The organism is Paenibacillus allorhizosphaerae (assembly GCF_042659105.1).
Lineage (GTDB): Bacteria > Bacillota > Bacilli > Paenibacillales > NBRC-103111 > Paenibacillus_G > Paenibacillus_G allorhizosphaerae.
Map to the genome: position 1 here is coordinate 1 of NZ_JBHSRV010000003.1, position 57,671 is coordinate 57,671.

The 57,671-nt window shown below is 48.1% G+C and carries 57 protein-coding genes and 2 pseudogenes (1 of these 59 running past the window's edge); 9 read left to right on the forward strand and 50 right to left on the reverse strand.

Annotation, left to right across the window (positions count from 1 at the left end; genetic code table 11):
- Nucleotides 1-462: 462 nt before the first annotated feature.
- The 9 genes and pseudogenes from ACFQI7_RS13265 to ACFQI7_RS13305 all read right to left on the reverse strand — a co-directional run bounded on the left by ACFQI7_RS13265 (nucleotide 463) and on the right by ACFQI7_RS13305 (nucleotide 7,333).
- Nucleotides 463-906: a cell wall hydrolase gene (locus ACFQI7_RS13265; protein ID WP_218101556.1), complete on the reverse strand. Its 444-nt coding sequence runs from the start codon at nucleotides 904-906 to the stop codon at nucleotides 463-465.
- 306 nt (nucleotides 907-1,212) lie between these two features.
- Nucleotides 1,213-1,401 (reverse strand): hypothetical protein, encoded by a 189-nt coding sequence (locus ACFQI7_RS13270; protein WP_218101555.1) that lies wholly within the window; start codon nucleotides 1,399-1,401, stop codon nucleotides 1,213-1,215.
- Nucleotides 1,402-2,195: 794 nt separating this feature from the next.
- Nucleotides 2,196-2,819 (reverse strand): GyrI-like domain-containing protein, encoded by a 624-nt coding sequence (locus ACFQI7_RS13275; protein ID WP_230415405.1) that lies wholly within the window; start codon nucleotides 2,817-2,819, stop codon nucleotides 2,196-2,198.
- Nucleotides 2,820-3,797: 978 nt separating this feature from the next.
- Nucleotides 3,798-4,196: an NUDIX domain-containing protein gene (locus tag ACFQI7_RS13280; RefSeq protein WP_230415403.1), complete on the reverse strand. Its 399-nt coding sequence runs from the start codon at nucleotides 4,194-4,196 to the stop codon at nucleotides 3,798-3,800.
- 33 nt (nucleotides 4,197-4,229) lie between these two features.
- Nucleotides 4,230-4,313, reverse strand: a pseudogene (locus ACFQI7_RS13285) (NADH pyrophosphatase zinc ribbon domain-containing protein); the annotation flags it as partial.
- Nucleotides 4,314-4,516: 203 nt separating this feature from the next.
- On the reverse strand, nucleotides 4,517-5,245 hold the full coding sequence (locus ACFQI7_RS13290; protein ID WP_218101553.1) for an NAD(P)-dependent oxidoreductase: 729 nt from the start codon (nucleotides 5,243-5,245) through the stop codon (nucleotides 4,517-4,519).
- 193 nt (nucleotides 5,246-5,438) lie between these two features.
- Nucleotides 5,439-5,771 carry a winged helix-turn-helix transcriptional regulator gene (locus tag ACFQI7_RS13295; protein WP_218101552.1) on the reverse strand — a complete coding sequence of 111 codons (333 nt, stop codon included), beginning with the start codon at nucleotides 5,769-5,771 and terminating at the stop codon, nucleotides 5,439-5,441.
- Between the two features lie 954 nt (nucleotides 5,772-6,725).
- Nucleotides 6,726-6,947 (reverse strand): M24 family metallopeptidase, encoded by a 222-nt coding sequence (locus ACFQI7_RS13300; RefSeq protein ID WP_268966847.1) that lies wholly within the window; start codon nucleotides 6,945-6,947, stop codon nucleotides 6,726-6,728.
- Entirely contained in the window at nucleotides 6,929-7,333 is a 405-nt protein-coding gene (locus ACFQI7_RS13305) for a M24 family metallopeptidase (protein WP_268966846.1), read from the reverse strand. Before ACFQI7_RS13305 ends, ACFQI7_RS13300 begins: the two co-directional genes overlap by 19 nt.
- 493 nt (nucleotides 7,334-7,826) lie before the next feature.
- On the opposite strand from ACFQI7_RS13305, the gene ACFQI7_RS13310 reads away from it, so the two are divergent.
- On the forward strand, nucleotides 7,827-9,065 hold the full coding sequence (locus tag ACFQI7_RS13310; protein WP_218101551.1) for a multidrug effflux MFS transporter: 1,239 nt from the start codon (nucleotides 7,827-7,829) through the stop codon (nucleotides 9,063-9,065).
- A 301-nt stretch (nucleotides 9,066-9,366) separates the two neighbouring features.
- Here ACFQI7_RS13310 and ACFQI7_RS13315 read toward each other — a convergent pair whose 3' ends face one another.
- Both ACFQI7_RS13315 and ACFQI7_RS13320 read right to left on the reverse strand, forming a co-directional pair.
- Nucleotides 9,367-10,416 (reverse strand): NAD(P)-dependent alcohol dehydrogenase, encoded by a 1,050-nt coding sequence (locus tag ACFQI7_RS13315; protein WP_218101550.1) that lies wholly within the window; start codon nucleotides 10,414-10,416, stop codon nucleotides 9,367-9,369.
- Nucleotides 10,417-10,586: 170 nt separating this feature from the next.
- Entirely contained in the window at nucleotides 10,587-10,793 is a 207-nt protein-coding gene (locus ACFQI7_RS13320) for a hypothetical protein (protein WP_218101549.1), read from the reverse strand.
- A 701-nt stretch (nucleotides 10,794-11,494) separates the two neighbouring features.
- Here ACFQI7_RS13320 and ACFQI7_RS13325 point away from each other — a divergent pair.
- The 3 genes from ACFQI7_RS13325 (at nucleotide 11,495) to ACFQI7_RS13335 (ending at nucleotide 13,205) form a co-directional block, all read left to right on the forward strand.
- Nucleotides 11,495-12,037: a TetR/AcrR family transcriptional regulator gene (locus ACFQI7_RS13325; protein WP_218101548.1), complete on the forward strand. Its 543-nt coding sequence runs from the start codon at nucleotides 11,495-11,497 to the stop codon at nucleotides 12,035-12,037.
- A gap of 51 nt (nucleotides 12,038-12,088) precedes the next feature.
- On the forward strand, nucleotides 12,089-12,586 hold the full coding sequence (locus tag ACFQI7_RS13330; RefSeq protein ID WP_218101547.1) for a DUF3995 domain-containing protein: 498 nt from the start codon (nucleotides 12,089-12,091) through the stop codon (nucleotides 12,584-12,586).
- 85 nt (nucleotides 12,587-12,671) lie between these two features.
- A complete protein-coding gene (locus ACFQI7_RS13335) occupies nucleotides 12,672-13,205 on the forward strand; it encodes a DUF3995 domain-containing protein (RefSeq protein ID WP_218101546.1) in 534 nt (177 codons plus the stop codon).
- Nucleotides 13,206-13,800: 595 nt separating this feature from the next.
- On the opposite strand, the gene ACFQI7_RS13340 is transcribed toward ACFQI7_RS13335, so the two are convergent.
- Nucleotides 13,801-14,901 carry a metallophosphoesterase family protein gene (locus tag ACFQI7_RS13340; RefSeq protein WP_218101545.1) on the reverse strand — a complete coding sequence of 367 codons (1,101 nt, stop codon included), beginning with the start codon at nucleotides 14,899-14,901 and terminating at the stop codon, nucleotides 13,801-13,803.
- A 479-nt stretch (nucleotides 14,902-15,380) separates the two neighbouring features.
- Nucleotides 15,381-15,467, reverse strand: a complete 87-nt coding sequence (locus tag ACFQI7_RS13345; RefSeq protein WP_230415415.1) for a DUF3850 domain-containing protein — start codon at nucleotides 15,465-15,467, stop codon at nucleotides 15,381-15,383.
- Nucleotides 15,468-15,573: 106 nt separating this feature from the next.
- On the opposite strand from ACFQI7_RS13345, the gene ACFQI7_RS13350 reads away from it, so the two are divergent.
- Entirely contained in the window at nucleotides 15,574-15,723 is a 150-nt protein-coding gene (locus ACFQI7_RS13350; RefSeq protein WP_218101544.1) for a hypothetical protein, read from the forward strand.
- 58 nt (nucleotides 15,724-15,781) lie between these two features.
- Here ACFQI7_RS13350 and ACFQI7_RS13355 read toward each other — a convergent pair whose 3' ends face one another.
- The 13 genes and pseudogenes from ACFQI7_RS13355 to ACFQI7_RS13410 form a co-directional block, all read right to left on the reverse strand.
- Entirely contained in the window at nucleotides 15,782-16,372 is a 591-nt protein-coding gene (locus ACFQI7_RS13355) for a hypothetical protein (protein WP_218101543.1), read from the reverse strand.
- Between the two features lie 5 nt (nucleotides 16,373-16,377).
- A pseudogene (locus ACFQI7_RS37915) lies at nucleotides 16,378-16,513 on the reverse strand (IS5/IS1182 family transposase); the annotation flags it as partial.
- Nucleotides 16,514-16,740: 227 nt separating this feature from the next.
- Nucleotides 16,741-18,726 (reverse strand): right-handed parallel beta-helix repeat-containing protein, encoded by a 1,986-nt coding sequence (locus ACFQI7_RS13360; RefSeq protein ID WP_218101542.1) that lies wholly within the window; start codon nucleotides 18,724-18,726, stop codon nucleotides 16,741-16,743.
- Between the two features lie 57 nt (nucleotides 18,727-18,783).
- A complete protein-coding gene (locus tag ACFQI7_RS13365; RefSeq protein ID WP_218101541.1) occupies nucleotides 18,784-19,614 on the reverse strand; it encodes a carbohydrate ABC transporter permease in 831 nt (276 codons plus the stop codon).
- The gene (locus tag ACFQI7_RS13370; protein ID WP_230415401.1) at nucleotides 19,607-20,137 is read right to left on the reverse strand and encodes a carbohydrate ABC transporter permease; all 531 of its coding nucleotides are present in this window, start codon (nucleotides 20,135-20,137) and stop codon (nucleotides 19,607-19,609) included. The genes ACFQI7_RS13365 and ACFQI7_RS13370 overlap by 8 nt, the downstream gene beginning before the upstream one ends.
- Nucleotides 20,134-20,484: a carbohydrate ABC transporter permease gene (locus ACFQI7_RS13375; protein ID WP_230415399.1), complete on the reverse strand. Its 351-nt coding sequence runs from the start codon at nucleotides 20,482-20,484 to the stop codon at nucleotides 20,134-20,136. Before ACFQI7_RS13375 ends, ACFQI7_RS13370 begins: the two co-directional genes overlap by 4 nt.
- Nucleotides 20,485-20,514: 30 nt before the next feature.
- Nucleotides 20,515-21,816 carry an ABC transporter substrate-binding protein gene (locus ACFQI7_RS13380; RefSeq protein WP_218101540.1) on the reverse strand — a complete coding sequence of 434 codons (1,302 nt, stop codon included), beginning with the start codon at nucleotides 21,814-21,816 and terminating at the stop codon, nucleotides 20,515-20,517.
- Between the two features lie 50 nt (nucleotides 21,817-21,866).
- A complete protein-coding gene (locus ACFQI7_RS13385; protein WP_218101539.1) occupies nucleotides 21,867-23,423 on the reverse strand; it encodes an FAD-dependent oxidoreductase in 1,557 nt (518 codons plus the stop codon).
- A gap of 41 nt (nucleotides 23,424-23,464) precedes the next feature.
- The gene (locus tag ACFQI7_RS13390; RefSeq protein ID WP_218101538.1) at nucleotides 23,465-24,586 is read right to left on the reverse strand and encodes a hypothetical protein; all 1,122 of its coding nucleotides are present in this window, start codon (nucleotides 24,584-24,586) and stop codon (nucleotides 23,465-23,467) included.
- Nucleotides 24,583-25,374, reverse strand: a complete 792-nt coding sequence (locus ACFQI7_RS13395; protein WP_218101537.1) for a creatininase family protein — start codon at nucleotides 25,372-25,374, stop codon at nucleotides 24,583-24,585. Before ACFQI7_RS13395 ends, ACFQI7_RS13390 begins: the two co-directional genes overlap by 4 nt.
- Complete coding sequence (locus ACFQI7_RS13400; RefSeq protein ID WP_230415396.1) at nucleotides 25,371-26,129, reverse strand: SDR family NAD(P)-dependent oxidoreductase; 759 nt, start codon at nucleotides 26,127-26,129, stop codon at nucleotides 25,371-25,373. The genes ACFQI7_RS13395 and ACFQI7_RS13400 overlap by 4 nt, the downstream gene beginning before the upstream one ends.
- Nucleotides 26,130-26,183: 54 nt before the next feature.
- Nucleotides 26,184-27,344, reverse strand: a complete 1,161-nt coding sequence (locus tag ACFQI7_RS13405; RefSeq protein ID WP_218101535.1) for an amylo-alpha-1,6-glucosidase — start codon at nucleotides 27,342-27,344, stop codon at nucleotides 26,184-26,186.
- 138 nt (nucleotides 27,345-27,482) lie between these two features.
- Nucleotides 27,483-27,944 (reverse strand): hypothetical protein, encoded by a 462-nt coding sequence (locus ACFQI7_RS13410; protein WP_218101534.1) that lies wholly within the window; start codon nucleotides 27,942-27,944, stop codon nucleotides 27,483-27,485.
- A 182-nt stretch (nucleotides 27,945-28,126) separates the two neighbouring features.
- Here ACFQI7_RS13410 and ACFQI7_RS13415 point away from each other — a divergent pair, with 182 nt between their 5' ends.
- Nucleotides 28,127-28,990, forward strand: a complete 864-nt coding sequence (locus tag ACFQI7_RS13415; RefSeq protein WP_230415413.1) for a helix-turn-helix domain-containing protein — start codon at nucleotides 28,127-28,129, stop codon at nucleotides 28,988-28,990.
- Nucleotides 28,991-29,060: 70 nt separating this feature from the next.
- Here the strand turns inward: ACFQI7_RS13415 and ACFQI7_RS13420 are convergent, their stop codons facing one another.
- The 7 genes from ACFQI7_RS13420 to ACFQI7_RS13450 form a co-directional block, all read right to left on the reverse strand.
- Nucleotides 29,061-29,849, reverse strand: coding sequence for an IclR family transcriptional regulator (locus ACFQI7_RS13420; protein WP_218101532.1), 789 nt, complete (start codon nucleotides 29,847-29,849; stop codon nucleotides 29,061-29,063).
- 14 nt (nucleotides 29,850-29,863) lie between these two features.
- Nucleotides 29,864-30,484 (reverse strand): carbohydrate-binding family 9-like protein, encoded by a 621-nt coding sequence (locus ACFQI7_RS13425; RefSeq protein ID WP_218101531.1) that lies wholly within the window; start codon nucleotides 30,482-30,484, stop codon nucleotides 29,864-29,866.
- A 24-nt stretch (nucleotides 30,485-30,508) separates the two neighbouring features.
- A complete protein-coding gene (locus ACFQI7_RS13430) occupies nucleotides 30,509-30,901 on the reverse strand; it encodes a RidA family protein (protein ID WP_218101530.1) in 393 nt (130 codons plus the stop codon).
- Between the two features lie 22 nt (nucleotides 30,902-30,923).
- On the reverse strand, nucleotides 30,924-31,757 hold the full coding sequence (locus tag ACFQI7_RS13435; RefSeq protein ID WP_218101529.1) for an SMP-30/gluconolactonase/LRE family protein: 834 nt from the start codon (nucleotides 31,755-31,757) through the stop codon (nucleotides 30,924-30,926).
- A 19-nt stretch (nucleotides 31,758-31,776) separates the two neighbouring features.
- Nucleotides 31,777-32,652: a M81 family metallopeptidase gene (locus tag ACFQI7_RS13440; protein ID WP_218101528.1), complete on the reverse strand. Its 876-nt coding sequence runs from the start codon at nucleotides 32,650-32,652 to the stop codon at nucleotides 31,777-31,779.
- Between the two features lie 251 nt (nucleotides 32,653-32,903).
- Nucleotides 32,904-33,074, reverse strand: coding sequence for a hypothetical protein (locus ACFQI7_RS13445; RefSeq protein ID WP_218101527.1), 171 nt, complete (start codon nucleotides 33,072-33,074; stop codon nucleotides 32,904-32,906).
- A gap of 167 nt (nucleotides 33,075-33,241) precedes the next feature.
- The gene (locus ACFQI7_RS13450) at nucleotides 33,242-34,111 is read right to left on the reverse strand and encodes an alpha/beta fold hydrolase (RefSeq protein ID WP_218101526.1); all 870 of its coding nucleotides are present in this window, start codon (nucleotides 34,109-34,111) and stop codon (nucleotides 33,242-33,244) included.
- A gap of 104 nt (nucleotides 34,112-34,215) precedes the next feature.
- Here ACFQI7_RS13450 and ACFQI7_RS13455 point away from each other — a divergent pair, with 104 nt between their 5' ends.
- A complete protein-coding gene (locus ACFQI7_RS13455; protein ID WP_218101525.1) occupies nucleotides 34,216-35,103 on the forward strand; it encodes a LysR family transcriptional regulator in 888 nt (295 codons plus the stop codon).
- Nucleotides 35,104-35,418: 315 nt separating this feature from the next.
- On the opposite strand, the gene ACFQI7_RS13460 is transcribed toward ACFQI7_RS13455, so the two are convergent.
- From ACFQI7_RS13460 to mdcA, 16 genes are all read right to left on the reverse strand, one after another.
- Nucleotides 35,419-36,213 (reverse strand): endonuclease/exonuclease/phosphatase family protein, encoded by a 795-nt coding sequence (locus ACFQI7_RS13460; protein WP_218101524.1) that lies wholly within the window; start codon nucleotides 36,211-36,213, stop codon nucleotides 35,419-35,421.
- 276 nt (nucleotides 36,214-36,489) lie between these two features.
- Nucleotides 36,490-36,696: a hypothetical protein gene (locus tag ACFQI7_RS13465; RefSeq protein ID WP_218101523.1), complete on the reverse strand. Its 207-nt coding sequence runs from the start codon at nucleotides 36,694-36,696 to the stop codon at nucleotides 36,490-36,492.
- A 163-nt stretch (nucleotides 36,697-36,859) separates the two neighbouring features.
- Entirely contained in the window at nucleotides 36,860-37,987 is a 1,128-nt protein-coding gene (locus tag ACFQI7_RS13470; protein ID WP_218101522.1) for a neutral/alkaline non-lysosomal ceramidase N-terminal domain-containing protein, read from the reverse strand.
- Nucleotides 37,984-38,898 carry an N-acetylglucosamine kinase gene (locus tag ACFQI7_RS13475; RefSeq protein WP_218101521.1) on the reverse strand — a complete coding sequence of 305 codons (915 nt, stop codon included), beginning with the start codon at nucleotides 38,896-38,898 and terminating at the stop codon, nucleotides 37,984-37,986. The genes ACFQI7_RS13470 and ACFQI7_RS13475 overlap by 4 nt, the downstream gene beginning before the upstream one ends.
- A 16-nt stretch (nucleotides 38,899-38,914) precedes the next feature.
- Nucleotides 38,915-39,622 (reverse strand): SIS domain-containing protein, encoded by a 708-nt coding sequence (locus tag ACFQI7_RS13480; protein ID WP_218101520.1) that lies wholly within the window; start codon nucleotides 39,620-39,622, stop codon nucleotides 38,915-38,917.
- Nucleotides 39,623-39,656: 34 nt separating this feature from the next.
- Entirely contained in the window at nucleotides 39,657-40,538 is an 882-nt protein-coding gene (locus ACFQI7_RS13485; RefSeq protein ID WP_218101519.1) for a MurR/RpiR family transcriptional regulator, read from the reverse strand.
- Nucleotides 40,539-41,292: 754 nt separating this feature from the next.
- On the reverse strand, nucleotides 41,293-43,056 hold the full coding sequence (locus tag ACFQI7_RS13490) for a glycoside hydrolase family 2 protein (RefSeq protein ID WP_218101518.1): 1,764 nt from the start codon (nucleotides 43,054-43,056) through the stop codon (nucleotides 41,293-41,295).
- 45 nt (nucleotides 43,057-43,101) lie between these two features.
- Nucleotides 43,102-45,549, reverse strand: coding sequence for a family 43 glycosylhydrolase (locus tag ACFQI7_RS13495; RefSeq protein ID WP_218101517.1), 2,448 nt, complete (start codon nucleotides 45,547-45,549; stop codon nucleotides 43,102-43,104).
- A gap of 184 nt (nucleotides 45,550-45,733) precedes the next feature.
- The gene (locus ACFQI7_RS13500; RefSeq protein ID WP_218101516.1) at nucleotides 45,734-46,951 is read right to left on the reverse strand and encodes an ABC transporter substrate-binding protein; all 1,218 of its coding nucleotides are present in this window, start codon (nucleotides 46,949-46,951) and stop codon (nucleotides 45,734-45,736) included.
- A gap of 313 nt (nucleotides 46,952-47,264) precedes the next feature.
- The gene (locus tag ACFQI7_RS13505; protein WP_218101515.1) at nucleotides 47,265-48,353 is read right to left on the reverse strand and encodes a GntR family transcriptional regulator; all 1,089 of its coding nucleotides are present in this window, start codon (nucleotides 48,351-48,353) and stop codon (nucleotides 47,265-47,267) included.
- A 216-nt stretch (nucleotides 48,354-48,569) separates the two neighbouring features.
- Complete coding sequence (gene mdcH, locus ACFQI7_RS13510; RefSeq protein WP_218101514.1) at nucleotides 48,570-49,514, reverse strand: malonate decarboxylase subunit epsilon; 945 nt, start codon at nucleotides 49,512-49,514, stop codon at nucleotides 48,570-48,572.
- Nucleotides 49,515-49,538: 24 nt separating this feature from the next.
- A complete protein-coding gene (locus tag ACFQI7_RS13515; protein WP_218101513.1) occupies nucleotides 49,539-50,165 on the reverse strand; it encodes a malonate decarboxylase holo-ACP synthase in 627 nt (208 codons plus the stop codon).
- Entirely contained in the window at nucleotides 50,156-51,865 is a 1,710-nt protein-coding gene (locus ACFQI7_RS13520) for a biotin-independent malonate decarboxylase subunit beta (protein WP_218101512.1), read from the reverse strand. The genes ACFQI7_RS13515 and ACFQI7_RS13520 overlap by 10 nt, the downstream gene beginning before the upstream one ends.
- Nucleotides 51,865-52,155: a malonate decarboxylase subunit delta gene (locus tag ACFQI7_RS13525; RefSeq protein ID WP_218101560.1), complete on the reverse strand. Its 291-nt coding sequence runs from the start codon at nucleotides 52,153-52,155 to the stop codon at nucleotides 51,865-51,867. The genes ACFQI7_RS13520 and ACFQI7_RS13525 overlap by 1 nt, the downstream gene beginning before the upstream one ends.
- The gene (locus tag ACFQI7_RS13530; RefSeq protein ID WP_218101511.1) at nucleotides 52,130-53,023 is read right to left on the reverse strand and encodes a triphosphoribosyl-dephospho-CoA synthase; all 894 of its coding nucleotides are present in this window, start codon (nucleotides 53,021-53,023) and stop codon (nucleotides 52,130-52,132) included. Before ACFQI7_RS13530 ends, ACFQI7_RS13525 begins: the two co-directional genes overlap by 26 nt.
- 10 nt (nucleotides 53,024-53,033) lie before the next feature.
- Nucleotides 53,034-54,680, reverse strand: coding sequence for a malonate decarboxylase subunit alpha (gene mdcA, locus ACFQI7_RS13535; protein ID WP_377517122.1), 1,647 nt, complete (start codon nucleotides 54,678-54,680; stop codon nucleotides 53,034-53,036).
- 150 nt (nucleotides 54,681-54,830) lie between these two features.
- Between mdcA and ACFQI7_RS13540 the strand changes: the two genes are divergently transcribed.
- A complete protein-coding gene (locus tag ACFQI7_RS13540; protein WP_218101509.1) occupies nucleotides 54,831-55,709 on the forward strand; it encodes a LysR family transcriptional regulator in 879 nt (292 codons plus the stop codon).
- A gap of 102 nt (nucleotides 55,710-55,811) precedes the next feature.
- Nucleotides 55,812-57,212, forward strand: coding sequence for a carboxylesterase/lipase family protein (locus ACFQI7_RS13545; RefSeq protein ID WP_218101508.1), 1,401 nt, complete (start codon nucleotides 55,812-55,814; stop codon nucleotides 57,210-57,212).
- A 233-nt stretch (nucleotides 57,213-57,445) separates the two neighbouring features.
- On the opposite strand, the gene ACFQI7_RS13550 is transcribed toward ACFQI7_RS13545, so the two are convergent.
- Nucleotides 57,446-57,671, reverse strand: partial view of an MBL fold metallo-hydrolase gene (locus tag ACFQI7_RS13550; protein ID WP_218101507.1) — the 3' portion only. The gene runs 695 nt beyond the window's last position; 226 of the gene's 921 nt are visible here — the last part of the coding sequence; its start codon lies off the right edge, out of view; the stop codon is at nucleotides 57,446-57,448.

Consider the following 57,671-nt stretch of genomic DNA (forward strand, 5'->3'; position numbering starts at 1 on the left):
CAGCCTCGTAACCATCTTGATTTCACATAAATTCTATGAAGCACAGTTTTTAAAAAAACACTAAAGCTGGGCTTAGTTTCGTATTGCCAATTTTAGATCTATGCTATGTGAAATTTTCGGGGTAGCTTTCTCGAGATCAGTTTGTCGTCAAACACATAGATTTGATCATATGCATGTTCCCATGCTACTTATCCGGTCGTGATCGTCGGCCCACTTCAAGCTCTTGAAAAACGTCGTTCTTTTCGATGGGGTGGCGTTTCCGACTTTGGCTCGTGTTCTTGTCACCGATCGGGAACCGGACAATGTCCTTGACATTGACAAATGACAAGAACTTGTTGATCCTATAATAGGACTTCGGACGGCATGTCACGTCGGTATAGTTTCCGAATAATGACCGTGATAACCGACACATGGCTGTGACAAGTCAGGTTAAGAGATCCTGAGCTCTTTTCGTTTATAAAATTAAAACGTAGTATATACACTTTCACATTCTTTCGCGGTCGGTTCATAAAAACAATGCTTCTTCCATCGCCCTACGAGCGGCTGGTTATACCAAGTTGGCGGACATGGCCCGGGATTTTCGAACGTTCCTGGGCGGAAATACCATAGGGAGAATTTGCCTGGCCAATTCCGCTCCCCATTCACAGCCCGTTGCGCTAGGCGGCGTTCCCTCTCTCTTGCGTTTTGATAGTACAAACCATGCTGCAACGCTTCAAACGCATGCGGCTGGTTGATCATTTGGGGAATTGTCCGGATTCCTTTAAAATCGGAGCAATTCGCTCTTACTCGGTTAATGCCAACATTCCCAACAAGGAGCATGCCCAGTTCACCTTCGGTCTCAGCTTCAGCTCGAAGCAACCTTGCCAACATATCAATATCCTGTTTCCTGGCTTTTACGACTGCCATTGGCTCACCTCTTTAGATTTCTAGACTCATCATATTGTAAGTGAAGCGGATGTGTTACTCTGGCAAAATAGAGAGCGATAATAAATAGCCGTTCCACCACACTCTTCTGCCCGTTACTTCAATGAACCTCAAAAAGGAGCTGTCCTTGTGGCAGCTCCACGCTATCGTACTCCGTTAGTGAAACATTTTTCTTAGAATGTTGCACCACCACAAACCAGTTTGTTCCACATTGCTAATTCCGGAATTGAATTAGGTTTCGTTTCTGAAGGATGGAAAGCACAAATTTGTTTGGGATTACCATTTAATCTAAATGTTACCTGTTACAATTGTCCTAACTTTCAAAGGACTCCCATCCAAAACACAAGTTAGGTCTGCATGCCCGTAATTAAAACTGCCGTCGTCAAAGTCTGCTTTCACATTATCATATGACAACAGTTTGAAACTTTCATCGCTATATAACTTCAGCATTTCGTCTATCCAAGCTTTCTCATCCATTATGTCGCCCCCAAATAGATTTGAAGCTTTCTTCCATGGAAGAGTAACCACACTGCCATTTATAATTTAGAACCTGATATTCGTTTCCTATTTCAATACTCTGCTCATTGAACCGAAACTTAATAGGAAATAAAAACGCATGGATTGAGTCGGAGGCAAACGCAACAACGAAGCAGAAATTACGATCCAAAAGCAGTACCAAATATAAATTTTTTCAAACACAGGCTCTTCCAGATTTGTTTTTAATTTAGACGTGCAAAATTCCTATTCAAATGCTGTTAATTCCCCTAATATTAACAAATTTGCATTGTAAGTATCCTGCTTATTACTCATCATTGAAACAAATTCAGTAGTTACACAGTCAGGGTCAGTGCCATTAGTTGGTACTCCTTCGAAAGAAGAAATACTAGAGGAAACTTTATATGGGCGTTTCTTTTCCGAAATTGGCAAAACTTTCCCCGATTTTAGAGTTACGATGGAGCCCCTTCTTCAACTCCAAACTCGGATATATCCGTTACGACCGGACCGATATAGTACCTCTTTTTCTGCAATTACCCGTCAGCCAATGCAATTTTTTTTCATCATTTCTAAGAAATAACTAAATCCAATCATCAATTGCACCACGTTGGGCATATTCAATTGCACATTCTGTACTACTATATATCATTAGATTCACCACTCCTTGATTGAGTAAAATCTATTGTACTTGACTTCCAAATGGAACACATGGTACTTATTGGACATAACTAAACTGCCCTTTTTCAGAACGTCAGTCGAATTCTAATATCCGAATATCAGGGTTTGTTTACTAGGAATCTTAACACCGTTTTCATCTTTGACGGTTCAGTCTTACGGGGATCCGATAAATAAATTTCCCGATGAATTTTGCTTGAACGGATAAAACCATATTCAGTACAAAATGCTTCCATTCGCGCAAAACTTTCCGGCTCATCGTCAAAGCTTCCAATATGCATCATCTGACAACTCAATCCATCTTCCACATGCTCAAACCTCACTTTCTCAAGGAACGGGTTTTGTTTTTTCCTTTTCGTCTGTTCCCAAAATCGCTCGAACCATTCTTCAGTCAAAAAATCTGGTTGGCGTATCATTATCGTATACTTATAATTGTTTTTGTCTGTCGCGGGTTTTGACCGATCAAGCAAGTCCCATTCGCCCTCAAGTGGAAAAACCGTATATTCATAATATCCAACGGGTACATCTTCACTTTTGTAAGACATTCGCACCGCATAACTCATGCTGTACAAAGCTTCTGTTACCTTGGCGAATTCCTCGCCATTAGGGTCCCCAGATCCACTGACCATAAAAAATGGCATCTTCGGCACTACCACAATTTCCGGCACCGTTTTTGGCATATAGAGTTGCTTATAATCTTTTTTATAATCTACCTTTTTACTCAAAGCCGATATCTCCTTTTAAAATATATATAATCCGACATTTCCTCTGCGGCAACTTCATGATGTCATTTAGCGTCATCATTCACCCATGATCACTTTATAATATACGCCAACAGAATAGATTTTCCTTTATTTGTATGTAAAAAGCAGTTTCTTGCCCAAGAATCGCCCCCTTGAATTACATGGAAGTTGCATTAAACTGCCAGTTACTTCATAGTTTATAAAAAGTGGAGCTCCCCTGCGGCAGCTCCACACTATCGTTACCCGGTAGTTCAAAGAACTTACAATTTTAATTATGTTCTAGTTTAATTAGCAGCGATCGTTTCAGTGTGTTGCTTGCCATTCTCGAACCATTCTAAAACTATTGCCGCCTTTGCTTTTTTCAGCCAACTTTTGATTTCCTCGTACTTTATCAAATCGATATAGCGAGAAGAAGAACTACCTTCACTTTATACGTTTTTGTTGAGTATTTTATCACCGTGAGGTCTAATAGTCATACTCCCATCGCCAATTAAGTCAGTATTGAACAAATGTGAATATTTTAATTCTTGAAGACTCATTTCTTTTAGTGTGACTATTCCTTTCCAATGTTCTGATTCTCCATTAAGTACAATTTGGGGTTCGCATCCTTGAAGACATGATGCAAACAATACTATTACGACGAATAGTATTATTCTAACTTTCATTTGATCCCACCCTTTAGCCATTCATGCCGCATAAAGCGTGCACCACAGAGCGATGAAAGTTAATCCGTTCTTTCATGGTAGCTGTACGCTATAGTATGGTATAAATTCCCCCTATTATTTCTCTATTCTGAAAGTGCCCTAATTATCACTAACCTGCTAGTTAACTAAGACGCGGCTGCCGATTTATGCCGGCAGCCGCGTCTTAGTTGGTTATTAAGCAATCGTTCTCCGTTAATGTGAAACCTTGGCGTAAATGAGATCAATATCGATATGTGTTTAGATGATCTCTGTTTGGCTAGCTTATGAGCTGCTCCTCCAGCAATTTGCGAATCACGATTTCATGTACTGGAAAAGCGATTCGGGGGAGCTCCTCGTATGAGAAATAACCTACTTGGTCGATGTCATCTCCCGCACGAAGCTCGCCGCCGGTCTCTTTGGCCAGAAACCAGATCATGACGCTCTGCTGCTCTGGATTATACCATTCAGTGCCTAGGTACGGCTCTCCATAAAGGGAAGTGACGGTATAGAGAGAGGTAATCTCTATGCGCAGCCCCGTCTCCTCCAACATTTCACGCTTTGCCGCCTCATACACATCTTCTCCCCACTCCACATAACCGCATGGCACACACCATTGCCCGCTGTAGCGTCCCCTCTTTCGGCCAAGCAGCACCTTGCCGTTCCGGATGAGAATCATAGCTACGCTCGCCGATGGATTCTGGTAAAACACAAATCCGCACGCGCTGCAGACGAGCCTCTCGTTCTCGTTAAGTCGCAGGGCCCCCCCACATTTTGGACAATAGCTGTATCTCATCTGTAATCCACTCCCATTATAAGGAAATCATTGTCTCGCTCCGATTGTACCTTACTTCTGGCGGGCCCCTCCAATACTTGTTTGCGAAGAACTTGTTCTCACTATGCGATCAAACTGAGGTGGAATCGCAATTATGGCGATCGAAGCCAATATATGCAAAACGAGCAGTAATCCAAACTACAAACCAATTATCCCCCTTCTCCTCAGTGCACCGTAATATCGCTTTGATAGGCTAGACCGACCCTTTTTCTTTTAAATGCTCCTCCAAGCTCAATATGGTCCAGCATACATATTGCGACATCGTCATAAGCAACATCCAACTCTTGAAGTCGGCTGAACAAGTGACCGGCTATATCTGCCTCGGAATATTCCTTGATCGTCTCCGGAATCGGAATGGGCAAAATTTCCGTTGTTACATGCAGATGTACCGGATCTGGATACTCTCTCGAATCAATCATTGTTCCCGGACACATAATGGACCAATCGAGCCCAGTCTGTTGTAGCCTTTCGAAATTCCGGTTGTGATTTCTATACTCAGGCGGGAAGCCGGGTAAATTGTTGCCGATAAGTTCAGTATATGGAATCTCGAGCAGACCGGCTCCTCCCATTAACCATACCCGGCCAGAGAAACTAGGTTGGAATTCACATTGGCTTATAATGTTATCGACGATACGAACAAACTCGTCTCCCTGGCCCGCATGGCCGGCTGCAATAATAGCGGCGTCTTGATGCGCGAGCGCCTCACCGACGCTGACCGGATCCATAATATCGTCCACGATCACCTTCACATGCTTTGCGGAATGCTCACCTAGTTGATCATAAAGCTTCTCAGAATTTCGCACAAATGCGGTCATTTCATGCCCCATTTTTATTCCTTGTGCCAGCACTCTTTTCCCTGTATTCCCCGTCGCTCCAAAAACAATTATTTTCATTGTTCTTTCCTCCTCTTTAATAGCTCCAATATTGGGTTAACTCAAGCTTAGCATCGCTTCTAAATTATGTTAAGAACCCACTTTAAAGTAGGGTACTTACTTAAAAGTAAGGGTAAACAAAAGCTGCCCGGAATCCCGCGGCAGCTTTTGTTTTGAGTTGATTGAATTAGTGTACAAGTTCATTGAACCAGCTTTAAGACGCTGATTCTTCAAATTTCCGCTTATTATGATTTTCTCCCCAAGCACACATTACTTCTGCTACAGGAATCAATGTTCTGCCGTATTCACTAAGAGAATATTCCACTTTTGGAGGGATAGCAGGGTAGACCGTTCTATCGACTATGCCTTCTCGTTCCAAATCTCGTAGATGTTGTGAAAGCATTTTTTGTGAAACATCAGGTATAAGCTTTTCCAGATCGTTGAATCGCTTTTTGGATTCAATCAAATGCCATAAAATCATTGGCTTCCATTTGCCACCTAAAACATGAATGAGTGTCTCAACTGGACATTCACGCTGATGAATCATAGATAAATCATCCCCTTACTTTTAAGTAAGTGCATTACCTAATATTAACATAACAAAATTTTACGATAGCTATACAATCAAGTCAATCATTGAAACTAAAAAGGGATAAAGACATTAATCGCCCCAACTCTATCAAATTTAAAAACGATGGCACTAAAAAATAACGATCAGTCCACAATTGGAGAGAGCTCTGCGTTTAGTTACAAACAAATTATCAAAAGTAGTTAAAACCTTTCTGGGTAAATTACCAACGCAAGGAACATGTGAGTTGGCCTGCATTGCCGCAAGTGCTACCTGCATGGCCGTTTGTCCGGTATATTCCCACCATGCTTATTGGGCTGTATCGCTGCAGAAGCCGCGTGTGAAGCACTATGCTAGTATAAAAAATTGGATAACAGGACGTACTTTAAAGCACGGCCGTATTATATGTTCGCAGGATATTCACTCAGAAACTTCGCCTTTTGCTCACTGCATAAAACTTGTTAACGTCAAAATGTTTTGAGTCGTACCAACGATATTTCAATATGCTCAAGCGTTGAATTAGCAGCAAAAATAATGACACGCCTTGAGTGGCCCTTTCCATCATTTCTTGTTGTTGATATTAATGGTAATCGAGATATCGATTAAATTCAGCACGAACCGAGGTTACTTACAATGAAAAATGGACTGATTTCGCTGAAATCCTTTCATTTGTAGTTTGTGGAAATGACAAGAATATGATCCGATAAAATAAAAAAGCGCCATTTAGGCGGATATTAATCGGACTATTTTCTTGTCATCCGACACTTATATGATTCTTCAATTAAGCTGTGACCGTGTACTGCTGTCTTCTGGAGAGATCTTCAATTTCGTAATCACACCCACTGCTGAACTTACTCTGAATGCGCACGAAAAAACGGCTGCCATTGAAGTGAAGGAAGCCGTTTTTTCAAATGATTAAGATCCGAGGTGACATTACACCGCTGTTAAAATGAGCGGCATACCTTTGGTAATGACAATCGTGTGCTCAAACTGTGCGGCATAGTGATGCTCCGGCAGCAGCAGCCCCCAACCGTCATCGCTCTCTTCTACAAATTCCGCTCCGTCCGATACAAAGGTTTCCACCGCGAGCACTAGTAAGTTCGTGAGCAGCCTGCTGTCTCGCGGATCATAGTAATTCAGAATGCTGTCCGGCATCTCATGCAGTTCGCGGCCAATGCCGTGCCCGACAAATTGCGGATCACGGTGAAGCCGTCCTTGCGGGCTTCGTTGTGAATTGCCCGTCCGATGCCGCTGATCTTCGCACCCGCCCTGGCCTTCTGAAGCCCCTGATGCAGCGCGCGAAGCGAGCTCTGACACAGCTTTTCCTTGTGAGGCGAACGAGTTCCTACCACTATCGTTGCCCCGGTGTCAGCATAATATCCGCCCAGCTCCGCCGACACATCAATATTAACGACGTCCCCTTCCTCCAGTACCCGAGGACCTGGAATGCCATGCGCAGCCACCTCATTCACGGAGATACAGGTTGGTTCGCGCAAAGCAATGCTCAATAAGGCGCCGGCTGCAGCGATGCTTGTAATCATTAGAAAGATGCTGGCAAACGCCGACGAGAGCCCCTGTAGACCAGCGGATTCACATCGGGCGTATGGGAGCTTGCCCGGGAGGCAAGAAATCCCGTCAGCCCGGCTAGAGGTAATCCGCGAATGGCTGCCACCGGACGCTTCTGAACTTGAACCGATTGCTTACCAGCTCAAATTACTTGTATATTTAGCTCAAACAAAATGCATACAGGAAACTTTTTGATAGGTTACCGATCTGACGCCCTTGCTGGTTTAGCTTAATGAGTTTGATTGTACCTCCTCCCTGCCATCTGTCGTGAATGAGATTAAAGTTCTTGTCACCTAACAAGGGTTGATTCTCTGGGAATTTTTGGTTTCCAACTCATGGTACCACTCCAAACGGCTATTCTTTCATCACTAAAAACTGTTGTCAAAACGAGTACAGTTATGATATGGTGTAACAAAATAGAGAGAAGAGTTCCGGATATGGAATGAAGAAATAGGAGAAACTTATACGATGACTAACAAGAACAGCCAGACTGCCGTTAGACTAGCTCTGCTGCTTGGTTTATTTTCGACACTTGGGCCTTTTACCATCGATATGTATTTGCCCGCTTTTCCTCAAATTGTTGAGCGTTTCGGTACGACAGCTTCCCTCGTCCAGCTCAGCCTGACCGCCTGTTTATTGGGACTTGGCATCGGCCAACTGGTCATGGGTTCGCTTAGCGACGTCTATGGAAGGCGCAAGCCGCTGCTCATTTCCATGGTAATCTATGTTGTGGCAGCTTTAGCTTGTGCGATCTCACCGAATATTTGGCTGCTGATCCTGTCGCGGCTCGTGCAGGGGTTTGTTGCGTCGGCGGGTATCGTCATCTCCCGTGCAATTGCTCGCGATATGTTTAGTGGTCACGAGCTCACCAAATTTTTCTCGCTTCTCTTGCTTGTCGGAAATTTGGGCCCGCTTGTGGCACCGGTAACCGGAAGCGGTGTTCTAGCGCTCACAAGCTGGGTCGGCGTATTTATCGCTTTGGCGCTGCTGGGAATTTACCTCCTTGCCATGACAAAATGGAGTCTCCAAGAGACGCTGCCTGTCGAGCGCCGCAGTCCCAGCGATTTTACTCAACAACTGCGAAACTATGGATCGCTTTTGCGTGATCGCTCATTTACGGGCTATATGCTCGCGCAGGGGATCATGATCGCGGGGGTATTCGCGTACGTTTCCGGAACTCCTTTTATTTATCAAAATATTTACGGAGTTTCCCCTACGGTATTTGCTCTGTTGTTCGGATCAAATGGCATCTCCCTGATTATCGGCTCGCAATTGGTCGGTCGAATGGCTCACCGTGTGTCGGAGCAGACCTTTCTGCAGTTCGGTCTATGGCTTGCCGGCGCAGCCAGCATCGCCGTCTTATTGGTTGCGATGTTCCACGGGCCGCTGTACACACTCGTGATTCCGCTCGTTTTCTTCGTAGCGGCCATCGGCATTACATCCACGGCAGCTTTTCCTCTTGCGATGGAGAGCCAGGGCCATATGGCTGGTAGTGCGGCTGCACTGATGGGCGTTATACCCTTTTTGCTTGGTGCGGTCGTTTCTCCGCTAGTCGGCATTGCCGGGGAAAGCACGGCTGTTCCGCTCGGTGTCATTATTTTGACAACAAGCGCAGCAGCGATGCTGTCCTACTTCCTTTTAGTGAAACGAGGTTCGATTAAAAAAGCAGGAAGCTTCGGGGTAAAGAAGCAGGTGGAGCAATTTTGAAACAAAGATAAATGAAACGAAACGGCCAAACATTGAATCGAGGTGTTTGGCTGTTTTTTTATTCGTTCAGCGTACCTTCGTCTTCGTACATCTTCGTTCTCCGCTTTCCTTTTGCAAAATTTGAACCATTGTATAAAAAAATCCGCTTGCTTAGCGGATTTCATCACAGATATCTCCCAAATTTTCGCTTTTATTATACGTTCCTATTGCTTTAACCGGGTACCAACAGGTCTCCATATTTCTCAAAATACATTTTATTATTATATTCCACATGTTTCTCCTACCGTAAATTATTGAATTGTTATTCATTCTCCATCGTGCTGATGTCGATTACAAATCGATACCGTACGTTTGAAGCTAATACGCGCTCCCACGCTTCATCAATTTGATTAGCGGAAATCACTTCAATCTCAGGAGCAATGTTGTGTTCAGCGCAAAAATTAAGCATTTCCTGCGTTTCTCGAATACCGCCGATCATCGAGCCGGCAAACGACCGACGATGAGGGATAAGCGAAAATACCTGAACTGGCAACGGTTCCGCTGGCGCACCCACATTGACCAATGTACCGTCCAGCGCCAAGAGTGAAAGGTAGGCGTTTATATCGATCTGCGCGCTCACGGTATTCACGATGAGGTCGAAATAACCAGCCAATTTCTTAAAGGTCTCAGGATCGCTCGTGGCAAAATAATGGTCCGCGCCCAGCCGCAAACCGTCTTCTTTCTTCTTCAATGACTGTGATAGAACCGTAACCTCAGCCCCCATGGCATGAGCGAGTTTCACAGCCATATGTCCAAGCCCGCCAAGTCCAACAACTGCTACTTTCTTGCCAGGAGCGGCTTCCCAATGACGCAGCGGCGAATATGTTGTGATGCCGGCACACAGCAAAGGAGCGGCGACATCAAGCTCCATACCGTCAGGAATTCTAACCACGAAGTCTTCGGTTACGACGATATGGGTGGAATAACCACCCTGCGTATATTGCCCGTACCGATCGATGGCTGCGTAGGTGCCCGTATTGCCACTAATACAATACTGCTCCTCTCCCTTATGGCAGTTAACGCACTCTCCGCAGGAGTCAACCATGCAGCCTACCCCTACTCGGTCGCCAATGGCATACTTGCTGACTTCCGAACCAACCTGGGTGACGATTCCGGCAATCTCGTGGCCTGGAACAAGAGGATAGTTCACCGGTCCCCAGTCGCCGCGAGCTGTATGTATATCAGAGTGGCAAATACCAGCGTACTTTATCTCAATGAGGACATCATGCGGCTTAAGATTCCTTCGTTCTATCGTGGTCAGTTTGAATGGACCTTCTGGACTGAATGTTGCGCGTGCATTAACAGAAATCATAGTCTAGCCTCCTGCAATCATTTAATCGTCATGGAGACGACAACATTATTAGTTTCCACTCTTTTCTGTATAGAAAGGACTTTAGAGGTAGGTCCCGATTTGACGTTCGATTGCTCTTGGGTCTGCTACTCGAAGTAATCTCCAATGCCATTGATTTGCTATTACTGCAACTAGTCTTGCTGGGCATGCGCTTGAATTAGTAACTGTTGTTGCCGTGCATTGTTTTGTGTATCTAACGCTGATGTAACACCCGATTGCTGTTGCGCATACTGGATCAGCTCATTGCACCTTTGGATCACCTCACTCCAGTTGTTACTGGAGCAAGCATTTTGGATCTCCTGGCACTGTTGCTGCCACCTTTGTCCTGCTGTTCCCATGTTTGGCCCCTCCTTTTTTTACATCTGGCTCTTTGAACCAATGAATAGGATAGACCATGCTAGCATCTTTTATGCGCATCAAGTTGATGTTTGGATACAACATAAAATAGGCTCCAAAAGTTACTGTTTAGTCTTTTTATTTGTTGTATTAATCACAACGAAAATTAAAAATACAGTTGCCTTCTCGATTTCTTGGCTATGCACACTTTCCATAATAAATATTATGTTAACAATACAAAAGACTAATCCGATCTGACGGTCGGATAAGAATGAACAAAGCCCGCCTGATTGTGACAACTCATCTGGCCTATCTCTTGCTACACCGATCTAGTATCCTTAGCCACGCTATCCGCCCATTTAGCTGAACAGGCTGCCGATTTTTTTCTGCGGCAGCCTGTTCAATCCGCATACTCGTACCTTGACACATCGTCACTTCATCCTCCCTGTGCGAACGGATTAATTCAGGATTGATTTTCATATTCCGCCCGGTCGTTGAACAACACTCTTTTTTTATACACTTAAGGGACACCAATAGCGAGCATTAGTGAGAAAACTAAATCGTACCGAGGGACCGGCAGGATAGTGGAAATGCTTCCAGTTGGTCTTCGAGATCATTACTTTACGGCATACCATACGGTATGGTATGGTTATCGATGTAGAGATAATGGATTTTTAAGGGAGTCGATAGGATGACAACAAAAATGAAACTGAAATGGTTGGAGGAAGGGTTTTCACTGCTGGGTGAACAAGGGGCGGGCCTCTTGACTATTGATACTCTCACAAGCCGTTTAGGAGTGACGAAAGGGTCATTCTACCATCACTTTCAAAACTGGCAGAGCTATAAAGAGAGTCTTCTCTCCTTATTTGAAAATGAGAGAACGCTCAGGACCATAAATATTGCAGAACAACAACTTTCACCCCTCGATAAGTTTGAGCTCATCATGAAAACATCACTAGAACGAAGATACGAGCTAGAAGTGGCCATACGGGCTTGGGCCTTAATGGACCCATTTGTAGCATCATACCAAAAGCGCATTGACGAAAAACGAATTGAATATATCGAAGAGATCCTATGGCAAATCTGTCATGATCGTGAACGTTCTCGCGATATGGCCCGGCTTTTTTACAGCCTCCATGTGGGAAGTCAACATCTCTTTCCACCAATCCAAGGTCAAGATCTAGAAGTACTCTACAGAGAGATACAGAAGCTTTTCAACTTACTGACATCTCCATCAACAAAGTAAAAGTAACAAAACGCTTGATCATATTGATTCTTTATGAAAGGGAGTATATTGATGAGTAGCAAGGGAGAAATCATGATTCCACTCACAAGGTCAAAAAGCTGGATTGTGTACGCAACCAGTATCTGGATGATCGTTTTCGCAGCGGCTCATATCTACTCTGCTCTCGGAGGATACTATGCGGTTTCGAGCGATCCAGGTACTAACAACAACGATTCAATAGAAGTAGCGGCGGATATTATCGTGACCATAATGTGTTTAGCAGGTGCTTTCGTTTCTCTCGCGGCCGTCCGATCATGGGGTATTTTGGTACCACGGTGGATTGTGTTAATCCCTGCTTGGACTGGGTGTATTCTGCTTGTCCTGCGAGGTGGAGCGGGCGGTATCGACCAGATGATGAGAGTAACCGGAACCCTGCCACACGGTTTCTTTGGAAGTTCGGAATCAGTTTATGTAATTTGGGCAGGTAGATTTTTTGATGCTTATGTGATTATCGGGGCGATTCTTTTTGTAACGACAACCCGAATTTACCTTCGCAGGACGCAAAGATGAAAGTAGTAAAATTGCGTTCGAATGGACCCTTCCTTTAATCGGTAACTCCTTTTGACCACTAATTCTAGAGAGGAGTTGTTAGTAAATGATTTACAAAAAATGGGGTACTAGACCATCTTCTGTGCGGTCAAAAAGAACTTGGCCTGGTTATGCGTCGTTTGTTTGGGTTGCTGTATTTATTTTATTTCATATTTACTGGGCTTTTGGTGGGCGCTTTGGCCTTGGTGATGCATCTAATCCAATTCCTCCTCTTCCCACGAATCTTTCAGAATGGATTTATTTTTACATTGTCATCATAATGTTTGCCGCCGGCACTATAGCTCCACTTGCAACTGTTCAATCTTGGGGTCGGTTTATTCCTCGTCGAATTATATATATTGCTTGTTGCATTGGATGCGTGGTATTGATTCTGCGTGGAGGCGCAGGATTTGTCGACGATTTTTTTCGGACAACAGACCTGCTGCCAAATGGGATCACTGGATTGACTTATGAGCAAATATATGGAGATAAACATATATCAACGTACACGCTATGGTCAAGCCGGGCAATGGATGGGAATTTTTTTCTTGGAGGTATTCTCTACGGTTTGGCTGCTTGGTTTTATCACAGTAGAATATGATAGAAATAAGCAAATACGCCAAGCCCGTATTGAGAGAAGGCTCATATATATTGGGGGACACCTTTGATCCTCTGCCCTCGATTGTTCTGCAGTGAACGAGTGCTAAAATATCTTCAAATGCTCTTCTGTATTCTGAAACGGATGTCCAGCGAGCGGTGGATACGGTTCTCAATTCGCCCGGATTAACAACCCAGTGCTACCTGTTTGCAACGATTACCCGAAAGCGGCGGAACGCATTCCGTGCATTCAATATATAACACATCAATTACGGGATAAGTTCATTCGCGATTATACGCATATGTTTGTGTCGTTAAACGATTATGCACATATGTTTGTGTCGTCGGACTATAGTTGACTAGAACTTTATCCCATTCCCGACCTGCATTCGGAAAAAAACACACCGTCAAAAGACGATGTGCTTTGGGTTTAATTTTATTAAATCGTTATATTGTCAGTCTGGATACAAACTGATCGACATATGCTCGGATTGATTTATTTTCTACTGTGACCGCCTATCTACGGAGCCAGTGAACGTGCGGTAATGAAGTCAAGGATGGATTGCACTAATCGCTTTTTGCTTACAAAAACATAAACGTTAAAATTGGATCTCCTCCAGAATATTCTTCTTATCGTCCACAAACTGTACCGATATCTGGCCTTCATCCAACGTAATTGCCGCACCGATAAATCCTGCCTTTCCATCTTCCCCCTTCGGAAGAGGCTTTGCACCCACTACAACTGGACATGGTTGACCCAGATGATCCTCGGGACATCCCGGCATCCAGACCGCGGTTCTATGCAGATGACCGCTCAGCATAAGATCCGGCTTAATATCCTTCTTAAGGATATCGCACCACTCCTTATAAATATCCTGCTCGATATCAAAGGGAGGCTTCTGCACATAAGTAAATGGTTTGTGTACAATAACAACTTTATATTGGTAATGATTGTATTCCTGTGTCTGTGCCACCTTTTTCAAAAATTCTGTTTGCCGCTTTCTGAATGCATGACAACAGATGGTGTTGCCATATTCTGCATGGGAATCATCCTTGTCCTCACCGCAATCTAACACCAAACCCCAAAGCTTTCCCACGTGAAAGGTAAAATAGGATTTTCCATGCTGTGTAGGGGTATATTCGGCAATGTTTTCGGCATAGATTCCACGGGTGTCGTGGTTGCCTCTGGAAAAAATACAAGGAATGCAGCCCTGCGTAACTTCAGCGCAGATGCGGTAAATGGCGTCAAAGTTTTCAAGTTCTCCACTGTGATCCGGAATATCTCCGTTCAAGACTAGTAAATCGATATCACCCTCCTTTGCCTGTGCAGCCAGAACCGGGGACTCTACACGATTGTGTGCATCGGCAATATGAAAAATACGGATTCTGTCACCCTGAACTGGGCGGAAAGAAAACCGATGACGTACAACCTCCTCCGTTTCCGGGTGATATGGCTTGCGTTCAATCATTTTCCGATAGCATACGGTATATTCTCTAGCATCGTCCAATGCTTGACACGGCACACTGATGCGGTGCAGTGTAGTATGAGAACGAAGAATACCGTTAGAATCGTCATAATAGCATTCTTCTTTTATTTCAAGCCACATAAGGCACTCTGCAGAAACAGGTACCATGATCTGATATTCGTCCCCTACGGCAAATACGGTCGGGACCATTCTTAAAAGTTCTGGTAATTTCATGTTAAACACTCCCGTCAGTAACTTTACATCATTGTATAAAAGACACATGAGCTAAAAACAACATATCATGCTTTGTGATGATCAAGAGGCGCGGTTGAAGCGCTTCACTGCGACAACAATTGATCACTTCGATAAAAGGCAATCCGAACCATTCATCACTTATCATCTGGGTCCGCTTACCCACGCCCCTTTCCCCGAAGCTAAAGCGTATCGCGGGATGTGTGAATAAAGCCGTACTTCCGGTAAGGTTGTGCCCGATGCAACTTCATGGCGCAGACGAATTCACGAACCTCTTCCCAGCGCATCGTCGTTACCTCCGGAAACTAACTCGCAACTACTCTCAGTATAGCATAAGCCTAATCAAAGATGTACGTGTCCAGGCGTAGAACCACGTAGAACCCATGTCCTACTGGGACCATGTTCCTTAATATTCAACGTGTCAGAATCTCCGGTGTATCCAGTGGCAGGATCATACTCTCTTAACAAAAAAGGTCACCGACTTTGAAATCGCGGTCGTTTTTCCTAACCTCGAAATTCTTTTTTCCATGTCTGCACCAGCTAAAAATATTCCGGTCATGTTTTCAATTTGTGCGTCTCATTTTTCAGCATTCGATTCCCTCCCATGTATTTCTAAAATGCCATTTGGACAATCTATCCATGGAGGTGAAAGTGATGGATAAAAATCAGTTTGACGATGAAACAATCGCTCCAGGTATGAATACACATGATGAAATCGAAGAAAAAGCAACAAACAAAGAAGTACAAGAGGGTGAGTCATCTTCGGCCACACACCTTTATCTTGACCGCACGCCGGAGGACTAAGGTATGTCCTCCCTCCCTTTTCCCAAGTTCCTCAATATTAATGAACATATCTAATACTTTAACGTGTACACTGCTCAAGCATAGGACAGTCGCGGCAGAGCTCAGCCTTAGACTTGTACATGCGGTAACCGCCATGCTCTGTCGTAGCATAGGCTAGCTCTTGTTTTTGAGGACATACATATACATCCTTTTCAGGGTTGTACTTAAATCGCCATTTGGCGAACAATCCTTTGACCGGTGTAAAAGCTCTTCCTCCAATAACAGCGAATAGCTTCTTGTCATGCAGCTTCTTGCAGATGTACGAAGTTAAATACCCGGCATCTAAGGCTACAGCCTCCAAGGATTCCTCAAATCCAAACTTCTGATCCTGGTGTTCCAACCGCTCTACATAAGGGACAGGGTCATGTACATCATGCTCCTCACGATCTTGACTAACGGCGTCATCCAATTCTTCTATGTATGACTTTGTGCTTTGTTGTATTTCTTCTCTTATAATTTTTCGCTTATTGGCATTGGCTTTCAAGTGAGTTGAATCGGAAATCAACACACGACCACCAACCATCCGATGGGAGATTGCCAGGAAGACAACTTGATCGAAAATTTCTTGAAACACGTTGCTTTCACTAAGCCGATAGCCGATCAGCATCATTTTAAAGAGATGAATCGGATCTGCGGAAGGCCGTCCATTATCCTCGCAGTAAAAGGGCTTTACCTTGTCAAGAATGAAAGAAAAGTCAATGTAGGATTGAATTTTTCGGAGTAGATGATCTTGTGGAACTAGCTCTTCAATAAAAACGAAATCGTATGCGTTTTAGACCTCTATTTTGGATCGTAACATAGCATCACCGCCTAGATTTATTACTTATATTATATCATATTAACGCGGTAATTTATTGAAGATAGGAAGTATAAAAATAGACTGTTGAGACTTTCTCAACAGTCTGAGTCTGCCACTTACATGGCAGACTGTACGATCCCGTTACCATTCCCCCCGATCGGCTCGAACGAACAGATTCCTTATAACAACCAATCTCCGACTATGCCTGTAATAGCCCACTTGCCGTCGGCTCGACCTAATAAGGAGATAGAGCTCCCCGCTGCGTCAGTCCCGATGGAAGTCCTCCCGCCTAATGGCGTTAGGATAGTGCTGCCTGATGGAGTCACCAGATTTAGACGATAGGGCGCTTCTACGAAAAAGGTATAAGCTACGGATCCTTTTGCCGCAGGCAGGGTCAGGCTGATTTCTCCTGAAGCACCGGCATTGGTAATTTGGGAACCGATGAGATCAAGAGAAATCGCACCCGATGCTACAAACGAATGGACGCCCACTGGACTATTCTCCGCATAAATGTCCTCAGAGACAGGATCAATCGAGTAGAGACTTTGACCTCCGCCTCGGGTGGAGCAGTTAAAGTACTGCACGTTACGAATGATTTCCGTCTTATTCTTCCTTAACGTAAATCCTCGTTTCATTAACGGTGAAGTACGTAAATCTACCGATTCACAATCGATGTAGACCGCATTTCCTATGGCCGTTCTCGTCTGTTGAGGCACGGTAGTAAGAATGAACGAGGAACCGAAGCTGTAGGGATCATCCGGTTGATTCACCGTGTTGCAGTTGACGGCACGACACCGAATATACGATCGTTTCACACCGTCCGCAGAGAAGGATAAGTCCGAGAATCCGGCATATTGTTCGCCCTCCGCTATACAATCGATGAGCTTGATCTCTCCCGGTGCTGCTTTGGCGCCATCTCCTCCGTAATTCATGGAATAGCCGTACGAGTTGCCTTTCGTTTTGCAGCGATCGAAGACGATATCGATGCTTTCGCTAAGTGCGGTCGGCTTCAACAGCGTGACTAAAAACCCGCGTCCCGTATTGCCTTCCGCTACACAACCGATGAAACGGATATTTTTCAAAAGGTCGAGCTGACTGTTCGGCTCAATATCCACCCCGCTTTGCGGAGCCGTTCCCTTGGTATTGGTAAATCTGCAATTCTCCACCAAAAGCCCGTCAACCGATATAACGGATAACCCTTGCCTCCAATTATTGTTGGCTCGACAATTCCGTAACACGATATTTTTGCTGAAAAGAATCGTCGATTCGAAGTAACCGACATAAAATCCGTCGCCACCGCTATCATTGGCGTTAATATTCTCGACGACTACATTTTCCGAGCCGCTAATATCGAATATATGCGCCTGCTCTCCCGAGGTGTAGGCCGCCTTATTCATTCGCAGCGTAGCTCCGTTTCCGTTGATGTAAACATCCTTCACGCTTTTGATACGGATTAACCGTTCATAGGCAGGAGCAACTCGGCTTAACGTGTCTACCGCTTGTATAATGGTGCCCGGGTCCAGCTCAATCGCAATTTGGCTGGGAATAAAAAGCTGCCCCGTCAAGTAGTAGCCTGCCCTCTGCTTAGGAATGAACAGCTTACTTCCGGAAGCGGCATTCAATGCGGCCTGCAGCGCCTGCGTATCGTTGGTGACGCCATCGGCTTTCGTACCGAACCATGAGGCGACAAGCGTATCTTCATAAATTCTTTTAAAGCGTTTGCCGTTAGAGGATACCAGCACGGTTCCCGTGTTATCCGCCGTCGTGCTGTCACTCGGATCGTAATAGAAAAATCCTTCCTGCCCTTCGTTCGTCACATAATACATCGTCAAAGGATCCGGCTCTTCCTCCGCCCGCAGCTCCTCCAGCTTGACGGCCAGGCATAAATGCTGGTCCAGCAATGCCAACAGCTGCTTTGCTTGCTCTTTCTTGCTTTGACCGTATACGGATTCGGTCACCGATGAGTCTTTGGCAAAAGCGGTCGTAGCTCCGGCTCCCTTCCATATCCCGGCAGTGAGAGCGGCTGCTCCGCCTATGCCTAATGTCGCAAGAAGCTTTCTGCGGCTGATTAGCGCCTCCTTCATATTCCGTTGACCCGTTCCTTCCTCATTCACCCTGCTTGCAGCTTCAACCGCTTCGTGTTCCTGATTGGATTCTTTAGACATAACTGAGATCGCTCCTTTTTCTCATTTGTCAACCGAAAACGGAAACCTGAAACTTCATCAGCCTTTGAGTCCTGTCGAGGCGATGCCTTGAACGAAATATTTTTGAGCGAACAGAAAAACCAAGAGCACGGGGACAATCGTAATAACCGCCCCGGCCATAACCAGCGTCATCCGGTTCTGAACCTCGTTTTTTAGAAACAGCAGACCGAGAGGCAGCGTGAACATCTGTTTATCTTGCAAGTAAATTAACGGCTCGAGAGTGTTATTCCATGCACTAATGAACGTAAAGACGGCTAAGGCCGACAAGGCCGGCTTGGCAAGGGGAAGGTAGATTTTGTGGAAAATGGTCCATGGATTCGCTCCGTCGACCCACGCCGCATCGTAAAGTTCTCTCGGCAATGTTTTAAAAAACTGGTGCAGCAGGAAAATCCCAAATGCCCCGCCCAAAAAACTTCTTAGAATCAGCGGGTAATACGTATCCAGCGCGCCAACGGTTTTCCAGATATAATAGGTAGGAATCATGGTAATCTGGGAAGGAAGCATCATGGTACCCAGCATCGCTAGAAAGATCAGGCTGCGGCCGCGGAATTGAAAGAAGGCCAGGCCATAAGCGACAATTGCACAGGAAACTACGGTTCCGACCAGATCCAACACGGTGACAAAAATACTGTTCAGGGTATATTGCAGAAAATTGACTTCGAACCACACCTGCTTGTAATTATTCCAAACGAAGGGCTCCGGGATCAGCTTGGGAGGCAATGTCAATTCCGAACCTGGAGCTGTCAAGGAAGTCGATAGCATATATAGAAACGGTACGAGCATGATGACGGACCCGATGACTAATATGGCGTAGGCAGCTGTCTTCAAACCGATATAGGGTTTATTCATAATGCACCCACCTTTTCTCCGCCACCTTTTGTACAATGGTAATGGCCAGAATAATCAGGAAGAGGCCCCAAGCCATCGCGGACGCACTGCCCATTTTGAAATTAAGGAACGAATCGCGGTAGATTAGGATGTTCGGAACCATATTCCGGTCCGCCACCGAAATGACGTCCCCAAGCATGACAAGAAATACATCAAAGGCGTGAAATGCCGAAATCGTAGAAAGGATCATGACCATATATACCATCGGAGATACGAGAGGAACCGTGATTTTAGTAAATAAGGTCCGGCCCGACGCCCCATCCATGCGTGCCGCTTCTATCATTTCTTGGGATATGTTTTGCATCCCGGCCAATATTAGAACCATGGAATAGCCTGCGCCCTTCCAAATGTTCACAAGTGCAATGGAACCTATAACAAGCCACCAGCTGCCGCTGCGAATCCAATCTACCGGCTGAAGCCCCATGGTCTGCAGAATCCAGTTCAGCAGGCCGTACTCATTATTGTAAATCCAAAGCCAGATCATGCCCCCTGCCACCCAGGGGTAATGACAGGGAGGAAGAACACCATTCGGAATAACGATTTTCCTCGAATTTGCAAGTTGAGCAGATACGCCAAAACAAGTGCAACGAACGTTTGCAGCGGTACGAACAGGATGGCAAAATACCCGACATTCCGCAGCGAGAGCCAGAATACCTTCTGGTGCAGGAATTGATTCCAGTTACGCAGCCCGATCCACTGCGGCGGGTTGAATAAATCCCACTTCGCAAAAGTCAAATAGAAGGAAAATACGAATGGGAACAAGAAGAAAACAAGCAGCTGCAGGACAAAAGGTAAGGTAAAGGCGAAACCCCACCAGCCTTGTTTGCGCATGGAAACACCCCTTCTCATCTCTAATCCGGTTTACTTGTTCTCGTCGAGCACCTGCTGCACTTTCTGCTGTATTTCCTTAGCCCCGTCTTCCGGAGTTCGCTTGCCGTCCATGATATCGTTAAGAATTGGTCCGGCTGCCGCTCTCCATTCGTTCCACGACGGGTTCTCATCCAGCGTTCCGCCCGCTTCTTCTATTCCTTTCGTAAAGGCTTTTTTGTTAAGCGGCTTGGTGGTCGATTTCTCCAGCTGCTGCAGGGCCGTCTTCTTCACAGGCAAGCTCGTTCCGCTTTCCGACAGCAGCGCTTGGCCTTCATCGCTCAAGTAGTATTTGAGAAAAGTCCACCCCGCCTCCTTAACTTCAGGCTTCGATTTGGAGTACATAACCCATTGGTTGACAACCATAGGGACGAAGCGTTTGCCGTCCATCCCGATCGGCATTTTGACCGTGTCCCAATCCAAATCCGGCTTGTTCTTATTTAATGACACCTGTGTAGCATACTGAAAGAAGGTCATTGCGACCTTGCCGTTCTCAAAGAATTTGCCCGTATTGGCCGCCTCGCGGGTAGGACTGATCTTCAGCTTGTTGATCGTATCCGCCCATGCCGTAAGCCCTTGAATGGATTTGGAGTCCGTGAAACTTGACTTCGTCAGTGTGGAATCCAGCGCAGAACCGCCGTAGGCCCTCATCCATGGGAGCCAGCCGAGTGTAATGTTGTTGCCCGTCTGAAAGCCGTAAATATCCGGCTTGCCGTCCCCATTCGTATCTTTCGTCAGCTTCTTGGCCGCTTCGATCATATCGTTGTAGGTCCAATCGTCGGTGGGCAGAGGAACATTCTGTTCCTTAAAGATTTGTTTGTTGTAGGCAAGCGCCCCGGGGTTGATTCCGTGGGGAATGCCATAAATTTTGCCGTCCAGCTTGGCTGAGGTCAGGGCACTTGCATATTCTTCAATCTTCAAATCCCGCTTAATATAAGGTTCCAGATTCTCAGCTACGCCTCGTTTGCCGTAACTGAGAATAACGGCGTTTTCTTGCAGCCACAGATCGGGTGGGTTATTCCCCGCAATCCGTGTGACGATTTTGGTCACAAATTCCGCCCATGGCGTCTCCTCGATTTCGAGCTTAATGTTCGGATTTTTGGCTTGAAAATTGTCAATCAGCTTCTTGCTCGTAATATCGTAGCCGCCGGGCAAACCTATTTTCAAGGTGACGGGTTTTGACGAACCCAGGGCTGTCGTGTTGCTTGCGCCGGACTCATGGTCCGCCGGGTTCCCGGAAGAACAAGCCGTAAGAGTAAAAGCTAGCATAAGTCCGATAGCCGTCTTTTTGCTCATAAGAATAACCTCCCGCTAACAAATAGTGTGGTTGCAGTTACACCTGGCCTTTACTGATTTACTTCCAGAATTTGCCCATCCAACAGCAGTTGTTTGCGCAGCAACCGGTAATCCAGATCCTGCAATGCGCATTGGTGCTGTAGAGCCAAAGCGGCAGCCGTAGCGGCAGATTGACCGAGAATCATAAATACAGGCTCCATCCGAATGGATCCATAGGCAATATGCGAGGACGATAGACAGACCGGAACAAGAAGATTCGTGCACTCGTCTCCTTTAGGAATAATAGCCCGATAGGAGATCGGATACGGCCCCTTCGGACTGATCTCAACATTCCCTTCATTGATGCACCGGCCGTCCAGAACTAACCGTCGGCAATTATGGGAGTCCATGGTGTACGCAGCTAATCCAATCGAATCTTCCTCCACCCGGTAGTGTCGACAATGATGTTCCGTCATGACCACGTCAGCAATCATTCGCCTTGCCTCCCGGATATAGAGCTGGTGCGGCCATCCGCCTGTTGCCTGAAACTCATCGGCCGGTAGCCCCCATTCCCTGACTTCCTCTCTAACCGCTGCCGGTATGCTGTCGTCATTCGCCAAAAAATATAGCATTCCCATATTGTAGTGCACATGCTCTTGAAAGAGCTGCTCTCGGCGTGAATAGCTCGCCTCCGGCCAAGCGTAATTTCGTCCGATATAATCGGTGGAAACGCCGCCCCAATTATTCAAATCGCTTTTGAAGTTGGGCATCATCTTATTAAGTTTCAACGCATCCCATACTCCATTGCGGATATACCGCGCCAATAAAGCGAATTCGTCGCGATCGTAGTTCGGCGGTTCCGGGAAAGGCAGCTGATGATCTTTGCTGCTGCTCAGGCAAATCCGAAAGTTATACGCCTGGACCGATTCATCCCCCTGGCCCTGTACTCCGGGTGCAGCGTCAGTGACCCCCGGCAGCAGCCCGCTGTCCATTTTGCCTTCTACCACAAACGGGTCTACCCAGGCCATAAAGTTATGTTTGGGGTGACCAAAATGAATCCCGTTCAAGATCTCCCTGTATACCGTGTTCGATTCTCTGCCTACGTGATAGGAAACGCCTGCCCGGGCAAGCAGATCGCCTTCGTAGGAAGCGTCAATGAACATAGCCGCCGTGAACCTGTTACCATTCTCCATGGTGATGCTCCGAATACGTCCCGACTGCATTTCTACGCATTCAAGATGCTGCTCGTAATAGATAGGTACGGCCGCCTGCTCCAGCCACTCCGTGTATATTCGCTCCGCCACATGGGGTTCAAATGCCCACGCTCTGCCGTCGGGTTCGTTGCTCTGGTAATATTGTCCCAGGGTACGGTAGAACTCGCTCGAAATCCCGCCGATAGCCACTGCATCCCCTACGTCGGTTCGCCCTAACCCGCTTGCCGTCATGCCCCCTAGATGCTGACTGAATTCGGCGATCACTGCCTTTAAGCCCATGCGGCTTGCTTGCACGGCTGCTGCGATACCGGCAGGCGTACCGCCGTAGATACAAAGATCAGCCTCGATGTGAAGGGGCGGATTGGCATCATCGTTGCAAGGCTTATAGTAGTACAACTTAGAAAATGGGTTCATTAGACATCCCTCTCTCTTAGCTTTTTGTAAGTACCTTCTTGCTATAGATCCCTTTTGACCGGGTCGTAGCGGATCGCACTGAGCTCGGGAGTAGGTATTCTTTTCCCTAGATGCAGCGATTCCATGCCAGTATTAATCATTCCGGTCGTCAGATAGGTTCGTTCCTTACAGACCGTTGATTGTCCGGTGATCACCATATGCTCGATCTGTCTCGTCAGCTTCTCGAAGTGACTGTAAGGACGCCCCAGACCACTGTCGCAGCGGGCGGCCGTAATCTCCCCGTCCTCTCCGCGGAAAGCATAAGCCCACTCTCTTACAAAGCGCTGCAGTTGGAGGACATAGCCCTTAACACCGTCGCCATACTCCACAATGAACAGCACCGGGACATCCACATGATCTCTCGGATGACCGGGAACCGTAATTCTCATCGTTTTCAAGGCTTGGAGCATCAAATCTTCAGGAACACTGCCTTGTTCCATCGCTGCCCAGACAGAGCGGCCTTCCAACGCTTGAACGGCAACGACTCCCTGTTCGCCACAATCTCTTTGCTCGGCTAATGCCTGCAGCACTTCCATTCCGTGAAAGCCGTACGATTCCAGACCAAGCCAGCTGATCACGAAAATATCCTTTACCCGGTTTAATCTGGTTCTGGAGTAGCTTGGTATTGGAGAGGTATGAGGAATAGAGGATCCGCCGAGAAATGGCAGTCCTCTCTTAATCAGTTCTTCATAAATCCATTGCGCGTCTTCCATTCGATGAGACAGATGCTTGTCGTTGAAAATAGGCACTGCCAAACCAAGCCGATCCATCGCCTGGAACGTTTCTTCAAAAAACCTGCGGCGCGGATACAGCTTTTGACGCTTCTCATTCCATGGATAGTCCCCATGCTCGCCGATCAGCAGAACCCCGTCAATCGGGGAGCCATCATGCTGTACAGCTATTGCCCCTTCAATGGTAGCACAGACGGCAACACCGTGAGCTTGCGCTTCGCATACCCCCATATCATTAGGAGGAACCTGGTCCAGATATAAGGACGCTACCTCGATCTGCGGACAATATCCGAACCTGCCTAGCAATCTTCCAAGGATTACTTCCGCGTGGGAATCGGATCGGTATTCGGTTACGATGGCAGCCACTTTTTTGCGTCCGGACGGTATGCTCATGCTTCACCTTCCACCCCTTCATTCATCCAGTTGCCCACTTGTACGAGCCAACTTGCCGTCGATTCAATAATGGCGTGTAAGTACTGAGTGCCCTTGGCAGCATCAGCCGGAAGGATGGAATCCGTGTACCCCTGTGCTCCCGTCAGTTGGCCGTGCTTCCCGATAAAAGTGCCGGCCGGGCCTGCGTTTATCCAAGACCGCTGCGGATGCTGCGAATCTGCGGAAGCTCCGCCGCGAACCAATTGCGGTGCGAGCGATGCGATCAAAGAAGCCTCGAATCCCCCCGCGTGGCCCGGAACCATCCCCATCTCCTGAGCATTCTGCTCGTAAAGAGCGCTCCTCGATAAGCTCCAGTAGGATGCGGATGCCGTCCAAATCGCATGCTTAACCGCCAAATCTTGAGCAGTTTGATGCATCAATTGTTCATTGCCACCATGTGCGTTCAGAAAGATGATCTTGCGGAACCCTCCGCTTACTAAGCTCTCGCCAATCTCATTCAGCATAAGAAGATAGGTTGAAGAGGTGAAAGATAGCGTGCCGCCAAAAGCCAAATGGTGCTGCGAGCAGCCGATGGTTAATGTCGGGGTCAGCAGCAGCTTCATGGACTCTGACGCTTTCCTGCAGGCTTCCAGCGCAATGTTCTCACATACGATGCTATCGGTAAAAACCGGCAGATGCGGTCCATGCTGTTCCGTAGCGGCTAAAGGAACGACTACGGCATATCCTTCCGCTGCATGGAGGTTTAACGTCTCTCGTGTCTGATAATGAAACAAGAAGTCGTTGTTCATAAGGAGAAGCCTCCATCCACTGTTATGAGAGCGCCTGTAACATACGAAGCCGCATCGGAGAGCAGAAATGCAGCCAGCTCCGACACTTCCTCCGGTGTCCCCGATCTTCCTAGCGGCGTCTGCTTGGCTACGGATTCCCGGAAGGAAAGCGGCATGGCGGCTTGAGCTTTATCGGTCTTAATATCTCCGGGAAGCAGTGCATTCGCCCGAATGCCTTTGTCTGCGTAATCGGCAGCTATTACGCGGGTCATCTGATTTACACCCGCTTTGGCCGCTCCATAGGCAAGACAGGTCCGTTTGACCCTATGACTTAACACAGAGGAAGTGTTCAATATAGCACCACCGCCCGATTCTATCATGAGAGGGAGCGAATATTTATTCATCAGAAACGTGCTTGTCAAAGTTCCGACTAGGACTTCATTCCATTCCGCTAATGACAGATCCAGAGCCGGTTTATATATTTGGGTATATGCGTTGTGGTACAATCCGTCCAACCGTCCCCAATGTGCTTGAATCGTTTGCATGGCTAGCTGGATTTGGGATTCATCACGCGCATCCAACCGAATATACAGGAGCTGGTCTTGAAGTACGCTGTCATCGACTGCATCGCTCAGTTGGAGGGCAGCGGACTCCGGGGTGGCCAGATCGCTGGCAACGACGACGGCTCCTCTCTCCAGGAAGATTCTGACCGCAGACAATCCGAGCTTGCCTAACGCCCCTGTAATGTGAATCACTTTTCCACTTAACGGGCCCACCGCCACTCCTCCTATGTAATATTTATATTCTTTCTCAAACGCCGGTTCTCGGACCTAGATTTTCCCATCTGATGCAGCTTCCTCTACCCTCTGGCTCGTTTCCATCATCAAGCAGGCGGTAAGTGAAGCGGACCAATGATAATCGCGGATTACATCCATTTTCCGCCGTATGTCATAGGTCGCTGACGGTGGGCCTTTTCTATAGCATGCCGGAGGGGGAACCTGGTCATAAGAATCGTAATATTCAAAAATGACACCGTACTGCTCATAGTAGTTCCGTACCATCCCGATTGTCACCGAAGCGAGTTGCTTCGCATCTTCAGCCCTTCCCTGCTTTATCAATCCCGTGTATACAAGATAGTTCATATTGATCCATACAGGACCTCTCCACATGTCGGTGCCATAAGTTGCCTCGGATACTGCCGTCGATGCGATAGGATATTTCGTTCGAAAATGCTGTGGATCATACAAGTTCTTTATCAACCGCTCTATGCGTTCTATAGGCATTGTTTGGTTTAGCAGCAAGGGCATGAACCCGCTTACCGCCCTCACCTGGGACATATTACCGTCCATATCCCTGTCGAAATAAAATCCTTCCCCTTCATCCCACAGTAAAGCTTCAATTTGTCGGCTTATATAGGAGGCTTTTTCCTTCCAATGCTTGGCTGTTTCCGGATCCTCCAGTTCTTCAGCTATTAAAGCAATAAAATCGGCGTCCCGAGCGGCAAATACGGAGAAATCGACTGCATCCAATACTGCTGCTCGGTCAAACCTTGGAGAATTATCCATACCGGATTCACCGGAGCGGCACAGCGGATTGCCTTCAATCATCCATTCCAACAACCCGTTGCCGTTGCGGTCCCGATTCGATAAATTCCAAGTCATATATCGTTCCAGAATAGGAAGAGCGTATTGCAAATGGAGGCGCTGCTTCGTATGACAGTAATTTTCCCATACTCCCCAAGCTAGCAGAGGGGGCTGCGTGATGCTTGAGCCGGATCCGTCCACTTTGGTCATGTGGGGGATCATACCGCTCTCCTGCTGCGTATCCAGTACGGATTTAAGGAAATCCCAGGAAAGCAGCGGATCAAGCTTGTTCATGGCCAAGGTATGGAAAACGGAGTCCCACAGCCACATCGCTTGGTGGGGAACACGGTCCGGAGTGGACCAGCGCTGCTTGATCGTTCCTTCTGAAGCAAGTGTATTGACTTTCATAACGCTAAAGCACTTATTTAATAGCTGCTGTTCGGCAGGATCGGCAAGCTTCGGAATATGACGATAAAATCGCAGCCTTTCCTCAGCTGTCTCCAGAGCGTCATATGCCAGTCCCTCCAACGCACGGCATACGGCCTCCTAAACTTGCTTACCGTAGGCCAGCGCCCATCGTTCCCTATCTCTGATCAGTACGACAGCACCTTGACCGTTCGTCGCCTCCGTAATGAATTGGTTGTTATCGGTCCATGCAGTACCTTCATCACTCTTCTCGAAGCTTAAGTCCAAATTGAAAGTCAAAGGGGCAAGCCCAATTAGTGTATGCCAGCTATGATATACAGCCAGAATCTCTCCATCCTCTAACTCGGTCAGCAGCACATCCCCCGTTGCAATTCTAACGTCGCCGGGTTGGGAAGCTTCGAATGTCAGCATTCTCCGCTGGGGTGTATGGAACAATAAGCTGTATCCGGACGCCCCTAGCGTAGCAACGAATTGAGACCTGGATTCCGTCGGTCCATCATATCCCGAAAAAGCAAACAAAGCTCCCTCTTTCCACAGATTGGGCAAATGTTTTTCAACATGCAGCTGCATCAAGTTCGTCAAATGGCTCTCTCCCCTGCAAATGATTAATATTGCTTCTATTATGCGCAATGAAGAGTGCGCCTTCTATAGAACAATCTGCGCTTTCGTTGCATGATTTTGCTCTTTTCGTCGTTACGGTATCCAATAGGCTGTGGTATACTTAGTATCATCAGAGTCATAAGGCGGTGGCTGCATTGGATGCTGTGAAGAAGATCGAACCTTTCGAAGGTAAGCGCTTCCCATTGCGTATGACAGAAGTCAAAAGCTGCTTTCATCTGGTAAGGCCTCACTGGCACGAGCACTTGGAATTCATTCAGGTTACTGAAGGAGACGTTCAGATCCATATTGACAACCGCACGTTTGTAACGAGCGCACCAGCCATTGTATTTATTAACAGCTGCAAAATTCATTCGATGCAATCCTTACATGGGACAAGCAGTACGATCCGCGGCATGATATTCGACATGTCCTTATTGGCCGGGTCATTTGAGAATTCCGAGTCCCAGCATCTATACTCACGATTTCTTCATTCTGCTCCTATTCATGAACCGTTTTTGCCCTCTCATCTGTTATGGAGCGAGCTCCGCTTTCACTTCGAAGCTGCTTACCGCGAATACTTAGCCCAAGACATCGGTTGCGAGCTCATCATCAAGTCGTCCCTGTACCAAATGATGATCCCCTTGCTCCGAAGCTTTCAACAAGAACAATGCCTGTCCAAAGATTTGAGCAAACACTTTGCCCAATATAAACGCTTGAAGCCCGCCCTCGAGCATATAGAATCCAGCTACGCCCAAAAGATTTATACCGATACGCTTGGTTCGCTAGTGAATATGAGCCCTTTTCACTTCACCCGCTTCTTTAAGAAGGTCACGAGTGTCACCCCTATGAACTACATCAATCGCTACCGTGTAGATATGGCCAAGCGGTTGTTGATTCAGCACGACCTAACGATTACACAAATAGCGGAACGCACCGGTTTTTGCAATGTCAATTATTTTGACAAAGTGTTTAAAGAGATGAACGGCTTCACCCCCTTAGAGCTCCGAAAGCAATTTATCGATGGTTAGGCAAAAGAGCTGCGCCGGACAACAAAAAACGTGAGGAACCTGCAATTAGGCTCCTTCACGTTTTGATCAATTAACCGGGCTGGTAATAGTGTATCCAGCTGAGTTTCTTGGCAGCTTGCACGACCAGCTCCGTCATTTGGCTCCAAGTCTCTTCTTTCCACCGCGACGTAGGGATGGAAATGCTCATCGCGGCAATCATCTCTTGATTGGCATTCACTATGGGCGCGGCTACGCAGCGAACGCCTTGCACCGCTTCCCCGTTACTGAATGCAACCCCAGTTCGACGAATTTCCTGCAGATGCTCCGTCAGCACATTCCATTCGGAAATCGTCGTATCGGTTAGAAGCCCCAGCAAATCGGACTCCCTGTATAGTTCCTCTAACTTATCCCCACTTAATGTGCTTAAGAACAACTTTCCCATCGCCGTTGTGTGGAGAGGCAGTTGCATGCCCAGATGGGATACGAAGCGTACCGGATGCGTGCTTTGCTTCTCTGCAATGTATAGAATGTTTCGACCGCTCCGGATCGATAAATAAACGGCCTCATTCACTTCCGAGACGATCTGTTGCGCAACATGCTGAAACTCCGTCGTTAAGCTCGTATGCTGAGCATATTTCGCTCCGATCTGGAAAATTTTATAGCCGAGACGAAACATCTTCCCGTTCTCATCCTTCTCCAGGTAGCCCCGATGAACGAGATTATGAAGGATTTTAAAAACACTGCTCGTCGGAAGCTCCAACCGACGGGAAATGTCCATCAAGCTTAACTCCTGCACTTCGGCTTCTGCAAATAATTCAAATATGTCTAACACGCGATCGGCCGACTTGACCGTAGGATTCGTTTTGTCCGTTGTCGACATGCAGCTTCCTTCCTTTAATCAAATAATAAAGTACCGAACCTCTCCGAAACATGGAATGAAGGATGGTAGGTAGGAGACCAAGCGCAATAGTGCCTTGTTCCGGACTTCTCCTGATCGATTCGGTAAAAGTTGATTCGCCAGCAATCCCCGCCGTCGGGCATGACACTGAATTGGCTAAACGGCATCGTTATCTGATAGTGAAAACCACCGTCGGTCGGGGTTACGGACGTCTGCAAGCCTTCCATATTCCATGAGGTGTCCACATCCAACCGTCCGCCCGGTTTCGTGTAGTTATGGTTGGTAACGAGTGCATCGAAAATAACATTGTTCGGGCTAACCTCAATTTCTTTATAGTGCGTTCCCATCCCCGTTTCATCTATGAAGATTTCCACGACGTCCTGCTCATAGAGTGGATCGTCCCTGTCGGTAAACGTCGAGATAACGAAATCATCCTGGCACTTGAAGCGGAAATATACAGCGCGGCTATCCCAGCAGCTTTGCACGAAAGTACGAAGCGCGGGTTGCTCTCCTGTCGGGGAATCTACCAATTCAAGCGTCGGCAAGGAGTTCCAGTGGATATCATCCTGCCCTGAAGGTACCCGCATGCACCGATAAATATAACGTTCCGTCGTCATTGCAGCATCAATCATCCTTATGGTTTAAGTTTGTCTCTTGGGGGAGAGAGCCATTGCATCGATTTCTACCAATATATCATAATTTAAATCGCAATAGATGGTTGTCCTTGCCGGATAGGGGTATGAAAAATAGCTTCCATACACCTGATTGAATTCATCGTAGAGGGCCCGTTCCTTTAAATACACATTCACTTTGACCACATCCTCCAACGCAGCACCCGCCTCCTGCAAAATACGTTGAATGTTATCGAGCGTCTGTACGGTTTGAGTCTTTAAATCCGGTCCGACAACTCGGCCGGTAGCGGGATCAAGCCCTCCTTGACCGGATACGAATACGAAGCCTCCCGCCGCTATAGCGGAGGAAAAAGGCAGTCCAGAGCCCTCTTGGGTCGCAATCGATTGTTTCTTCTGAAGCATCCTAAAATCACTCCTTCCACGTCTATTTCCAGAGAGCCCAGCAGCGTCCTGCGATGTCCGTTCGGAAGCTTTCAATAGCTCCGGTATCGGCAACCGTGACATAGCAGGTGCGTCCATCGATACCGCCGAACGTGACATTCGTGCACAGCTTGCCGTTCAATGCAACCTCCCCGACCAGTACGCCCTCCGGGGATAGGACGGCAACCGTTCCTTTTCCATGCCGGGTAACATATACATTGCCTGCCATATCGCAGCGCATCCCATCCAAACCGTAGTCGGCGAATTCATAAAACAGCCGCTTGTTGCCAATCTCCTTCTTTTCAGACAAATCATATTTCCATATTCTCCGCTGCAATGTTTCATTCACATACAACGTCCGTTCGTCGTAGCTCACCTCGATGCCATTCGTGGTTCCCATACCTGTTTCCAGCAGCTCGCAGTTGCCGCTGGGGCCGATTCGCCAAAGCCTTCCGTTCCCTTGCTTCCAGTTCGGATCACTGGCAAACCACGTTTCGTTCCTCGTAACGGCCAAGTCATTAGGCTGATTCATTCTCGGTTCCTCGGCAAATATCGATATTTGCTTCGTCATCATATCCACTTTCAGAATGCGGTGACCTGAGTAATCAGCTATGTACATATGGCCAGAGCGGTTGAAGCGAATAGCATTGCCGGTCGCACCCTCCGGAAGCTCCAGGAAAAGACTGCCGTTTCCTTCAGGTGTAACTTTCCCTATCGTATGCCTTCTGGCGTAATTCACGGCGTATACATTTCCCTGCACATCACAGGCAGGTCCTTCAATCCCGGATGTAAAAGAGTGCGGTGCCGTTAACCTGACGCTAACAGACTGCAACTGCATCCACCTCACTTCTCGCGTATTATGGGGCTATTCGCATTGCAACCCGCTCCACCGCATCCAGCGTTTCTCTTACTTCCGCTTCTCCATGGGCAGCCGATACATACCACAGCCCATTAGGCCGGACCAGAATCCCGGCATTCAGCATTTCTTCGGCAAATCGGGTATAAAGCTGTGTATCGCGAAGTTGGAACGTATCGAAGTCGGAGACTTCCGATTGATCGATAAACATAAGATGAAAGACAGGTCCCGGCTGGCTCTTCATAACGCCTTCCGTGGTAATCATCGTTTGCGGAACCACCAACATATTCGGCCTGGCAATAGCCATTCTCGGCTTAATCTCCCCGTTTAGGTGACGCAACAACAAGTCAACGGCTTCCATTCCGCGCTCGTACGCATCAATATGCGGGTATCTATCGTATCCTACCAACAGGCTGCATAATGCAGACATTTCGGTTCCAAGATTGGCATGCAAATCCACCGTAGCCGCAATCGGGAGTTCCTGGCCAACGACGGCCCGGATAGCTTCCAATAAGGCGACTTCCATATCGCAGTGCTGCTCCGACACCATAGCTCCATGAAGGATGACAACCAGTCCGTCCAGCCCTGGTTCAATAGACGCCGGCAGCTGCTCCAGAATTCGTTGCGCCGCCTCGGCAGATACGATTCCGCCTGGTGTTGCTGAAGCATACACTCCCGGAACAAGCTGAATGTTCCATTGATTGGCAGCGTCAATCACTCCCCCCATGGTTGTACGAGTGTGCAGGAACAAGGACATAAATGCCTCTTTGCCGGCTGTGAAACAATGGCGAAAATCTTTCCATTGCGTAATGCCCGGAGCGAACGTGTTCGTTTCATGATAAACGCCGACAACACCGATGCGCAGCTGAGCTGACAAGCACGGATCACCACCTTGTATCCATATTTTGGACCATCAATGAGAGATTATGGAAACAGTGTAGCACGAGGTAGTAATTTATAACAAGAAAAATAATTCACATAAAGAAAACGAATTTCATTTCAAACCATAATAAAAGCGCCCAGCCGTAGCCGCAGCGCCCCTGCTTTCATTACATCAGCTAATAATTTGATAATTCGGTCTGGTCTTATCAAAATAAGGAATTTCCCAGCACACCTTCTTATACTAAATCATGCAGTAAAAAAGTTTACACTTTCACTGTTTACTATCCTATTCACAAAGAAAAATTCTATAAGTACCATTTCTGGGTTCTCAGGAGACTCTTCGTGCAAGATAAACTCTCCTATCATAAAATCTCCATTAGGATTATATAATCGAACTTTCACCTTGTCTGTCTCCATGCATATTTACCCCCAAGTTACCCCCAAGAATTGTCACGACCAATCTTCTTGATTTAATGGATTATACATCCATATTTTAACATGGACTAAATTTCCAGACTATCCTCCCGTTAACGCAATGACGGCTGCCCCGCGGCAGCCGTTTTGGTATTGAACTATCGTTCCCTTTAGCTCAATTTTAACGACTGTACGAAGTCCCTCAGTTCAAGATTAAACCGTTCCGGTTGATCCCAGAAGACGGCATGTCCTGCCTCTTCATATAGCGATAATCTGGAATTTGGAGTGATTTCAACGATTCTTCGCGCTACTGCTGGATTGACGGTTCGATCATGCATTCCTTGCGTGATCAGAACCGGCTTGGTAAGTGAGGCTAATAGATCATCATTCGTTACATGTCTATTAAAGATTCCTTGATGAACGTAACTCGGAACGATTACATTGCATCCGAGAAAGAAATAGTGTTCCTCCGGAGTCAGCGCTTTATGATGAACACACTGCTTTAACCACTGATCCAGAGCATTTACTCTTACCATGGGTTCATCGGAAAAGATGCTTGTTGAAAATTGTAGCGTAGCGCTGCCCAAATCAGCCATTGAAGCTTCTCTGCCGAGTCGGGTTATAGCTCCGACAAAATGGATGCCTCCAATCTCTTTCTCCCCATAAACACGGATATAATCAAGAATTGGTATTCCCGCGAACGACCAACCGACTAAAACCGGCTGCATTAGATGAAGCTGCTTAATGACAGCGTGAATATCCTCAGCCCACAGCCGAGCATCTCCATACCCGTCTTTCGGCTTTTCCGAAAGTCCATGGCCGCGCAAATCCATAGTTACCAGCCTGAAATCCGATGCGAGCTCTGAATGAATTTGCATGTTCCAGCATAAGCGGCACTGTGATCCTCCGTGAATAAACAGGAGCGGTCGGCCATGAACAGCACCGAATTCCTCGACATGCAGTTTAACGCCTCCACCTCCCGTTACCAGATGCGTAGCGGGTTTCCGCCGCTCATTGTGCGACTGCTTATTAATCGCCATATAACCCCCTCCTTGTAGTAAAATCTTATACTTGTTCTTTTATTCCGTCTAATTTATTGTTATCATACAAATCATGCATTTTTGTAATCAATCAAGGAGGGGAAATGATGGAATGGCAGCAGATTGAATATTTTATTGCAGTTGCTCAGTTACAGCATATGACCAATGCCGCAAAGGAACTATCCCTAACTCAGTCTGCATTAAGTCGTTCCATATCCGCTTTAGAAAAAGAGTTAGGTGTTGCATTATTTGAACGTAGCGGCCGCAGCCTAGTTTTGAATCGGTATGGACGCATTTTTTTGGAGCGTGCCAAGCTCGCATTGATGGAAATTGAGAAGGGTAAGCAAGAGATTACGAATCTAATAAATCCTTCGGCTGGAGTAATCTCTCTGAGCTTCCTTCATATGCTCGGTGCCCAACTAATTCCGTCCTTGCTTAATTCGTTCCGCGAACGATATGCGGACATCCGATTTGAATTGCATCAGAGTTCCAACAATGAGCTGTTGACGTTAATATCCAATAACGACTGCGATTTTGGCATAACTACGCCGGAGTTTGTGAATGATTCGTTTCATTGGCATCTAATGGGAAAATCCGAACTGTTCCTCGCAACCCCTCTTAATCATCGATGGGTTAACCTAAGCAGCGTAAATTTGGAGGAGCTTCGGGAGGTACCTTACGTCGGATTAAAAACCTCTTGCGGACTAAGCTTCACCATCAATAAACTGTTCGAAAAAAAGCAGATTCGTCCGAACACCGTATTTCATGCAGATGAATTGGATACGGTAGCCGGATTGGTGTCTGCCGGATTTGGCGTTGCTATACTGCCAAAAACGTTAGGCCTTCAAAACCATCCTTTGGTTTGGCTGAAAGTGGATGAACCAGAATGTGAGCTTACTCTTGGGGTAGTTTGGAAAAAAAATAAAGAACTTACCCCTGTATCAAATATTTTTCTTTCATTCATACGTGAAAAATATTCAACTGAATGTTAACCTGCAGGCTTGCCGTTGATCTTATTTTTGAAAAAACGACTCCCGATTATGGGAGTCGTCAAAACTTGCTGTAGATCACGAATATTACGATCAAGCCCCTGCTTGGCGCCTCTTCAATGCCGGTATTATGGTTGATGAGCTTCCATCCGATCCTGGATGAACTTGCGAAAGTTTGTCCGAGGCCTCCACTCCCCAATGGGTCACGAAGAAATAGAACGATTTTCCACTCTCATCTTTTTCGTTTCCAGTAAAGCACGAAAGTGCGTATCGTATTCCGTGAATACCCTATTCTCCACCGATGTGATCGAGTACTGCTCAACACCGCGCCATGCTCCCTCCGGTTTCCGGGTTTCCTCGCCTTTGTTCTATTATCCCAAACTCCGCTTGGCACAAGATCGGTAGGTGATCGGAAGCCAAAGTGAAGATCACTTCGTGATTCGACAGGCGAATGTGCCTGTTCCCTAACATATAATCGATACGTTTGACCGGGCGGTCCGCCGCAAACGTGTACAATGCGGACGATGTAGGCTCCCCTGCGCAGGAGTCGCAGAACTCCCGGAAAATCCGCACCATCTCGGGCGAACCCGGCTCGGCATTGAAGTCTCCGACGACGACGCCAGGTCCGATCTTCTCGTTCATCCATTGGATCGTTTCCCCCGACTGGATCATGCGTTCCTCTGCCTCGAGACCCCAATGCGTGCAATAAAAATGAAGTACAACGCCCTCGACGTCGATTTCAGTCTCCAGCAGTTCCCGCCGACTTTTCACACAGGTAGAGAACAGCCGCTGCCGGCTAGCCTGGATCGGATGTTTGCTCAGCACCGCGGCTCCATGCTTGCGTCTGTGCCCCCGGGATTCCGCCGTCGGATCCAGATCGATGCTGCCGCCGTAAACGTGATGCATACCCAACTCCGAGGCCAACCAAGCGGTTTGGTCCTCGTAGTCGCTGCGCTCGCTCCAATGCTCGTCGGCTTCTTGAATGCCTACGATATCGGCACCAGATCGCTTGATCACATCCGCGACTCGCGACAAATCGACTTGATCGTCCATGCCCCGCCCATGTCTGATGTTGTAAGACATAAGCTTGATTCGTACCATTTTTCTCCTCACCCCCAATCATTTCTCCTTTCTTTCTTTATCCCTTGAACGCTCCGATCCGCTGCCGAACGGAATAGCCGTTTCCGTTCATATCGGATGACTTGACGGCCTTTTATACGCATAAAATTCGTCAAGTGTCTGCGGTTCGAGTATATTCAACCGATCCAGCCATTCTTACCGAGTTACTGATCTGTATCACATGAAAGCCCGGCTCATACACAAGCAGGAACGAGTGGATGTTGCCGTCCGGCATCGTAAAGCCTTGTTTGATGAACGAATATGTTCCCATCAGCTTCTTACAATTCGCGCATGCTTGTCGGTCAGCTCGTTCAGCTTGATGAAGATTCTTTGGCTTTCGTACAGCATCAAATCCGAAGTAGGTATTCTTAGCGTATGGAACGAATCCAGATAATCGCTGCTGGCTAGCGCCAGATTCCGCTTCTCCCCTATCCCATCGAACGGGACAAGTTGGAAATCGACCTTGACATTCGTCATCTTTACGTATTGTTTCTAGAGAGTCGTCTCATTTTGTTCGCGGTCGTAACCGCTTTGACTATAAAGAAGGTGAACTGGATCGGTTGTTTCACGATAGGGAAACCCGTCGCATTGTCGAGAGCCTCCCGAACCCACGATAATATGAATTTTCGGACGTTAAAGCTTAAACGCCTTCGTTCTCCCAAAACATACTCATGCGCCGTATTTCCCCAGAGGTCAGTCTGCTGACCTCCACCTCATACCCGCCAGAAGTCCATGCCTCCTCATCGGGAATATAACCGATGTAATCATTCGCATAACATACGACGACATGCCCGGCGTTCCGCTGCCTCAGCACCGACGCAAAGCTGGAGAAGAGCTCGCCTGGAATCATCCACAGGGTCATCCCTCCAAGCACGATGCGTTGAAGAACAGTCCGAATCGAATTCCCGCCCAGCCGATCTTGAAACTCGAAGGCGGACATTGCGGAATCGTACTGCTGCAACGAAGGAAGCTCCTTCGCTTTCGTCAGGCAGGAAACGAGCAAACTCCCGACCCGCTCCGCCTCTGCAGGATCGGACGCTCTGCGCGTATATCGTGTACTGATATCACCAGCCGCTCCGTTCGCATAAAGGAAAACCGCTCCGGGATGCTGCTTTTCCATCAGTGATGCAGCCGCTCCGGGGAAGTCCGAGGAAACGGTGCTCGTCTGAGGTCCGATAACCGTCGGATGACAGGCGAAGTGCAGCAGGCCGCCGATCACCTTCGAACCCTCTGGGTCGCAAATATGCAGGACGCTTAAGGCCGGGTCAGCGGTTTTACCCTTGTCTCTGCGATTCCCGGCAACTCCGGGGCACTCAGCTCGGTACCATTGCAGGCGAACCTTCCTCAACGACGCCAAAGCCTTCCTCACGCCGCTAACGATCGCATCTGTTAGCCGATGTCTATACTCCATGGGAAGATGACCGGGGTCCGTTGTCCACAAGCCTTTATGCAACACGTCCGGCACGCCGTCGATCGCGCAGTGCGTATGGGTGGCGAACAGGCTTACCCTGTCGGGTGGAATCCTTTCTTCGATCTGTAACCGACGAATCACGGCGTCCCGTATGTTCCGGTCTATCCCGAGCAGATCCAGACTGACTAGGGCGAAGCGCGTCTCCCCATCACAACCGGCCATGCATTTGCCATACAATCTCGAATGAACACTGTCCGCCAACTTCCCGCGTGTGGCATACCCTCCCAAGTCGCAAGGCAACGAAGGCGTAATATCGAATTTGGACATACCCATTGTCAACGACTCGCGACCGCTCATGACTGAAGCTCCTTCAAAGCAAGCATCACGGCACCGTGCGCCGGACTTCGGTGCGGCTCCTGCAACATACGGCTCCATTCCCCAAGGTGAGACTTAAGCGGATTGAGGATTGCTTCTCCCATGCGAAATACACCACCTGCGTATGATAATGCCGGCGGACTTTCCCAATCTACCCGGTTCGCCAATGTGAGCAGGTGCTCCGCCAATCGCCGGCCCGCATCGTCCAGAATGCGCAAGGCAATCTCGTCTTTTTGCGCGGCGCATGCCGCAACCTCAACTGCCAATGACGCGATTTCCTTTCTCCTGTAGCCGCCGTATACCTTGTCAATGATATCCAAATCATGCTGTACTTCAAGGAGGGTGAGCAGTCGTTCCGTCAGCAATGTAGGCTTGCCGCGCCCGTCCAGAGCCATAACCACTGCGCGTAGCGCATCGCAGCCAATGGAATAGCCGCTCCCCTCGTCGCCGAACCACGGCCCCCATCCGCCGCACCGCAACGTCGTTCCGTCCTGCCGCCGGGCGTATGCAATGGAGCCGGTGCCTGCTATGACGACAACTCCGGGACGCCCGCCTAGCGCTCCTTCCAGTGCGATTCGGGAATCGATGAAGCCTCGCAGTTTCGCCTCGGGAAACGCGTCTCTCAGCAGCGTCAGTATCCAATGATCGTCCGTTTCCTTCACAATTGCCGCAGATCCGATACACATGCTCAACACTTGGCCAGATTCAGTCTTCACTATGTCGCATATTTGCGCGATAAGCGACTTCAGATGGAGGGATGCGGCATCAACTCCTTCGACTATCGAATTGATCCCTCCCGACGATATCGTATGCGCCGTTTCCGAGGTCATCTCGAACAGGATCGCCTCCGTCTTCGAGCCACCGCCATCAATACCCACCAAATACTGTTTCACGCATCCTCATTCCTCTTCAATCATTTTCCGCCAATTTTGCGTTATGGGTGTCGCCTTCTTCCACATTTGCGCTTACATACACCTGTGGAACGAGACCTTGCCGCGCGATATTGTCCGCCACCTGCACCATAACGCTGTTGATGATGAACGCGCCGATGACGGAGGAGGTCGGACCTACCGCGACGCCGACGTTCTCCAGTCGGACAGAGGCGTCGCCCCGATCCCCGCAGTTGTCGAGCACGATATCGGCAATCTCGTACAGCTTTTTCCCGCTGCTATGTCTTGGTGCGGCGCTCATCGAATGCTTCACATTCGTGATCGCTATAACGGCGGCTCCTCTGGCTTTGGCTCCGAATGCCATTTCCACCGGAACCGCATTAAGTCCGGAATTGGAGATGATAAAGATAAGATCGTCTTGTCCGACTTTATGTTCATCCAGAAGAATGTCCGCATAGCCCTCCATACGTTCCATCCTCGTGCTTTTCACTGCGCTTTCGTGGAGCATTAAAGCGGTTTCAAGTATCGGCTTGACTTGCTTGAAGCCGCCTGCCCGATAATAGGCTTCCTCCGCGAGCATGTGCGAATGTCCTGTTCCGAAGAAGAACAACTGCTTGTTCGCAAGCAGCACCTTCGCGCATCGTTCGGAAGCTTTGTGCATCATGTCTGCCTGCGTTAGGATGACCTGCTTGATAATACTTTGCACTTTCTCAAAATATCTTTCCATTTTCGCCCACATCCCATATCGTTCGGTCTGGTGTCTAATACTTTTTCGATTTCAAAGCTTCTGTCGTGGCTTGGATCATCGTAATCGATTCATCAAAATGTTCGAGCGAAGCCCCAACCATCAGGGCGTCGACAACGCTCAGCTGTGCCATCAATGAAGGCATGCCCCCGCTTTCAAACGGCGTCTCGTGCACGGCGCTTCTCAAGGCGATATGGCTTGTTCTGGCGACGGGTGACCGGGGGTATCCGGTAATGGTCACCGTAAACGCGCCGCGCCGTTTCACCTCTTCAAGCGATTCCACGATACTCTTCGTGCTTCCGGACTGCGACACGGCCAGTACGACATCCCCTCGCTTCACCAGAGCAGTAGACAACGCAATATGATGGCTGTCGGTGCAAGATTTCGTCAAAAGTCCGATTCGCGTAAACCGGTAGGCGGCATATTCGGCGACAAGACCCGATGTACCGAATCCGAACAAATAAATCATGCGGGCGTCGGCCAACGCTTGCGCAGCCTTCTGCAACTGCGTCAAATCAAGATTCTGGAATGTCCCATTTAGCGCCTGCACATTGTTGGAATGGATTTTCCCGATGGCGGTCTCCAAGCTATCTTCCTTGCGAATATTTTCATAAAGCGTCGGAGCCTCTGCAAACGTCGAAAGTCTAGCCAAGTTGATCTTCAAGTCCTGGAAGCCCGAAAATCCGACTGCTTTGCAGAATCGGATCACAGTCGCTTCGCTAACCTGACACTCTTGGGCAATGTCGGAGATGTTGCTGTTTATCGTCTCTTCGGGATGTCGCATAGTATAGTCTGCAACCGCTTTCTCTGACTTGCGCAGCTGGTTATATACTTGGCCTATAGCTTGCAGTACTCCACCTGTCAAACCGGAAGCTTGCGAAGATCGAAGTTCTCTCATGGCGGATGGTTCGCCCCTTTGTATTTTAAATACATATTATATTTATTATGTTGTAATTTTTACTACATTTAGAGATTATCACAAAAATCACATACATACAATTAAATTGTTTATCTATTTTCATGATATAAACCTTCAAAGTTCCACCTTATCCCTTATCCCTTCCCGACTGGCTCTACTATTGCGTACAAAAAAAACCATCGCTGGGACGATGGTTTTGACTCTAAATGTCTTACGCCCAAGGAACATCTGACGTCCATTATCGATCACATAGCACAGCTATGCGGTTCCAGGACACAACGAGAGTGCAGAAAAACTAAAACCCTCGATGACTGGAAAAGGCAACAAATATCTCCGCTCTGCCTTGACTGAAGCCTCTCATTCGCTACGAGGGTCTGATAATTATCTTGGCGCCCAGTACCGACGAATTGCAGCCGCAAAGGAAAACAGCGTGCAGCGTAGCTGTTGCACATTCCATAATGATCATTGCCTACCATTAACTCGCCAAGAAGAATTCGTCGATCTTCCAATAAGGGTAGTTTATTCATTAGTTCGCGGAGCAGCATTATCGTTTATCTTCTCCGTTCAATTCGCTAGATCTGTCGGGAATGAGATCAAGTTCTTGTCACCCGACATTTAATATAATCCACCGGCAATCCGCAAGCCGCGTATCCGCGCTTGTTACGATTTTCCACAAAAAAAGCGCCGGAGTCGATAAAAAAAATCGACTTCGGCGCTTTTTTAACTCATATCGTCAGGAAAGATTAATCTCCCGAATCTTCTCGATCGGCACCTTCGGCTTGCGATCCTCGGTTAAGAGCCCGTTCACCTCTTGCTGGACGTCGGTAATTTGCGTGTAGCAGTAGCCGACGATGTAGTCCGTCGCTTTGATCGCCTCGTGAATGCCGCGGAAGCGTTCGAGGAACGCTTCTTCCGAAGCGACCTGTCCGCCGTAGCCCCAGCCTTTATCGGACTTGAAGGCGATGCCGCCGAATTCGCTTACCATAATCGGCTGTCCCTTGTAGCTGTAGCCGTCGGCGAAGGCGTATTTCCACTGATTGAACGTCTTCTCATTGTTTACGATTTCGTCCTTGTTCGCATAGCGTTTAAGAAATTGCTCCTTCGTTTCCACATAATCGTGCAGCGTCAATATATCGGACACCGTATGCTCCCAGCCGTCGTTCGTAATGACCGGGCGGTTCGGATCGAACGCTTTGGTTAAATGATAGATCGCCTCGGTGAACTTCTGCTGCCTGCGATCCTTGAAGATGTTCATGATGCCCCACGATTCGTTGAACGGAACCCACGTGATAATGGATGGATGATTATACTGCTGGCGAACAATCTCCATCCACTCCTCCGTGAAATTTTGCACCGCTTGATCGTTGAATTCAAAGGTTGCGGCCATCTCGGACCATACAAGCACACCTTTGACATCGCACCAATACAAGTATCGGGCGTCCTCCACCTTCATATGCTTACGGACACCGTTATATCCCATCTTCAGCAGAAGCTCGATGTCTTCGATCAGCGCTTCCTCGGAAGGAGGCGTCAGATGGCTGTCCGGCCAATAACCTTGATCCAGCATCTGCCGCTGATAGATCGGCACATTGTTAAGCAGCACCTTGCCCTTCTCGATGGATATCTTCCTCATGCCGAAATAGGAGTAGACGTGGTCGATCACGATGTCATCCCGGTATAAAATAAACTCCACATCGTACAGATTCGGATGACCGGGAGCCCAGTAGCACCGCTTCCACGGGCCGTTCATTTCGTGAACGAGATCGACCTCCAGCGTAAGCCAAGGGCGATCGATCGTAAGGCTTGCCTGCTTGACCTGACGCCCCTTCATGCTGATGACCGTTTCCAGCCGCAGCTTGCTCCCGAAGTGCCCGTCGCCTTTGACCTGGTAGTCGAAGCGAACGGACGAGGCATCGAGATCCGGCGTTACTTTCACCGCATCGACGTATTCCCGCTCGACATATTCAAGCCAAACGGACTGCCAAATGCCCGTCGTCTGCACATAGAAGCATTCGAAGTTCTCATCCACCCAGCGCTGCTTGCCGCGCGGCTGCGTGGCGTCCTTGCTGTCCTCCACCTTAACCGTAAGCTCGTTTGAGGACCCGAACGTTACATAAGGCGAGATGTCGAACGTGAATGCCGAATAGCCGCCCTGATGTCTCCCGACGTATTCCCCGTTCACCCATACTTTCGCAATATAGTCAACCGCTTGAAAATGCAGGAGAATCCGCTTGCCGGAAGCTTCTGCAGGAACGTCAAGCTGTCTGTTGTACCAGACGAACGGATGATGGGCTTCTTCACCGATGCCGCTCGCCTTCGTTTCGTAAGTGAATGGGACGATAATGCTGCGGTCGCCGCCGAAGTTCCGCGGCCAGCCCGCTGCTTCACCAATGCCCGCATCGTCGAAGCCGAAGCGCCACTCGCCGTTCAGATCGACCCATTGATCCCTCACGAACTGAGGTCTCGGGTAATTTTTCACATATTTCTTTGTTGTCATATCGTTTCTCCCACGCCTTGAGTTATGTTTTGTATCTTTGAACCGTTAATTGGCTCCGCTTTTAATGCTTAACCTCTCGAAAAACACAACTGCATTAGCCGTTGATCTGACGCCAACTTTACCGGTAGTAAACGCATTGCTGTCCGTATATTGAAGGATAGGCTTCGGACTGTTGTCCATGTAAACCCGAATCGTGCTTCCTTCAGCTTGAATCTTAATATGAACCTTTTTGTCCTTTTGAAAGCTAACATCCGCTTTTTCAAGCACGGCAGCGTCATAATTTAATTTTTTCAGAGCAACTCTGCTTGGTGAAAAAGAGATATAATAGCCCATTAAGGCGTCCGGCACCTGATCTTTATGTGTCGACTCGTTAGAAGCACGGATTAGAATACCCGCATCATCCTGCAAGGAGGTTTTGGATAATGTCAGATCCGCTTCGACCGTATAATCGCTCCAGGTTGTTTTTCCCGTAAATGCCATACTGTTCACGTCTGGGGCGGAAGTTAAACCCTGATTCGAGACGGACCATTTGCCAATATAGGTCCAATCGCTAAATAAACCGCCGGCCGTATCGCCTCCCTTGATCAGATCGATCGTCCGATCCAGTTTTTCCAAGTCCGTTTTGTAAACATCAAAGTCCAGCAGATGGATTTCGCCTCTTTTTACTTTAAGCTTCAACGTGTGCAAATCCGCACGAAGAGGAAGATTTCCGATTCCTTTCATTTTCACCCAGCCGCTCTTTTGATCGTCATCGGCAGGAGGCACGACAATATTGCTTATCCATTGATCGTCGGCATAAACTTCCAGTTCCGCGGCTTCCTTCTGACCTCTTACTCTAAAATCGATCCCGTAGGTCGCATCTTCCTTAACGTTGATGTTATACTGGAGCCAATCCCCTTTATGATTCAGATTGACCAAGTACGTATTGCCATCCGTTTTATCGATCGCAATATCATCCTCTGGACGAAAAGGATTTTGCATTTCCGGTTTTTGTTTCGTATGGTAGCCTCGCTCTTTGCCTTTCAAATAATGTACGGCCTCGATACTCCCCGGAACAGGCTTATAAGCTTCGAAATCGCTTGTGCCGTTCACCTCATGACTGAATGCGGTATAATCCGGCAATAAAACGAAATCTTCGTACACGTAACCGATACTGCCCGCCGTTAAGTCTTTCATTTCTGCATCCAACTTCTGCATCCCGTCAAAATAAACCTTTACTTGCTGCCGATCCTTTTCAATCCGAATCGTATGAAGCTTGGTCAGGTCCAGATCTTCAGGCAAGGATGCAGCGGCAATGGAACGACGTTCTTCCTTCTGTACGCTTACAAGCTCAAGCTTCTTTTCAGGCATATGCACGGAAACCATGCCGAAATGGGATTCATTCTCATAAGAGAATATAACGCCGGCTTGAGACTTCTTGCTCTCAACTCGCTTAGATTCCAAAACCGCCCTAAAGTTGAACTCCGCTGTATAGCTTTCCTTCGTTTTCGATTTGCTAACGAGGGTAGTGGTTTTTCCATGCGTCAGCTTATCAAAATTTCGTTCCGCCCCGTCCCGCTGTATCCATGTATAAAAAGGTGCCCGCTTCGGCACTTTTTGCGGGAAGTTTGTCGGCCCGAGAACGTCCATCTTGTCTCCGTTGAAAACTAATTTGTCCATATTTAAATATCTGTCGTGACCGATTCCCGGCGCTACGGGATTTTTGTTATTGTGGTACACCATGTAATACGAATCGAGATCGGGTCCCATCACGGTGGAACTATGCCCCAAGCCGTGAAAACCGTCATCTGTGTTGATGATAATCGGATTATTATAGGGCGTGACGAATTTGCCAAGTGGGCCATCCTTCGAGATGGAATAGTTGATACGATAACCTTTACTCATCAGATGATTGCCCGTTTGCGTCATAAAATAAGTACCGTTTCGTTTGAGCAGGAAAGGCCCTTCCGTCCAGTGGTTCATGCTTGTGCCCTGCAAAATGTGCTCATCCCCGAAAGTTAGCGGGGTAGGCATATCCCGCCCGCGAATTCCTTTCGAACCGGAATTATAAAAGTACCACTTGCCGTCATCATCGATAAATACGCTGCCGTCGATACTCATGCCAAGATTACTTGTCTCCAATGTGAAGGGACCCGTAGGACTATCGCTTTTTAAAACATAATGACCCTTTCCTGACGGTGAGGTAACCATATAAAAGTAACCGTTCCAATAGGTAACTTCAGGAGCGTAGGCCATCTTCAAGCGCTCATCCTTCGCTACGATCCCTTCGTATTTCCAGTGGATTAAGTCCTCCGAGCTCCACGCCCGAATGTCGGATAACCCGAAATGCGTACTTGGGTATAAATAGTAAATCCCGTTATGCTTCATAACGAAAGGATCGCCGGCAGGATAATTCTTTCCGTTGAGAGGATCGTCTTCATATCCTTCTTTTTTCTCCACGGTCAAGCTCATCCAATTTTTATAAGTATCCGAGTCCTTTAGTTTCTCAATCATACCGGTTCCCTCCATGCTTATGCCCCCCACATCTTTCGGCTCTCGAAAAAACGCAGCAAAAACAATAATAGCGAGAATAGGAAACAACAAACCAATCCATTTAAGACGTTTTTTATTCACTCGAACTTCTCCTTACAAAATCAACTTGCCCTTGGATGGAGAGACGCTCGTACCGATAAGGAGGTTACTGCAACTTCAACTCGGCGATTTTTTTGTCCGCTTCCTCTTTGGCTTTTTGCAAGGCCGAATTGATATCCGTTTTACCTTCGAATACTTCGTTAAACGCTGCGTTAATCGCACCCGATACCGCACCGTTATATTTGGATTGATAAATCATATTGGACGGTTGGCTCTTAAAGATGCCTTTCAGGTTTTTGCCTTTAACAAAATCAAGATCTTGCGCGAACTGATCGATAATGCTCTGATTCGTAAGCACGGTTTCTTTCCCCATCCTGGCAGCCTTCGCCTGAACTTCATCCGATACGGTCACCTTCAAAACATCCATGACGTCATCGATATGCTTGGTTGTTTTGCTGACTACAAATTGATGGTAATCGACCTGATAATATTTATTAGGCGCTTCTGCAAAGGACGGTACTTGCACAACATCCCAGTCAAGATCCTTCGCCTGGGCTAAGTTTCCGATCATGCCACCGGTCCAGTATGGAGCCATGGCGAGTGTCTTATCCTTTACGAACAGTTGAACATTGCTTGCATTCAGCTTGAGGGGCCGATTATCGACAATATCATAAAGCGCTTTCCCTTTGGCGAATACGGCGTTCCAGCGATCCGAAACAATCGCGTTCGACGTTTTCGGATCGACCAATTCTATCGATAGCGATGATGCAAACGTCGAAATCCCGCCATGAGTGGCGACCATTCCTCGATACTGCACGCCGTTTTCCGTCCGGGCTACCTTTTTGCTGAGCTCAATCGCCTCATCCCAGCTCATGCCGTCCTTCGGGTAAGCGACGCCAAATCGATCAAAAATACCTTTGTTGTACCATAATGCGAACGATTGGCTCATATACGGAAGGGAATAAATTTCTCCTTTCGTGCCGAAGCTTTTGATCGCATTCATAATGGTCGGATTAAACCGGGCCGTATCAATTTGATGTTTCTTCAACTGCTCGGTCAAGTCAAGCGGGATATCTTTATCGAGCATATCTTGAATGTACGGAGTTGCATAAATGATGTCAGGAATTTCCCCTGCGCTTACTAATTCATTTAATCCAAAGTTGGTTTGAAAAGGAATCAGTTCAAAAGAGATATGCGGATGCAGCTTCTTCACAGGCTCAGCGATAAGCTGCTGAAAGATCTCCTCTGTCATCCCGGGGTTAGTAAAAAGTACTTTCAATGTGACCGGAGTTTTAGGTTTACCCTCATTTGCATTATTCGCCAAAGATTGATCGCCCCCCCCGCTTGAACAACCTGCCGCAAGCATCAGTAATAAGGGACTCACCAATAGAAGCTTCCTCGATCGTTTCATACCCATCAACCTCTCCTATAAATTCGTTATAACCGCTTTCATTAAAATAATACAATATACCTTAAATTATTAATATACTAAATTAGGTATAAAAAAAGCTTCTGATCGAAGCCTTTTCGATGAAGATACATTCGTGGTTTAGCGGAAGCTTTTCTTGCGAGCAGAAAGTTTATTAAGCGCTTTAGTGCTTTAATGAAGTTAAACTTTCTTTACTCTAAAAAAACACTCATTCTGATGATGAGTGTATTCCTTTGATCAGGTTAACCGGCACCACTACTCTTCTCGGTTCATAGGCTCCTTGCATTTGTTCGAGAAGAAGGTTGAGTGTTTGCCTGCACATCTCCTGCTCATTTTGTTGTATCCATGACACATGATCCAGCTCCGGGGAATCGAACGTGACAAGTTTGATATGATCCGGAACGGCCCGTCCCAGCTGTTTTGCCGCCTTGTACGTAAATTGCGCAAGCATGGTATTGACGGTAAATACCGCTGTAATTTCAGGGTTTTGCTGTAAAAATTCAAAAATTTGTCCATAGGCTTCTTCCGAATAGAGCGTTCTGAGAGGTATAACGCACCAGAGATTTTTATCTATCGGGATTCCCCTCTGCTGAAATGCTTTTTCAAAGCCTTGCGCTCGTTCATCCGTCGCGCTGTTCGTATTTTCTGGGGTTATGAAGGCGATTGTTTGATGGCCATCTTTGAGCAGTTCATCTACAGCCACGCAGGTGCCGTTTACATTATCGGAACTGACGCTGTAGGTACGAATTTCCTTCAGAAAACGGTCCAGCAGCACCAACGGCTTCTTCTCCAATGATAACCGCAATATCGACTCGTTATAGTTTTCCTGTTCCACAGGAAAGATGATCATCCCCTGAACCCCCTTTTGCAAAAATGCTTCTATTGCTTTCGCCTCTTCTTCCTGGGACTCCCTGGTAATTCTTAACATGATATCGTAGCCAGCCTCATTCGAATAGTACTCGATCCCGTTCACAAACTGCTGCTCCACCCTATTCTTCAGCATGGGCACGATCAGCCCAATGGTCCCTCGCCCTTGTGCCTGTTGAGAACTGTAATAGGCGAGTATTTTCTGCTGAGAAGAATCGCCTTTCACGAATGTACCCTTTCCCTTAATCCGTACTACAATGCCTTCCTCCATAAGACCGATTAAGGCGTTTTTACTTGTAATCTGGCTTACATTGTATTGATCGGCCAGCTCTTTCTCGGAGGGTATGCGGTCACCTTCGCGAAGCTTCCCCTCAGCATACATTTTTTTTATATCGTTTTGTATTTGTTTGTATAAAGGCAAGCTGGGCACGGTACACACATCCTTAGTTATTATACTGTTTACTACAAAACATATAATTTATAATATATTAAGTATAATGTATCTATTCTGAAATGAAAAGTGATTGTCTAAACGACAAATACACGCCAAAGAACCGACCCAAACAAACAGTCGGTTAGTATTGGCATAAGATATCCTGTAAAAACCAAGGTAAAGTTCCGTTGGATCACTCCATCATTCAATATCTCAATGAAGTAGATCGTTACGGGCTTGCTCCTGTTTAATCAGATATTGCAGCGAATCAACCCCCGTATCGGAAACGGCAGCCACCCGTGCGGACGGAAAGGAATATCCTACAAGTGATGACAGAACATGTCCCGGCGGCATCTCAATGAATAATCGAGTGCCGCGTTCAAACAACTGCTTTGTCATATCGTGCCATTTGACCGGATTGGCAATACTGCGGACCAAATCTTCACGAATCGTTTCCGATGTCCGCAATAACCGCGCGGTTGTATTCGCTATATAAGGTATTTGCGGTGCACTCAGTGAAACACGGCTTATCGCATCCTCTAAATAGCCAGCGACAGTCTCCATTAATGGACAATGGGAGGGGACAGGTACCTGCAGCAGTTCAGCTTTACGAGCACCTAACCCTTGGGCGGATTCCAGAACTCTACGAATCCCCGTGATCGTTCCTGCAACGGTAACCTGGTGCGAAGCGTTAATGTTGGCAAAATAGACCGGATCTCCCCCGCTTGCGGTGTGATCGAGTAGCTGCTGCACTTGCATTGGACCCAAGCCCACAATAACACCCATTCCATATCCGGAAGGAAAGGCCTGTTTCATCAATGTCGCTCGGAGCCCAACAAGAAGAAGTGCATCGCGAAAGGTCAATACGCCAGAAATAACCGATGCTCCAAACGCGCCGACGGAATGGCCGGCCACAAAGGAGGGCCTTCCTCCCCGTTTCATAAGCACACGGGCCATGGCCACGCCAGATATAAGAAGTGCAAGCTGTATACCCACTGTAGAGGCTAGCATTTCATCCGTATCATACTTCAGAACGTTGGTATTCAGGACGCATGAAGCTTCCTCGATCGTTTCTCGCACATCCTGATGATCCGGCAGTTGATGAAGCATGCCGGGATATTGCGATCCTTGGCCAGGAAATAGAAATGCCATAGTCATCGATATGGGCAGCCTCCTTATGTCTCAGGTAGTCCATGGACACTTCACCAGCGTCGGCCCATTCATGGTTCGCAAAAGAATCGTAGATTCCTCCTGCCGTACAAACTCGGATAAAGAGCAAGCACCGGCCGGTGTTTCGAGCAAAGCGTCAACTTTAACTGAACATTGATGGTTAAAGGTATTCCATCTCGCAACCGTCTTCCGTTCCACTCGCTGCGGCAAATAAATCGCCAGATCAATATCGCTTCCGGGATGCACGGTACCGGTACCGCTGGCTAGTTCAAATCCAACACTGCCCGTCGGCCCCCAACGGATGCCGGCTCGGTTATAATAATCGGCGATCTCTTCCAGTTGGGAGAATGCCTGTGAATCTGCGCCAAGCGAATACCCTCGCCATCGTGCTTGGACCGCCAGCTGCACCGGGGTCACAGCCTCCTTCACGGATCGAGTGGGAAGATATGCGGCGAAGCGCTGCGTACGGCCCGCTCCGCGCACGCCGACAGGGATACGGCCGTTCTTCACGGGACTGCGGCGGATGACAACCCATGGCGCCCGTTTCAAGGCATCACATACCCATTCCGGAACCGCACTCTCACACTCCAAATCCGCGGACGACTGAATTCTGACCAAATCATGAACCCTCAGTTCCATTGTTCAACGAGCTTCCTGCGAACAAGAATCGATAACGAGCGGGAGGCCTGAGCCTGAACGGATTGAAGCCGACTGCTCAAATCTGCCGGAGATTGGCGTGCGTCGGCGATCGCCGTAAGCAAAGCGCTCTCGATCGCCTCTATGTCGTAGGATGTGGGTTGATCGGGATGGATACCAACCAGCATCTGATGAAGCGCGCCGAGCGTGGCAAATGATTTCACATCATACGCGGTAGCGGCGATTCTGCACGCTGCCTCATCTAACTCTTCCATCCGCCTGCGGGTTACTCTCGCTGCCGACTGCTTGGACATGACCTGTACGGTCACACCGGCATCGTCCAGCGCTATGATTCGATTAGCCTGCAACCCGTGAGCGAGAAAAGCGCCTGAAATGGCCAGACCGACGATCAAGGCAATAACGGGGTGCCCGGCCAGCCTCGCCGTCGCATAGGCATCGGCAGCAGCGGCACAGGACTGATGAATGCCGAGCAGTTCTTCCGAATATCCATAGGCCTGTCCCGGAACATCTACGATAGCGACAATAGCCCGTTTATCCCGGTCCTTGTCTTCCTCAACAGCCCGCCTAACGCAATCGGCAATCCTCCAACCTTCGTCCAAACCAACTTCTCCATTTCTGGCTCGGTAAAACCGATTTCCTGCATCATTCACAACGGCGATCATCCGCACACGTTCCTGTCCGAGCTGCGAATCCGCCGACAAGACGGAAGGGATCCCCGTCGGTACCTGCTCATGCGATTTCGTTAACCGTTCGAAAAAGGTACGGCCCCGGCTATTCTTCATTCCTTCACCCGCCACAAGATCTTGCCCGAACGAAGGCAGTGCGGATTCCCGCTCCGGATGACCCAAGCGCCCCCAGAGATTCCTTAAAGCATCCGGTGTTAAGCGCTCTTGTATATCCAGCTTGGATAAACGGCAGAGAAATCGGTCTACCTGTGAGCTTCTGGATGAATTGGATTCACGTATCCGATAGATGGCGCGAACGGCATCCCTGATTTCCTCCCAATCATCATCAACCAGCCTGTCGGCCAGCCCGATTGCATAACGCTGTTCCCCACCCGACATCGACCAGACGAGGCGCCTGTTTCTGGAGTCGAGTTCCTCAATTCCTGCCTCTTGCTCAATCACTTCCGGACCGTTCAGCTGCAGCCTGCCCTGCTTGGTCATAATAATGGCGCTGCATAGCCCCGCTGCAATGGACATCCCGCCGAAACAGCCGATCATGCCGGCAATGATGCAGACTACCGGGCGATAGCGCCTTAATGCAACAATTGCCGCATGGATCTCCGCGATAGCTAACAGACCATAATTCCCTTCTTGTAAACGGACGCCTCCGGTTTCCAAAAGGAGCACCGCTCGGGTAGGGATTCCTGCTTGATTATCGTGCAGAGCCATCTCCAGCGCGCCTGCGATTTTGGCCCCGGATACCTCGCCAATGCCTCCCCCCTGAAATCTGCCGTCGACGGAAACCAGGACTGCCGGCTCGCCATCGATCGTTCCTTTTGCCACAACAACGCCGTCATCGCTTTGCGGAACGATACCTTGGATAGCGAGGTGGGGAGATTCAATCCGTTGAAACGGGTCCAAAAGCTCCCGGAAGGAGCCTTCGTCCAGCACGGCCTTGGCCCTTTCCCTGGCACTGAGCTCAATAAAGCTGTTTGTGTAGCGGAGCTGCCGTCTCATCAATCGATTACCTCCACAACTTGGGCTAAACGCAGGTTCACTACCCCCGGTGTAGCTCCGAAATCATTGATTTGAATTTGTGCGGCAATGTTATAGTCCTGGAAAAAACGGTCGAAAATCGCCTGCCATATTTGCCTGAACCCTTCCGTTTGGGTCCTGATGTCGACCTGTGCGATACCATTGGGAGAGGGCTCTACCAGAATTTCCAGGTCACCTGAAGCAACAACGCCGACGTACCCTCTTTTCGTAATGACGCGCTCGGCTTTATACTGAAAGTGTAACTGTTCGATGGCCAAAACCCCCTTGCGGTTTGTTCGCAATACCCGATGTGCTTTGAATTTTATCCAAAAATAATACGGCCGCAATTAAATCCGCGCTTCCTCCCGGCGAAAGACGGTGCTCCAACATGCTTTGTTCTAGCAGCCTGTAGGCTTTTCGACCCGAAGCCGTGCCCATGCCGCCCGACTCTAGTACATTCCTCGCCCCACGCTGCACCGCCTCAAGTGCTTGCGGCCCTCCCCTGTGAAGCAGACAACTGTCTTGCAGGCTGGCCATGATGGACAGCAGAGCATGAAGCCGCGCAGTTTGTTCAGGAGCCTTTCTCGCTCTCATCCCCTCCAACACGGGAAGTCCGATTCGGGTTACATGTGGAAAGCACTTCAGCGCTTCCCCTCTTGCACCTTGTACCCCATATTTTTGCGCAACCTCCATTCCGTTGGTCGGTTGCTGGGGGGCGTAGCGGTCTGGGAACTTCGCAATTGTGCCGGCGATGGCCGCGATTTCCCATGCAGTCGCAGGAGCGCAGTGAACCGCACAACCGGCAAGAAGCAAGCCGAGAGCCCAGATCGCTCCGCGATGCGTGTTTACCCCATGTGTCACCCGCATCATCTCCTGCTCTCCGAGGCGTCCCAGGAAAGCCAGCTCTTCTCTCAATTCCTGTTCCGGGTTACGTCTGTAAGCCGCCTTCCCCATGGCCTCGAAGCATGTGCGGAGAGATGCAGCAGACGCCTTCATTAAGGAAATATCCATATTGTCGTGGCTTCCCGAAGAACGCAAATCAACCAATCCGGGCTTCGGAGTCAGCTCCGCCTCCTCAAGCAGCGCCTGCACAGCCCAATCGGCTAATTGCTTCCCGCAATCGTCGGCATCCGTCCACATTGCGACCACCTCACCAAGTTCGGAATTTTTCCGGTGGACTATACAACCCGCCGGACCAGTCGATTAAATCCTCGATGCTTTTGGCGGCAAGCAAAGACCTTCTTGCATCGGTTCTCCGGATTTGAAGATCCTCGGGGAGTGCAATCAGCCCGTCCTGACGCAGCCTGTCATTCAAGGAACGGTCATGTTCCCGCCCCAGGGGCGTCATTCCCGCTATCGCTCCGAGCGCCATCCTTCTCTCTTCCATACTTTGCGCTTTATACAAGTAAGCGATTCCTTCTTCCGTAATGACATGGGTAACGTCGTCCCCATAGATCATGACCGGTGCTATCGGCAGGTTGCCCTGCTTACCTACCTCAATAGCATCGAGAGAATCCACGAAGGCGGATTGTCCCCCCTTTTGAAAGGTTTCAAGCATTTGGACCACAAGCTTCCTCCCTCTTACGGTGGGAGATTGATGCGTGATCAAATCAAGCCAGGCCGGAGTCGCATGCCGTCGTCCCCTCGGATCGCTTCCCATGTTTGGCGCCCCTCCGAAACCCGCCAACCGGCCGGCTGTAACCGTGGACGAATTGGCATCTCGATCGATTTGCAGGGTAGACCCGATAAACATATCCACACCGTACAAGCCCGCCACTTGACAAATCATCCGGTTGGAGCGAAGGCTGCCATCGGGACCGGTAAAAAAAACATCCGGCCGTGCGGCGACATACTTCTCCATGCCTACTTCGCCTCCGAAGCAGTGTACCCTGTCCACCCAACCGCTTTCGATTGCCGGAATTAAGGTCGGGTGAGGATTTAACGCCCAATGGCTGCAGATCTTCCCCTTAAGCCCGAGACTTTCTCCATATGTCGGAAGCAGAAGCTCGATCGCAGATGTATTGAAGCCGATCCCATGGTTCAAAGATTGAACCTGATGCTTTTCATATACGCCTCGGATGGCCAGCATCGCCATAAATATTTGAACTTCCGTAATCTGACGCGGGTCTCGGGTAAATAACGCTTCGAGCTGATAAGGTTTTTCCGCTTGCACGACAACATCTACCCAGGAAGCCGGGATGTCTACTCTGGGCAGCTTGTCGACGAGTTCATTTACTTGCACAATCACGATTCCGCCCGAGAATGCAGCAGCTTCAATAATCGTAGGCGTTTCTTCCGTATTCGGTCCGGTATAAAGGTTCCCCTCCATATCCGCTTTATCTGCTGCGACCAAGACTACATTCGGAGTCAGATCGATAAATAATCGGCCATATAGCTCAAGGTAAGTGTGAATCGCGCCTAATTCAACCAGACCATCTTCAATCAGTTGTGCGATTCGCAGGCTTTGGGGACCGGCATATGAGAAATCCAATTTACTGGCTATCCCTTTCTCGAACAAGTCCAGGTGCTCCGGTCTTGAGATACTGCTAATCAGCATATGCAAGCGGTTGATCCGATTGCTGGATACCTTGGCCAGCGATTCGGAGAGAAAAGACGCCTGCTTCTGATTATTCCCCTCGAGTACTACTTTATCACCTGATTTAATCAGCACCTCCAATGCGTCCACGATCCGCCCGGCTGGCAGACATTTTCCTTTCAACCATGATTTTGCTGCAAATAACCGCCGAAACTTCTCGTCGCGACGCTCCGTCCAACTGCGTGGCGTAACTTCTGCAATCGGCAAACTCGATCAGCCTCCATATCAGAAATTGGTCTTATGGGGAATGAGTAAAGACTTTTCTCTTTATAATAATCCCGATTGTTTTATAATAAAAATACCTATTCAATTATAGTTGATATAACCAATCTGACATAAAGGGAGGATACAATGGAACTACAGCAGCTGATCTATTTTCAACAGGTGGCGCATTCCGAGAATATAACCCGTACGGCCGGAGATTTACGTGTTTCCCAACCTGCCTTGAGCAAAGTGATTCGCAATCTTGAAAAAGAGCTGGGTGCATCCTTATTTGACCGTAGAGGCAAGCGAATCGAATTAAACGCAAGGGGAAAAAAATTTCTGAAGAGAGTCGAAGCTGCTCTGAATGAACTGAACGAAGCAAGAAATGAGCTCCAAGACGAAGAATGCGAAGTGAAAGGTACCATCCGTTTCTGTTTCGATGTGGCCTCCTCTATTATTCCCAGTTTAATAAGAGAGTTCCGCAATCTTTACCCGGATGTTACGTTCCAGCTATCCCAACATGACCAGAACACCACGTCAACAAACTTCGATCTTTGTGTAACCTCATTGCCAATTGGGCTTCATGGAACTGAAAAGACCGAATTGTTGAACGAAGAAATTGTTTTAGCCGTCCCTAAGGATAATCACTTATCCTCCCAGGAAAGCATTCGATTGGAACAAATCGCGAATGAAGGTTTGATCAGCCTCAGGAGAGGCCATAGTTTGCGGGAGAAGACCGACGCCTTCTGCAAAGTGGTAGGATTTATCCCTCGCATCACATTCGAAAGCGATGATCCGGCAACAGTGAGAGGGCTCATACGTGCGGGACAAGGAATTGCATTTATTCCTTCCATTACGTGGAAAGGCACTACAGACGATTCTGTAAGACTTCTAAATATTGAGCGTCCTTTCTGTTCCAGATCCATAGAGCTGCATTGGAAAAAGGACCATTATTTAGGGCAAGCGGCACGGACGTTCCGCGAGTTTCTTATCGATTATTTTGCGAAGCTGAAACTCGGCATATAACCTAAAGGTTATTTATAATATACAAAACTATATATTATGATCCCTGGAAATGGTCGGATATAATAGACTAAATAAAGAACTTTTTAGTAGGGGGCAATTCATTTGATTATTACCACCAACACGGGTCAAGTACGAGGTGTTCAGGAAGGCAATCTTTACATTTTTCGCGGAATTCCCTATGCGGAGGCCCCAGTCGGCGAGCGCCGATTTTTGCCGCCGTATCCCAAGCAGCCCTGGGATGGGATACTTGAGGCTAGCCGGTTCGGTCTCAAATCGTACCAGCCAGTTCATGGTCAGAACAATCTTCTCAAGGAACAATCCGAGGATTGCTTAAGTCTCAACATCTGGACATCTGGCGTGGAGCAAGCGAACCGTCCAGTTCTTGTCAACATCCATGGCGGCGGATTTGTTGCTGGAACCGGTGCGGAATTTGCCGGTTTGACCTTTGCCAAACAGGATAACATTGTATGCGTTTCCCTGAACTACAGACTGGGGGCATTAGGCTTTCTGCATTTGGGCGACCTGTTGGGCGATGCGTACCAGACCTCCGGGAACAACGGGATACTGGACATCGTTGCAGCACTAAAGTGGGTCAAAGAGAATATTTCATGCTTTGGAGGCGACCCAAACCGCATCACCGTTTCGGGCGTATCGGCCGGAGCCAAGTGCGCAAGTACACTGCTGACTGTGCCCGCTGCACAAGGGTTATTCCACCAAGTGATTGCCCGAAGCGGCGCAACGCAATCCATCCGCGATACACGCACTGCCACCTTGATTACGCTTCGGCTGCTGGATAAGCTGGGCATTCCGCATAAGGAAGCGCATCGATTACTGACAATTCCTGCACAAACGATTATTGAAGCTCAAGATAATAGCCTCCATACTTTTGGTCCTGTACGAGACGGACTCACGATCCCAATGGAACCTATTACAGCGGTTCTCGGTAAGCTTAAGCGCAAGATTCCATTGCTTTTGGGGACAAATAAGGACGAAGCTGCGTCATTCATAACAAACTCACCCGGACTGAAAGTGCAAAACGAAGATGTTCTAAATACCTTATTCGGGTCGAACAGCGGGCTCGTCTTGAATGCGTATCGTAAAGCCGCTCTTCTAAAGCCTGCCGAAGAAGCCTGGAAAGATACGCTGACCGACTGCTTTTACCGTATTGCGGCGGTCCGCCTCGCGGAGATGGCGGCAGAACATGGGCAGCCCGTTTGGCTGTACCGATTCGAGTATGCGGGTAAACAAGGGGCGGTTCACGGGGCGGAGAGTCCGTTTGTCAACGATTCTAACCCTACGGAAGTAAAAGAGCTTGCGACTCGGATGCATGCGGCGTGGGCCGCTTTTATCCGTTCAGGTGAGCCTACAGCAGAGGGGCTGCCCGAATGGCCCGCGTTCACCTTATCCGAACGTTCGACGATGGTCCTGAATCAGGAGTGCAGGCTGGAACGGGAAGCCGACTTGAGCGAAAACGATTTCCCAATGCAGGTGATACAGCTCTAAAATACGCTTCGAAAGCCTGTTGGTCTTATCCAACAGGCTTTCGAAGCGTATTATTTGATTACTGGTTACGGATTCGACGTTGGACAGAACGGACGTACCCGTGCTGTTCCTGGCGCTGATCCGGTAATAATAAGTGCCGCTCGCGATATAGTCGTCGCTGTACGGAACATAAGGTACCGTGTCCTCCATGACGCGTGCTTCAACATTCATTGCATCTATAATAGAGCTCCGCTCTAGCCTAACTGAAAGGACATCAGGTCGCGTCCTACCGTGATCGGTCCTTGATAGATATTCCGCATCCCTTTGATATACTCCTCCTCTGCAGCCTCATTCGCCGCCGGAGCCGGGATATGATGAGTAAGCACCAGATGCTTCACGCCTGCTTGCTTTGCGATTTCGGCCGCCTCCAATGTCGTCGTATGATATTTGGCCGGGTTGGAGAGTGCTTTGTCATAGGCC

Coding starts and splice junctions, on each gene's coding strand:
- ACFQI7_RS13265 (WP_218101556.1), bottom strand. CDS start 906: ATGGCAGTCGTAAAAGCCAGGAAACAGGATATTGATATGTTGGCAAGG.
- ACFQI7_RS13270 (WP_218101555.1), bottom strand. CDS start 1,401: ATGGATGAGAAAGCTTGGATAGACGAAATGCTGAAGTTATATAGCGAT.
- ACFQI7_RS13280 (WP_230415403.1), bottom strand. CDS start 4,196: ATGATTCTCATCCGGAACGGCAAGGTGCTGCTTGGCCGAAAGAGGGGA.
- ACFQI7_RS13290 (WP_218101553.1), bottom strand. CDS start 5,245: ATGAAAATAATTGTTTTTGGAGCGACGGGGAATACAGGGAAAAGAGTG.
- ACFQI7_RS13295 (WP_218101552.1), bottom strand. CDS start 5,771: ATGATTCATCAGCGTGAATGTCCAGTTGAGACACTCATTCATGTTTTA.
- ACFQI7_RS13300 (WP_268966847.1), bottom strand. CDS start 6,947: ATGCCGGACAGCATTCTGAATTACTATGATCCGCGAGACAGCAGGCTG.
- ACFQI7_RS13305 (WP_268966846.1), bottom strand. CDS start 7,333: ATGATTACAAGCATCGCTGCAGCCGGCGCCTTATTGAGCATTGCTTTG.
- ACFQI7_RS13310 (WP_218101551.1), top strand. CDS start 7,827: ATGACTAACAAGAACAGCCAGACTGCCGTTAGACTAGCTCTGCTGCTT.
- ACFQI7_RS13315 (WP_218101550.1), bottom strand. CDS start 10,416: ATGATTTCTGTTAATGCACGCGCAACATTCAGTCCAGAAGGTCCATTC.
- ACFQI7_RS13320 (WP_218101549.1), bottom strand. CDS start 10,793: ATGGGAACAGCAGGACAAAGGTGGCAGCAACAGTGCCAGGAGATCCAA.
- ACFQI7_RS13325 (WP_218101548.1), top strand. CDS start 11,495: ATGAAACTGAAATGGTTGGAGGAAGGGTTTTCACTGCTGGGTGAACAA.
- ACFQI7_RS13330 (WP_218101547.1), top strand. CDS start 12,089: ATGAGTAGCAAGGGAGAAATCATGATTCCACTCACAAGGTCAAAAAGC.
- ACFQI7_RS13335 (WP_218101546.1), top strand. CDS start 12,672: ATGATTTACAAAAAATGGGGTACTAGACCATCTTCTGTGCGGTCAAAA.
- ACFQI7_RS13340 (WP_218101545.1), bottom strand. CDS start 14,901: ATGAAATTACCAGAACTTTTAAGAATGGTCCCGACCGTATTTGCCGTA.
- ACFQI7_RS13350 (WP_218101544.1), top strand. CDS start 15,574: ATGGATAAAAATCAGTTTGACGATGAAACAATCGCTCCAGGTATGAAT.
- ACFQI7_RS13355 (WP_218101543.1), bottom strand. CDS start 16,372: ATGATGCTGATCGGCTATCGGCTTAGTGAAAGCAACGTGTTTCAAGAA.
- ACFQI7_RS13360 (WP_218101542.1), bottom strand. CDS start 18,726: ATGTCTAAAGAATCCAATCAGGAACACGAAGCGGTTGAAGCTGCAAGC.
- ACFQI7_RS13365 (WP_218101541.1), bottom strand. CDS start 19,614: ATGAATAAACCCTATATCGGTTTGAAGACAGCTGCCTACGCCATATTA.
- ACFQI7_RS13370 (WP_230415401.1), bottom strand. CDS start 20,137: ATGATCTGGCTTTGGATTTACAATAATGAGTACGGCCTGCTGAACTGG.
- ACFQI7_RS13375 (WP_230415399.1), bottom strand. CDS start 20,484: ATGCGCAAACAAGGCTGGTGGGGTTTCGCCTTTACCTTACCTTTTGTC.
- ACFQI7_RS13380 (WP_218101540.1), bottom strand. CDS start 21,816: ATGAGCAAAAAGACGGCTATCGGACTTATGCTAGCTTTTACTCTTACG.
- ACFQI7_RS13385 (WP_218101539.1), bottom strand. CDS start 23,423: ATGAACCCATTTTCTAAGTTGTACTACTATAAGCCTTGCAACGATGAT.
- ACFQI7_RS13390 (WP_218101538.1), bottom strand. CDS start 24,586: ATGAGCATACCGTCCGGACGCAAAAAAGTGGCTGCCATCGTAACCGAA.
- ACFQI7_RS13395 (WP_218101537.1), bottom strand. CDS start 25,374: ATGAACAACGACTTCTTGTTTCATTATCAGACACGAGAGACGTTAAAC.
- ACFQI7_RS13405 (WP_218101535.1), bottom strand. CDS start 27,344: ATGAAAGTCAATACACTTGCTTCAGAAGGAACGATCAAGCAGCGCTGG.
- ACFQI7_RS13420 (WP_218101532.1), bottom strand. CDS start 29,849: ATGTCGACAACGGACAAAACGAATCCTACGGTCAAGTCGGCCGATCGC.
- ACFQI7_RS13425 (WP_218101531.1), bottom strand. CDS start 30,484: ATGACGACGGAACGTTATATTTATCGGTGCATGCGGGTACCTTCAGGG.
- ACFQI7_RS13430 (WP_218101530.1), bottom strand. CDS start 30,901: ATGCTTCAGAAGAAACAATCGATTGCGACCCAAGAGGGCTCTGGACTG.
- ACFQI7_RS13435 (WP_218101529.1), bottom strand. CDS start 31,757: ATGCAGTTGCAGTCTGTTAGCGTCAGGTTAACGGCACCGCACTCTTTT.
- ACFQI7_RS13445 (WP_218101527.1), bottom strand. CDS start 33,074: ATGGAGACAGACAAGGTGAAAGTTCGATTATATAATCCTAATGGAGAT.
- ACFQI7_RS13450 (WP_218101526.1), bottom strand. CDS start 34,111: ATGGCGATTAATAAGCAGTCGCACAATGAGCGGCGGAAACCCGCTACG.
- ACFQI7_RS13455 (WP_218101525.1), top strand. CDS start 34,216: ATGATGGAATGGCAGCAGATTGAATATTTTATTGCAGTTGCTCAGTTA.
- ACFQI7_RS13465 (WP_218101523.1), bottom strand. CDS start 36,696: ATGACGAATGTCAAGGTCGATTTCCAACTTGTCCCGTTCGATGGGATA.
- ACFQI7_RS13470 (WP_218101522.1), bottom strand. CDS start 37,987: ATGAGCGGTCGCGAGTCGTTGACAATGGGTATGTCCAAATTCGATATT.
- ACFQI7_RS13480 (WP_218101520.1), bottom strand. CDS start 39,622: ATGGAAAGATATTTTGAGAAAGTGCAAAGTATTATCAAGCAGGTCATC.
- ACFQI7_RS13485 (WP_218101519.1), bottom strand. CDS start 40,538: ATGAGAGAACTTCGATCTTCGCAAGCTTCCGGTTTGACAGGTGGAGTA.
- ACFQI7_RS13490 (WP_218101518.1), bottom strand. CDS start 43,056: ATGACAACAAAGAAATATGTGAAAAATTACCCGAGACCTCAGTTCGTG.
- ACFQI7_RS13495 (WP_218101517.1), bottom strand. CDS start 45,549: ATGATTGAGAAACTAAAGGACTCGGATACTTATAAAAATTGGATGAGC.
- mdcH (WP_218101514.1), bottom strand. CDS start 49,514: ATGACTATGGCATTTCTATTTCCTGGCCAAGGATCGCAATATCCCGGC.
- ACFQI7_RS13515 (WP_218101513.1), bottom strand. CDS start 50,165: ATGGAACTGAGGGTTCATGATTTGGTCAGAATTCAGTCGTCCGCGGAT.
- ACFQI7_RS13520 (WP_218101512.1), bottom strand. CDS start 51,865: ATGAGACGGCAGCTCCGCTACACAAACAGCTTTATTGAGCTCAGTGCC.
- ACFQI7_RS13530 (WP_218101511.1), bottom strand. CDS start 53,023: ATGTGGACGGATGCCGACGATTGCGGGAAGCAATTAGCCGATTGGGCT.
- ACFQI7_RS13540 (WP_218101509.1), top strand. CDS start 54,831: ATGGAACTACAGCAGCTGATCTATTTTCAACAGGTGGCGCATTCCGAG.